At 68.7% G+C, this 55,539-nt stretch carries 52 protein-coding genes, 1 tRNA gene and 4 pseudogenes; 18 read left to right on the top strand and 39 right to left on the bottom strand.

What is annotated here, in order from left to right:
- Both ACGFWE_RS42920 and ACGFWE_RS42915 read left to right on the top strand, forming a co-directional pair.
- Positions 1-588: WD40 repeat domain-containing protein (locus ACGFWE_RS42920; protein ID WP_393606063.1), on the top strand; the 588-nt coding region annotated here is incomplete at its 5' end.
- Positions 589-840: 252 nt separating this feature from the next.
- A pseudogene (locus ACGFWE_RS42915) lies at positions 841-1,185 on the top strand (transposase); the annotation flags it as partial.
- A gap of 77 nt (positions 1,186-1,262) precedes the next feature.
- Here the strand turns inward: ACGFWE_RS42915 and ACGFWE_RS42910 are convergent.
- The 7 genes and pseudogenes from ACGFWE_RS42910 to ACGFWE_RS42880 form a co-directional block, all read right to left on the bottom strand.
- Positions 1,263-2,051: a hypothetical protein gene (locus ACGFWE_RS42910; RefSeq protein WP_393606061.1), complete on the bottom strand. Its 789-nt coding sequence runs from the start codon at positions 2,049-2,051 to the stop codon at positions 1,263-1,265.
- Between the two features lie 50 nt (positions 2,052-2,101).
- The gene (locus ACGFWE_RS42905) at positions 2,102-2,674 is read right to left on the bottom strand and encodes a hypothetical protein (RefSeq protein ID WP_393606059.1); all 573 of its coding nucleotides are present in this window, start codon (positions 2,672-2,674) and stop codon (positions 2,102-2,104) included.
- Entirely contained in the window at positions 2,674-5,238 is a 2,565-nt protein-coding gene (locus tag ACGFWE_RS42900; RefSeq protein WP_393606057.1) for a type II toxin-antitoxin system prevent-host-death family antitoxin, read from the bottom strand. Before ACGFWE_RS42900 ends, ACGFWE_RS42905 begins: the two co-directional genes overlap by 1 nt.
- Positions 5,239-5,464: 226 nt before the next feature.
- The gene (locus tag ACGFWE_RS42895; RefSeq protein WP_393606055.1) at positions 5,465-6,625 is read right to left on the bottom strand and encodes a hypothetical protein; all 1,161 of its coding nucleotides are present in this window, start codon (positions 6,623-6,625) and stop codon (positions 5,465-5,467) included.
- A 512-nt stretch (positions 6,626-7,137) separates the two neighbouring features.
- Positions 7,138-7,401 carry a hypothetical protein gene (locus ACGFWE_RS42890; RefSeq protein ID WP_393606053.1) on the bottom strand — a complete coding sequence of 88 codons (264 nt, stop codon included), beginning with the start codon at positions 7,399-7,401 and terminating at the stop codon, positions 7,138-7,140.
- Between the two features lie 100 nt (positions 7,402-7,501).
- Positions 7,502-13,804: a DNRLRE domain-containing protein gene (locus tag ACGFWE_RS42885; protein WP_393606051.1), complete on the bottom strand. Its 6,303-nt coding sequence runs from the start codon at positions 13,802-13,804 to the stop codon at positions 7,502-7,504.
- A 415-nt stretch (positions 13,805-14,219) separates the two neighbouring features.
- A pseudogene (locus ACGFWE_RS42880) lies at positions 14,220-14,333 on the bottom strand (transposase); the annotation flags it as partial.
- Positions 14,334-14,502: 169 nt separating this feature from the next.
- On the opposite strand from ACGFWE_RS42880, the gene ACGFWE_RS42875 reads away from it, so the two are divergent.
- Positions 14,503-16,572 carry a pentapeptide repeat-containing protein gene (locus ACGFWE_RS42875; RefSeq protein ID WP_393606049.1) on the top strand — a complete coding sequence of 690 codons (2,070 nt, stop codon included), beginning with the start codon at positions 14,503-14,505 and terminating at the stop codon, positions 16,570-16,572.
- 71 nt (positions 16,573-16,643) lie between these two features.
- On the opposite strand, the gene ACGFWE_RS42870 is transcribed toward ACGFWE_RS42875, so the two are convergent.
- From ACGFWE_RS42870 to ACGFWE_RS42850, 5 genes are all read right to left on the bottom strand, one after another.
- Positions 16,644-17,573 carry a hypothetical protein gene (locus ACGFWE_RS42870; protein ID WP_393606047.1) on the bottom strand — a complete coding sequence of 310 codons (930 nt, stop codon included), beginning with the start codon at positions 17,571-17,573 and terminating at the stop codon, positions 16,644-16,646.
- Positions 17,574-17,593: 20 nt separating this feature from the next.
- Positions 17,594-18,670 carry a hypothetical protein gene (locus tag ACGFWE_RS42865; protein WP_393606045.1) on the bottom strand — a complete coding sequence of 359 codons (1,077 nt, stop codon included), beginning with the start codon at positions 18,668-18,670 and terminating at the stop codon, positions 17,594-17,596.
- 315 nt (positions 18,671-18,985) lie between these two features.
- On the bottom strand, positions 18,986-20,500 hold the full coding sequence (locus ACGFWE_RS42860; RefSeq protein ID WP_393606043.1) for a 3'-5' exonuclease: 1,515 nt from the start codon (positions 20,498-20,500) through the stop codon (positions 18,986-18,988).
- On the bottom strand, positions 20,497-21,024 hold the full coding sequence (locus ACGFWE_RS42855; protein ID WP_393606041.1) for a hypothetical protein: 528 nt from the start codon (positions 21,022-21,024) through the stop codon (positions 20,497-20,499). Before ACGFWE_RS42855 ends, ACGFWE_RS42860 begins: the two co-directional genes overlap by 4 nt.
- An 11-nt stretch (positions 21,025-21,035) precedes the next feature.
- Positions 21,036-22,091 carry a hypothetical protein gene (locus tag ACGFWE_RS42850; RefSeq protein WP_393606039.1) on the bottom strand — a complete coding sequence of 352 codons (1,056 nt, stop codon included), beginning with the start codon at positions 22,089-22,091 and terminating at the stop codon, positions 21,036-21,038.
- Between the two features lie 358 nt (positions 22,092-22,449).
- On the opposite strand from ACGFWE_RS42850, the gene ACGFWE_RS42845 reads away from it, so the two are divergent.
- Positions 22,450-22,887, top strand: coding sequence for a hypothetical protein (locus ACGFWE_RS42845; RefSeq protein WP_393606038.1), 438 nt, complete (start codon positions 22,450-22,452; stop codon positions 22,885-22,887).
- A gap of 206 nt (positions 22,888-23,093) precedes the next feature.
- The gene (locus tag ACGFWE_RS42840) at positions 23,094-24,431 is read left to right on the top strand and encodes a hypothetical protein (protein WP_393606036.1); all 1,338 of its coding nucleotides are present in this window, start codon (positions 23,094-23,096) and stop codon (positions 24,429-24,431) included.
- A 330-nt stretch (positions 24,432-24,761) separates the two neighbouring features.
- Here the strand turns inward: ACGFWE_RS42840 and ACGFWE_RS42835 are convergent, their stop codons facing one another.
- Together ACGFWE_RS42835 and ACGFWE_RS42830 are read right to left on the bottom strand one after the other, a co-directional pair.
- Complete coding sequence (locus ACGFWE_RS42835) at positions 24,762-25,694, bottom strand: anti-sigma factor RsbA family regulatory protein (RefSeq protein ID WP_393606034.1); 933 nt, start codon at positions 25,692-25,694, stop codon at positions 24,762-24,764.
- Positions 25,694-26,047 (bottom strand): STAS domain-containing protein, encoded by a 354-nt coding sequence (locus ACGFWE_RS42830; protein WP_393606032.1) that lies wholly within the window; start codon positions 26,045-26,047, stop codon positions 25,694-25,696. The genes ACGFWE_RS42835 and ACGFWE_RS42830 overlap by 1 nt, the downstream gene beginning before the upstream one ends.
- Positions 26,048-26,393: 346 nt before the next feature.
- Between ACGFWE_RS42830 and ACGFWE_RS42825 the strand changes: the two genes are divergently transcribed.
- Positions 26,394-26,678, top strand: a complete 285-nt coding sequence (locus tag ACGFWE_RS42825) for an ANTAR domain-containing protein (protein WP_393606030.1) — start codon at positions 26,394-26,396, stop codon at positions 26,676-26,678.
- A gap of 12 nt (positions 26,679-26,690) precedes the next feature.
- Here ACGFWE_RS42825 and ACGFWE_RS42820 read toward each other — a convergent pair whose 3' ends face one another.
- On the bottom strand, positions 26,691-27,170 hold the full coding sequence (locus tag ACGFWE_RS42820) for an ATP-binding protein (protein WP_393606028.1): 480 nt from the start codon (positions 27,168-27,170) through the stop codon (positions 26,691-26,693).
- Between the two features lie 135 nt (positions 27,171-27,305).
- Here ACGFWE_RS42820 and ACGFWE_RS42815 point away from each other — a divergent pair, with 135 nt between their 5' ends.
- The 3 genes from ACGFWE_RS42815 (at position 27,306) to ACGFWE_RS42805 (ending at position 28,594) form a co-directional block, all read left to right on the top strand.
- A complete protein-coding gene (locus ACGFWE_RS42815) occupies positions 27,306-27,683 on the top strand; it encodes an STAS domain-containing protein (RefSeq protein ID WP_393606026.1) in 378 nt (125 codons plus the stop codon).
- 80 nt (positions 27,684-27,763) lie between these two features.
- Complete coding sequence (locus ACGFWE_RS42810) at positions 27,764-27,988, top strand: hypothetical protein (protein WP_393606024.1); 225 nt, start codon at positions 27,764-27,766, stop codon at positions 27,986-27,988.
- A 78-nt stretch (positions 27,989-28,066) separates the two neighbouring features.
- A complete protein-coding gene (locus ACGFWE_RS42805; protein ID WP_393606022.1) occupies positions 28,067-28,594 on the top strand; it encodes an RICIN domain-containing protein in 528 nt (175 codons plus the stop codon).
- A 571-nt stretch (positions 28,595-29,165) separates the two neighbouring features.
- Here the strand turns inward: ACGFWE_RS42805 and ACGFWE_RS42800 are convergent.
- Together ACGFWE_RS42800 and ACGFWE_RS42795 are read right to left on the bottom strand one after the other, a co-directional pair.
- The gene (locus ACGFWE_RS42800; RefSeq protein ID WP_393606020.1) at positions 29,166-29,525 is read right to left on the bottom strand and encodes an MmcQ/YjbR family DNA-binding protein; all 360 of its coding nucleotides are present in this window, start codon (positions 29,523-29,525) and stop codon (positions 29,166-29,168) included.
- The gene (locus tag ACGFWE_RS42795) at positions 29,522-29,917 is read right to left on the bottom strand and encodes an MmcQ/YjbR family DNA-binding protein (protein WP_393606018.1); all 396 of its coding nucleotides are present in this window, start codon (positions 29,915-29,917) and stop codon (positions 29,522-29,524) included. Before ACGFWE_RS42795 ends, ACGFWE_RS42800 begins: the two co-directional genes overlap by 4 nt.
- A 237-nt stretch (positions 29,918-30,154) precedes the next feature.
- On the opposite strand from ACGFWE_RS42795, the gene ACGFWE_RS42790 reads away from it, so the two are divergent.
- The gene (locus ACGFWE_RS42790) at positions 30,155-31,000 is read left to right on the top strand and encodes a helix-turn-helix domain-containing protein (RefSeq protein WP_387847265.1); all 846 of its coding nucleotides are present in this window, start codon (positions 30,155-30,157) and stop codon (positions 30,998-31,000) included.
- 27 nt (positions 31,001-31,027) lie between these two features.
- Here the strand turns inward: ACGFWE_RS42790 and ACGFWE_RS42785 are convergent, their stop codons facing one another.
- From ACGFWE_RS42785 to ACGFWE_RS42775, 3 genes are all read right to left on the bottom strand, one after another.
- Complete coding sequence (locus ACGFWE_RS42785) at positions 31,028-31,387, bottom strand: cyclophilin-like fold protein (RefSeq protein WP_362576264.1); 360 nt, start codon at positions 31,385-31,387, stop codon at positions 31,028-31,030.
- 233 nt (positions 31,388-31,620) lie between these two features.
- Positions 31,621-32,643, bottom strand: a complete 1,023-nt coding sequence (locus tag ACGFWE_RS42780; protein WP_393606015.1) for an alcohol dehydrogenase catalytic domain-containing protein — start codon at positions 32,641-32,643, stop codon at positions 31,621-31,623.
- Positions 32,644-32,759: 116 nt separating this feature from the next.
- On the bottom strand, positions 32,760-34,196 hold the full coding sequence (locus ACGFWE_RS42775) for a carboxylesterase family protein (RefSeq protein WP_393606013.1): 1,437 nt from the start codon (positions 34,194-34,196) through the stop codon (positions 32,760-32,762).
- A gap of 247 nt (positions 34,197-34,443) precedes the next feature.
- Here ACGFWE_RS42775 and ACGFWE_RS42770 point away from each other — a divergent pair, with 247 nt between their 5' ends.
- Positions 34,444-34,620 (top strand): hypothetical protein, encoded by a 177-nt coding sequence (locus ACGFWE_RS42770; RefSeq protein ID WP_393606011.1) that lies wholly within the window; start codon positions 34,444-34,446, stop codon positions 34,618-34,620.
- Between the two features lie 96 nt (positions 34,621-34,716).
- Positions 34,717-35,235, top strand: coding sequence for a hypothetical protein (locus ACGFWE_RS42765; RefSeq protein WP_393606073.1), 519 nt, complete (start codon positions 34,717-34,719; stop codon positions 35,233-35,235).
- Positions 35,236-35,244: 9 nt separating this feature from the next.
- On the opposite strand, the gene ACGFWE_RS42760 is transcribed toward ACGFWE_RS42765, so the two are convergent.
- From ACGFWE_RS42760 to ACGFWE_RS42740, 5 genes and pseudogenes are all read right to left on the bottom strand, one after another.
- On the bottom strand, positions 35,245-35,571 hold the full coding sequence (locus ACGFWE_RS42760; RefSeq protein ID WP_393606009.1) for a DUF1048 domain-containing protein: 327 nt from the start codon (positions 35,569-35,571) through the stop codon (positions 35,245-35,247).
- A gap of 1 nt (position 35,572) precedes the next feature.
- Complete coding sequence (locus ACGFWE_RS42755; RefSeq protein ID WP_393606007.1) at positions 35,573-35,929, bottom strand: DUF1048 domain-containing protein; 357 nt, start codon at positions 35,927-35,929, stop codon at positions 35,573-35,575.
- Positions 35,926-36,252, bottom strand: coding sequence for a PadR family transcriptional regulator (locus ACGFWE_RS42750; RefSeq protein WP_393606005.1), 327 nt, complete (start codon positions 36,250-36,252; stop codon positions 35,926-35,928). The genes ACGFWE_RS42755 and ACGFWE_RS42750 overlap by 4 nt, the downstream gene beginning before the upstream one ends.
- A gap of 424 nt (positions 36,253-36,676) precedes the next feature.
- Complete coding sequence (locus tag ACGFWE_RS42745) at positions 36,677-37,156, bottom strand: hypothetical protein (RefSeq protein WP_393606003.1); 480 nt, start codon at positions 37,154-37,156, stop codon at positions 36,677-36,679.
- 213 nt (positions 37,157-37,369) lie between these two features.
- Positions 37,370-37,675 (bottom strand): annotated as a pseudogene (locus tag ACGFWE_RS42740) (hypothetical protein); the annotation flags it as partial.
- Positions 37,676-37,707: 32 nt separating this feature from the next.
- Between ACGFWE_RS42740 and ACGFWE_RS42735 the strand changes: the two are divergent.
- Positions 37,708-37,860, top strand: a complete 153-nt coding sequence (locus tag ACGFWE_RS42735) for a hypothetical protein (protein WP_393606001.1) — start codon at positions 37,708-37,710, stop codon at positions 37,858-37,860.
- Positions 37,861-38,163: 303 nt separating this feature from the next.
- On the top strand, positions 38,164-38,844 hold the full coding sequence (locus tag ACGFWE_RS42730) for an HNH endonuclease family protein (RefSeq protein ID WP_393605999.1): 681 nt from the start codon (positions 38,164-38,166) through the stop codon (positions 38,842-38,844).
- Positions 38,845-38,954: 110 nt separating this feature from the next.
- Here ACGFWE_RS42730 and ACGFWE_RS42725 read toward each other — a convergent pair whose 3' ends face one another.
- From ACGFWE_RS42725 to ACGFWE_RS42715, 3 genes are all read right to left on the bottom strand, one after another.
- Entirely contained in the window at positions 38,955-39,863 is a 909-nt protein-coding gene (locus tag ACGFWE_RS42725) for a Ku protein (RefSeq protein WP_393605997.1), read from the bottom strand.
- Positions 39,864-40,330: 467 nt separating this feature from the next.
- Positions 40,331-41,377 carry a DUF6292 family protein gene (locus ACGFWE_RS42720; RefSeq protein ID WP_393605995.1) on the bottom strand — a complete coding sequence of 349 codons (1,047 nt, stop codon included), beginning with the start codon at positions 41,375-41,377 and terminating at the stop codon, positions 40,331-40,333.
- A 40-nt stretch (positions 41,378-41,417) separates the two neighbouring features.
- Entirely contained in the window at positions 41,418-42,428 is a 1,011-nt protein-coding gene (locus ACGFWE_RS42715; protein ID WP_393605993.1) for a hypothetical protein, read from the bottom strand.
- A 53-nt stretch (positions 42,429-42,481) separates the two neighbouring features.
- On the opposite strand from ACGFWE_RS42715, the pseudogene ACGFWE_RS42710 reads away from it, so the two are divergent.
- Positions 42,482-42,781 (top strand): annotated as a pseudogene (locus tag ACGFWE_RS42710) (DUF6233 domain-containing protein); the annotation flags it as partial.
- 356 nt (positions 42,782-43,137) lie between these two features.
- Here the strand turns inward: ACGFWE_RS42710 and ACGFWE_RS42705 are convergent.
- The 9 genes from ACGFWE_RS42705 to ACGFWE_RS42665 form a co-directional block, all read right to left on the bottom strand.
- On the bottom strand, positions 43,138-43,881 hold the full coding sequence (locus tag ACGFWE_RS42705; RefSeq protein ID WP_393605991.1) for an SOS response-associated peptidase: 744 nt from the start codon (positions 43,879-43,881) through the stop codon (positions 43,138-43,140).
- A 174-nt stretch (positions 43,882-44,055) separates the two neighbouring features.
- Positions 44,056-44,619: a hypothetical protein gene (locus ACGFWE_RS42700; protein WP_393605989.1), complete on the bottom strand. Its 564-nt coding sequence runs from the start codon at positions 44,617-44,619 to the stop codon at positions 44,056-44,058.
- A 122-nt stretch (positions 44,620-44,741) separates the two neighbouring features.
- Positions 44,742-44,927, bottom strand: coding sequence for a hypothetical protein (locus ACGFWE_RS42695; protein WP_393605987.1), 186 nt, complete (start codon positions 44,925-44,927; stop codon positions 44,742-44,744).
- 155 nt (positions 44,928-45,082) lie between these two features.
- A tRNA-Trp gene (locus tag ACGFWE_RS42690) sits at positions 45,083-45,156 on the bottom strand.
- A gap of 54 nt (positions 45,157-45,210) precedes the next feature.
- Positions 45,211-45,882: a transcriptional repressor LexA gene (gene lexA, locus ACGFWE_RS42685; protein ID WP_393605985.1), complete on the bottom strand. Its 672-nt coding sequence runs from the start codon at positions 45,880-45,882 to the stop codon at positions 45,211-45,213.
- Between the two features lie 348 nt (positions 45,883-46,230).
- A complete protein-coding gene (locus ACGFWE_RS42680) occupies positions 46,231-46,611 on the bottom strand; it encodes a hypothetical protein (protein ID WP_393605983.1) in 381 nt (126 codons plus the stop codon).
- Between the two features lie 91 nt (positions 46,612-46,702).
- Entirely contained in the window at positions 46,703-47,245 is a 543-nt protein-coding gene (locus ACGFWE_RS42675; RefSeq protein WP_393605981.1) for a hypothetical protein, read from the bottom strand.
- Positions 47,246-47,279: 34 nt separating this feature from the next.
- A complete protein-coding gene (gene trpA, locus ACGFWE_RS42670) occupies positions 47,280-48,113 on the bottom strand; it encodes a tryptophan synthase subunit alpha (protein ID WP_393605979.1) in 834 nt (277 codons plus the stop codon).
- 202 nt (positions 48,114-48,315) lie between these two features.
- Positions 48,316-48,861, bottom strand: a complete 546-nt coding sequence (locus tag ACGFWE_RS42665; RefSeq protein ID WP_393605977.1) for a hypothetical protein — start codon at positions 48,859-48,861, stop codon at positions 48,316-48,318.
- A 618-nt stretch (positions 48,862-49,479) separates the two neighbouring features.
- Here ACGFWE_RS42665 and ACGFWE_RS42660 point away from each other — a divergent pair.
- A complete protein-coding gene (locus tag ACGFWE_RS42660) occupies positions 49,480-50,184 on the top strand; it encodes a TetR family transcriptional regulator (protein ID WP_393605975.1) in 705 nt (234 codons plus the stop codon).
- A 62-nt stretch (positions 50,185-50,246) separates the two neighbouring features.
- Here ACGFWE_RS42660 and ACGFWE_RS42655 read toward each other — a convergent pair whose 3' ends face one another.
- Positions 50,247-51,584 (bottom strand): cytochrome P450, encoded by a 1,338-nt coding sequence (locus tag ACGFWE_RS42655; protein ID WP_393605973.1) that lies wholly within the window; start codon positions 51,582-51,584, stop codon positions 50,247-50,249.
- Positions 51,585-51,873: 289 nt separating this feature from the next.
- Between ACGFWE_RS42655 and ACGFWE_RS42650 the strand changes: the two genes are divergently transcribed.
- Both ACGFWE_RS42650 and ACGFWE_RS42645 read left to right on the top strand, forming a co-directional pair.
- On the top strand, positions 51,874-52,650 hold the full coding sequence (locus ACGFWE_RS42650) for a sulfotransferase (protein WP_393605971.1): 777 nt from the start codon (positions 51,874-51,876) through the stop codon (positions 52,648-52,650).
- 38 nt (positions 52,651-52,688) lie between these two features.
- Positions 52,689-53,333: a hypothetical protein gene (locus tag ACGFWE_RS42645; RefSeq protein ID WP_393605969.1), complete on the top strand. Its 645-nt coding sequence runs from the start codon at positions 52,689-52,691 to the stop codon at positions 53,331-53,333.
- Positions 53,334-53,369: 36 nt separating this feature from the next.
- Here ACGFWE_RS42645 and ACGFWE_RS42640 read toward each other — a convergent pair whose 3' ends face one another.
- Positions 53,370-55,178, bottom strand: coding sequence for an acyl-CoA dehydrogenase (locus tag ACGFWE_RS42640; RefSeq protein WP_393605967.1), 1,809 nt, complete (start codon positions 55,176-55,178; stop codon positions 53,370-53,372).
- Between the last annotated feature and the right edge of the window lie 361 nt (positions 55,179-55,539).

The raw sequence follows: 55,539 nt of genomic DNA, 5'->3' as shown, positions 1-55,539 counted from the left end.
GGCACCCCCCGCCTCGCCACCGCAGGCGCCGACGACCAGAGGGTGCGCATCTGGGACCCGGCCACCGGACCACAGGACAGCGACATCCACATCGACCACCCCGGCGGTGTGCGGGCGCTGGTGGGGTTCGACGCGGCTGACGGCACCCCCCGCCTGGCCACCACCGACGACCGGAGGGTGCACATCTGGGACCCGGCCACCGGACGAGAGGATCGCTCCCTCCACATCGACCGCGTCCACAGGGTGCGGGCGCTGGTGGGGTTCACCGCGGCCGACGGCACCCCCCGCCTGGCCACCACCACAGAGGACCAGAGGGTGCACATCTGGGACCCGGCCACCGGACGAGAGGATCGCTCCCTCCACATCGACCGCTTCCACCGGGTGCGGGCGCTGGTGGGGTTCACTGCGGCCGACGGCACCCCTCGCCTGGCCACCATCGGCGAGGAACAGAGGGTGCACATCTGGAACCTGGGAGCAAGAACGTCACAAACGCTGCCTTTCGATACTGCCGCATCGGGGCTGGTCGCAGTCCACGGCCTGCTCGTCGTAGGCAGCGCCGCAGGCCACTTCGTACTTCGCATGGCATGAGCGTCCACGGAGACGAAGACGCAGTAGACGACGGACGGCTCTCGGTGATGGACATTCACCGCAATGCGAGCGTCCTCTCGGGTGCATGGCGACCGCACAGTGATGCGCGGCGTGGTGCTGTGTCCGCCGGGGCTGCCCGCAGGGCGCCGGGGGCGCGGTGGCTGGCTTCGGCTGGTTTCGCTAATCGGTGTCCTTCTCACCTTGCCAGGGGCAGCCGGGCTGGACGGATCGAGGAACTGATGGCGGCCTACCCTCCTGACGTCGATGCCGGGAGTCGGCGTCAGGACCGGGGCCCGCATCCTGATCGAGGTCGGTGACGGCAGCACCTTCCCGACCGCCGGCCACCTCGCCGCCTACGCGGGCCTCGCCCCGGCGACCCGGAGGCCGGGCTCACCGATCCGCCGTGAACAGCCCTCACGAGGAAACAAGCAGCTCAATCAAGCTCTCTTCCCATCCGCGTTCGCCGCCCTCGGCGACCCGGCCTCCCGGGCCTACTGCGACAAGAAGATCGCCCAGGGCAAGCACAACACCCAAGCCCTGCTCTCCCTCGCCCGGCGCCGGGCCGACGTCCTGTTCGCCATGTTCCGCGACGGAACTTCTACGAACCGCAGCCGTCGGCCTCCGTCACGTGCCGTCGTACCGAAGGTAGTCAGCAGATCGGTCGCCGGTTCCGCTCATGAGGGGCCCAGGCCGAAACGCCAGTACTTGGTGAAGCGGTCCAGCGTCAGCTCTGCGTCGATTTCGTCGTTCCACACCGCGTTGAGCCACATCGGGACGCTGTCCAGGCGCTCGCAGACCACGACGCCTTCGGGCTGGTGGGTGAGGTAGCAGTGGCTCTCGTCCGCGAACTTTCCGCCCGGCCCGTACTTCCTATACAGCTGCACGAGGCGGTCCCGGCTGGCTTCGGCGAAGGCCTCCAACTGTCGTACGTAGTCCTGCTGCTGCTCGGCGCTGACGGACTTGAGGACGACTGCGAGGATCTCCTGGGACAGGTCGCGGTCGATGCCCGTGTAGCCGGTCAGGGACACGAAGATCCGCTCGGCTGCCTCGAGGACTTGCTGCACCTGCTCCTCCCCCACCTGGTCGACCGGGGTGGGCAGGGAGGTCGGTTCCGACTCAGATGTGACCGGCCGTGTCTCCATGGCGGCGGCCGCCGTTCGTGCCTGCTGGATGGTGCGGTCGGCGATGTGGGCGAGTCGCTCGGAGATCGTCTCGACGGCACGAAGCCAGCCCTCCTGGACCTGGTCGCTGGTGTCGGCGGGGGCCTGCGTGTCCAGCGCGATGACTTCGCCCTGAGCGCCTTCCACGGCGCCGGCGCGGATGGCCGCGATGAGGGTGTGTACCTCACCAGGGCTTGCGCCCGCGACGCCGAGCAGCTCGATCACCCGCTGCTCGGCGTTCGCGGCCGTCTCTGCGTGTACGGCGATCAGCGGTAATGGCCGCCGTGGTGGATGGTGGCTCATGAGGTGGCTCCCCCTGCTGCAACGTGTAGTTCGGCCGCTGGTGCGGGCTGTTACCGGAGTTCGACGGAGTAGGAGCCGCCGGTGAACTGCCAGCCGTCGGTGCCTTCGCCGATGTCCTCGACGATGACGTCGTCGATGAAGTGGTCCTCGAACTCGTCGTCGGTGAGTTCACCGGCGAGCCAGAGTTCCTCGATCGCGTCCCAGTGGCCGCGGGTGCCGTCGATGCGCAGGGGCGCGGCGTCTGCGGTGCCGCGTTCGCGTTCGTCGTCGCCGGTCGTGACGACGCCGCTGATCTCGTACTGGCCGCGCTTGATGTGGCGGGGGATGGGGTCGGCGGGGACGAGGGCGACGTTCTCGTACGCGGTGTGGATGAGGTCGCGGTAGTTGCGGCGGATGTTGTACTCGGAGTCGGACAGCCAGTTGATGAGGGTCTTGGTCGTCACGTTCAGACCGGCGTCCGCGAGGGCCTGCTGTCCGCGGTGTGTCGCGGTCAACTGGGAGAGCTGGGCGTGCCAGTGCTTGGCGCTGTAGGACGACAGCCGGTGGCGTGCGGTGACCTGGGAGCGCAGCAGGTCGTTCAGGGCGGCGCCCAGGGAGGTGCCGCGTCCGGTGGGTCCGGCCATCAGTCGTCACCTTCGAGGATGGTCTCTCCGGCCTTCACGAACTTGCTCTTGACTTCGCCGAAGCCGGTCCCGATCCGGTACGTGGACGGCGGCGTGCCGGGTGGGGTCCAGAAGATGGCCTGGTCGACGTTGCGCAGCGCGACGAGGGTGTGGCCTTCCTGGACGGCCTTGAACGCGACGGTCCAGTGCCGGACCGAGGCCTCGGCGACCATGCTCATGCGCCAGTCCGGCCGCCAGAACGGTGAGCGCTGGGAGGGGCGCTTGGGCCACAGCAGGCGCAGCGCGATCGACAGGCGCGTCTTGTAGGCCTTGTAGGGGTCGCCGCCGACCTGGACGAGTTCGGTGCGGGCCTTGCGGGTGGCCTCGTAGAACGGCTTGAACAGCGACTCGTTGGCCTTGCCGGTCCAGGAGTCGTAGATGGTCGGCATCGCGTCGAGGTGGTGGTCCCGGACGAGCTTCATCAGCTGCTTGATGTGGGGGGTGGTGACCCACGCCCGGCCGTCCTCGTCGGGACGGTCGGCGATCCGCCCCAGGGGATGCGGCATGTCGGTGCGGGTCCAGGCGGGGATGTCGATGAGGTAGATGCCGGCCCCGGCCTTGTCGTACGCGTCGAGCGGGCCGGTGTGCAGGAGCTTGTTCGGGGCGAGCGGCACGGCCGAACAGGCGGAGGGGAAGCTGCCGTTGCGGTCGATCAGGCACAGCACGCCTTCGCCGAACGAGTCGGGCACGTCGAGCTGGTCGCGGCGCACGCGCCTGCCGTTCGCCCGGATGTGGGGCACGCGGGTGGCGGTGACGTCGGGGTGGACCCAGCGGGGCTCGCCGTCCATGTGCTCGCTGATCAGCGGCCACGGGCCGCTGTCGCGCTCCTCTTTGCGGATGACGCGGATCGGGTGCATCTTCGAGCGGCCGACCGAGTCCTTGAGGATCTTCAGGGCAGGGAAGACGTGGTTCTCGGGCTCGTCCTCCTCGTCTCCCGGCGCCAGACCATCCTCCTCGTCGTCTTCCTCGTCCTCCGCCACCTCGGCCGGTGCCTGCCCGTTGTCCGCCGCAGCCGGGACAGCGGCACCGGCAGCATCCGACTGCCCGGCGGCTTCGGTGGTGCCGGCGGAGTCGGGCGTGCCGTAGGGGCGCAGGGCTGCGGCGAGGAGGTGTCCCTCATGGGTGTCCGGCCACTGCGAGACCGTGGCGGCGGCCTGGAGCAGCGACGGCAGGATCTCCTTCAGGGCCTCGTGGTCGCCGCCCGCGACGGCGGTCCGCCACGCGGCGAGCTCGTGGGTGAGGGCGGCGGGGATCCCCTGGTGCCCGCCGGACGTGTAGGGAAGGGCGGCTTCGGCCAGTTCCAGCGCCGTCGTCCCGCCCGCGGCCGCGGGCCCCGGGCCCGCCGGACTGTCGGCGCGCTCGAGGGGCGCGGTGCTGGCGTCGAGGAAGCGGGCGTGGATCAGGTCGGGCTTCAGGTAGGCGGAGCCGATCGTGCCGAAGTCGCGTTCCGCGACCGTCACCTGGACTTTGGCAGGGTCCTCGGTCGGCGTGAGCGTCAGCGTGATGTCGGCGTCCAGGAGGCCCAGGAGTGCGGGATCGTCGCTGTCCACGATCGCAAGGACCGGTACGTGCAGGGTGCGCGCGAGAGTGGCCAGGACCTGGGAGGCGGCCGGGAGACGGTCCCCGGACAGCGGCAGGCGGGCGCTGTGGGCGGCCTGCAGCCGGTCCACGACCACGAGGGCCAGGCCCTGCATGTGCGGGGCGGTCTCCGCGATGTCCTCGGCCCTCAGGTCACTGCCGTCATCGATCATCAGGAGGTCACCGGCCTGGACCAGCCGGTGAGCGACCTGCTGTTCATGCTCGGTCAGGCGGCCCTGCTTCAGACGCGCGTACTCGCCACCGGCCTCGGCGGCGATGATCCGGCGGAAGATGTCGTCCCGGTTGGGCCCCGAGGCCGCGTACAGGACCATGACCTGGTCGACGAGCGCGGTCGTGCGCGCGGCGGCCAGCCCCAGCAGGCTCCCGCCGACACTCGGACGCGCCGCCACGAGCGTCAGCTTGCCCCGCTGCAGACCGCCCGTGGCGGCATCCAGGCCCGGCAGCCCGAAAGTGGGGCCGCCAACCGGGCCATCGGTGAGGACGGAACCGATGGCATCGCCCAGCGTGGCGAGCCTGCGGGGCGTGCTGCCGCGGTCCTGGTTGCCTTGACGGTTCACCGCACCTCCTGCGGTCGCCGCGCCGGGGTGCGCGGCCATGTCGGACGAGAGGGCGTCAGGAGAGGAGTCGGCGGGGAGCAGCACCGCGACCGGGGTGGTGTTGCGCAGGAGCACCTGCGGTTGGCCCTTCGCCGCCAGCGCGACGAGGTCACCGAAGTCCCTCTGCGCCGTACTCAGCACGTGAGCCGGGAAGGCATCGGTCTTCCGGGCTGCCGGGAACCGGTCCAGCGGCGCCAGCAGAGCGCGCACCTTGTGCTTGGTGATCACCGTGGTGCGCCCCTCTTCTTCGGCGAGCTTCACCAGCGAGTACAGGCTGTTCCGCGCTGTGGTCGCGTTGATCGCGCCCTCTTCCTGTGGCGACTGGCTCACTCACCCTCCCTGGAATCTCAACTGCCCATCATCATAGCAGTATTCACTTAGTTAACGTTGTAAAGTCACTACTTTATTTGTGAATATCACTCACTATTGGTGACCCTGCGGTTTCTGTGTTGACGGGTCGGGGTGCCCCAGCCGCCCAGCGGGAAGGCCGGGACCACCGGCCCCGGCCTTCGCTCCGCACCGTCCGCAGACGATCACATCCGCCGAACCGGCGGACTCAGCTCCCCGTGGCCGACTCCTGCTCTCCGGGGCCGTCCTTGTACGCGACGCGGCCGATGGCGGAGTAGGCCGTGCTCAGCCTGCCGTGGAGCGCACCCGCGAGGTCCTTCGCCGCGTCGGAGGACTCCGTGAAGCGCTGCAGGACATCGTCGAGCGGTTCGCCCCGGTAGTCGCTCATCAGCTGCTCCTTGTCCTGCAGTTGCTGCACGGAGGCCTCGATCAGCTCGATGGCGGTCCGCAACTCGCCGGCGCATCGGGTGAGATAGCTGTGGACGCGGTGCGCCTCCCCCGGGTACTCGATACCGCGGTACTGAAGGGTGCGGACGAGTTCGACGAGGGAGCGCGCCGCGCCTTCCGCATGCTGTTCGATGGATTCGGTCATTGATCCGGTTCTCCTCGGAGAGTGCTGGTCACGTGGTGGGGATGCGGGCGCCATTCCCAGTGCGGCTGGTCGGGCAGGAAGGTGGCGTCCAGGAACCGGACGATGCCGGGCCGGACGCTGCCCGCCTGACCGGTCTTCAACAGCGAGGCCGGAAGGGTCGGCCACCGTGCCGAGGCCGGATGGCTCGGGGCTACCGCCTGATTCGGGATTCCCGCCCGTGACCGCGATGGCGGCCCGCGACGCGTCCGTCGTGCCGCTGTTATTGCCCTGCAGAAGCCCGGTGGGCTCGGTGCCGTAGAACGTCCACAAGCCCAGCGACTCCTCCAGGAGCGCCGCCCGGTCTTCCGGGAGCAGCAGCTCGACGCAGCGGAGCATGATGTGTTCTTTGCCCGGCGCCGACGCCCGGACGACCATGAGGAAGAACTGGGAGACGTCGGAAGTGAGGCCTCCTCCGTCCGGCTCGTGGGCCTCATGCAGGCGGTAGACGGTCCCGGCCGTCACCGCGAGCACGATCGGGTCTTCGTCGAGGAGTTTCGCGGCCAGGGAGGTCTGGCACGGTGCGCACTGCTCGATGCGCGCGCTGATCAGCGCGGACGCGGTCCGCAGGTCCGGGGCCGCGTCGATTCCCCATCGGCCGGGCTCGTCCGGCTGGAGGTCCTTGTCGGTCGGGCCGCTGGTGTGCTGGTGGAGAGTGCCGGCTTGGGCGGCGGTGTACGCGGCCCCTCGACTCCGGCTTGTTTTCCGCGCCCGGCTCTTACGGCCGTGGCCCTTGGTCATGTCTCATCTTCCCGCGCCCGGCCCCATGATCCGATGCGCGCGTCGAAGAGCAGCATGCGGAAGGCTTCAACAGCTGGAAAGCCGTTAAGAGTTGATGTTCACCATCGCACTGATGCGCACAGTCCGGTCCCGTTGCACGGGGCCCGCGGGCACCTCTGCCGTCATGCATCCCGGTCATGGGCCAGGCCGCTGGCTTGGGCCGATGCGACGGCCACTGCCCGCACCTTACCGCCCTACGCTCGGACGCGGGAACCGATGACCGAAGTCGCCAAGAACTCCGTTGTCCAGATCAGGCGAGACGCAGGAGCACGAGTGGTCATCTGCACGGACGAGATTCTCGGCGCGCACAGGGCTGACGCCTCTGTAGATGAGCCGACGGATAGAGATCTGAGATTGCCGCGTTGGCGACAGAAGTTGCGTTCTGTCGCCAACGGGCCATTGATCCTAATTCACCATGTGTAGACTTTTCTGATCTTTACTTGGTGAACATCCTGCGCAGCACGGCTGCGGCGTTAGCTCATCTTGCTCAGCTTGCGCGCGGCGAACCGGAGAGCCAAGACCTGGACTACCGCACAGCACACCCAGAGGACGGCCAGAGTCACCGATGGTCCGCTGTCTCCGACGGTTGCATGGTCCTGGCTGTCGTTCTGGTTGAGGAATGCCATTGTCGCCCCCAGCACGATGAGGATCGACGTCGGCGCGGTGATCCACATCACGATCTCGGTGACCAGGCCGGCGCCCGGGTTCCATGCGACATCCGCGACGGCCAGGACCACAACCGTCAGGATGTATGCAGACGATACAACTCGGCCTACCATGGCCTGCCTCTCGCTTCTCTCTTGCGGGCAAGATCGCGTAGATCCATGCCTGGCGCGGTTAATAATAGTGGTTTATCTGGGCTTCGAGGTTCTGCAAGTTCCTCCAGAATTTGGCCCACATATCCGTGGCAATTTTCTCGTAGGTTGACCCGCCCACGAAGATGTCCGCGAGAGAAAACCTCGAATGCCCGTGAACGATCATGAGCATGTGACCGTTCTTCTTCCGCTTGAAGTTGAAGCTGATCCATCCTGGGTAGTCGGGATGGCCCTTGAGTGTGTCGAACTTCCAGTAGTGGGAATTCATGGCGGATACGCGTACGGGGAATGGTGCGGGGCCGACGTGGAGGTTGATCCGTGTGCCGACTCCGGGGAGTTTGTTCGGGTGTCCGGCGATGGGGAAGACCGCGCCGAAATTCGCCTTGACGAACGTGAAGAACCTCTTCGCGGACACCTTCGACCAGCCGATGTCATAGGTGATCTCGTAGTCGAACAGGCCTGTCGGGTCTGTGCAGTTGACCGGGTCTGCGGAGCAGTAGGCATAGGCGTTCGCGCCTCCGCCTTCCATGGCGTCCACGCTCAGGAACCGGCCGGTGGCCGGGTCGTAGAGGCGTATGCCCATCAGAAACGCGCCGGTGGGGGTGTCGGATGCGCGTTGTGTGGTGCCGAGCCAGCCGTAGCGGGTGCTGGGGCTTTCGCCTTGGAGGTTGCCGTATTCGTCGTAGGCCAGTGCGGTCGGCGCTCCGGTTGTGGCGAGGGGGAGCTGAACGGTGATGTCGCCGTGGATGTCGGTTAGTTGCAGCGCGGTGGCGCCGGTTTTGCCGGTAGTGGCTTCCAGAGCGTTGTCGAGGCCCTGCACGTTGCGCGTGATCGTGCCGTTGGCGTCTTCCGCGGTCCAGCTCGGGCCGTCGCCGTCGGCCGCGTAGTGGTTGGTCCGGGAGCCGGTCTGGGTCCAGGTGCCGTCGCTGTTTTTGTCCTGGGTGGTCCATGCTGCCAGGCGGCCGACGGCGTCCAGGGTCCACGTCTGCCGGCTGTTGCCGGCTGTCTGCTGGCGGACCATGTCGTCGGCGTAGTAGGCGATGGTGGCGCCGCTGGACTGGGTGGTGGTGCGGCCGAAGGCGTCGTAGACGGTGCCGCTGTTGGTCAGCCGGTCCGCACTGTCGTAGGTGTAGGCCGTCGTGACCGCGCCGGTGCTGGTGCACTCCGCGCCGGCGTCACCGGTCGAGGTGGCCAGCGCCGTCCGGTTGCTGTTGTCGTCGAGGGAGTAGTCCCGGCGGGTGCAGGAACCGTCGGGGTTCGTTTCGTCCGCCCGTATCAGGCGGCCCAGCGGGTCGTAGCCGTAACTGCGGCTCCTGGTCTGGCCGTTGCTGTCAGTGTCGGCGGCTGTCTCACCGTGGACCGATCGGTCGACCGTGTCGGAGGCGACGATGGTGCTGTCGCTGTCCCTGGTGTAGACCCGGGAGGTCTGGGCGCCGACTTCGTTCCGGGTGACGTTCAGGGTGTAGCCGCCGGGAAGGGACTCCGTCGTCAGACCGCCGTCGGCATTGTAGGTCGCGGCGAAGGTGCCGGCGACGGAGTCGGTACGTGACGTTGTCAGGCCGCGGGGTTCTTTTGCCGTGTCATAGGCGTATGTGGTGGCGGACTGGGCGGAGTCCGTGCTCTTCACCAGCCGGCTCAGAGCGTCGTACGCCGCGGTGGTGGTGTTGCCCGTCCCGTCGTTGTAGGAGATCTCCCTGTCGAGGGCGTCGTAGGTATGGGTGATGGTCTTTCCATCAGATGCTACGGACGCGATTTCGCCGGTATCGGCGTCGTAGGTGGTGACTGCGTCGGGAACTGCTGTGCCGACCCCGCCGGAGACCGAGGTCCTGATACCGCGCCCTGCTGCGTCGGTTGAGGTGGTCGTGGTGCGGGTGACGCCGCTGACGGTTTCGGTCACCTTGGCGGTGTTGCCCCAGCGGTCGTACTCGACTGTTCTGACGGGGAGCTGGGTTGGATTGGAGTTGGCGCCGGTGATGGCGCCGGCGGGGCCGGTGGTGCAGATCAGGTCGGCCCATTCCGGTCGGCCGTGGCATGCGCCGGTGCCGGTCGCCGAGTAGTACGCGGTCACCGTCGTGTTGGCGTCGGTGCCGTTGGATTTCGGCAGCGTGGTCTGCACGATCCGGCCCTGGGAGTCATACGTAGTGGTGCTGGCCAGCGTCGGCTTGTCGGCGCTGGCCGTTTTCGTCGGCAGCCCCTTGACCCAGTCGTAGGTGGTGGTCGTGGTTCTCACGTCGGCGTCCGACGGGTAGCCGTCCACGAACGCCCCGGTCCTGACCGTGGTGGGCTGGTTGGCGACGGTGGCGGTGCCGTCGGTCGGACGGCCTTCGTCGTAACTGGTTGTGGTGTGCTGCCGGGCCGGAATCCGGGTTCCGGCCGGCAGATCGGAGCCGCCAGAACCGGCTTTGAGGGGCGAGGTCAGGGTCACCTGGTGCAAGGGGCCGTACGCGTCCGTCTCCCGCAGTCCGTCGTGGGTGTATGCAGAGGTGCTGGACAGCAGCTGGGCGCGGTCGGCGGTCGGCATGCCGACAATCTCGAGCGCGGTCAGTTCGTCGTAGAGCGGGCTTGCGGTGTCGGTGGCGAGAGCCAGTTCCCGGTTGCCCGGGGTGAGTTGGCGGGTGGAGTTCCCGAATTGGTCGTACTCGCTGGTAGCGATGTAGCCGCCGGGGGTGGCCACGTTGACTTCCCGGCCCGAGGCGTCCGCGTAGGAGATGGTTGCCCGGGTGTAGTCGGAGGCCGACAGGTCGGAGCCGGTGCTGGACGCCGGAGTGACGTCGCTGGCAGAAACAGCGGCGGGGAAGACCGCGGTGGCGTCCGTGGGGACATCGGTCTGGCCCCAGTCGTCCACGTTGTCAGGGCCCATGGCGTTGGGGGCCTTGGTGTCGGACAGCGGGACGTCGTAGACCACCGTGGTCCTGGCGGTGGTGCCGTCCAGGGTGCTCTTGCTGCCTGCGGCCAGGTTCGGCCGCGAGGCGGACAGCAGCATGCCGTCACCGGCGGTGGCAGCATTTCCCGCCTTGCCGTAGACGAGGGTCCAGGGCAGTTCTCCGGGGGGTGTCAGCGTGATGATCCGGCCTGCGCTGTCATAGGCATATGTGGTCTTGAGCGGGGTGGAGATCCGCGCATCCCATTCCTGGCTCAGGCGTCCGCCGGTGTCGTAGGAGTAGCGGGCGATCGGTGTGGCCGTGGTCTTGGTGTCCCCCGGGGATGTGGCCCATACCTTGATCTGCTGCACTCTCCCGCTGTAGTCCCCGAGCGAGGAGCCGGTGGCTGTCGTTGAGGTGGCGTAGACGAACTGCAGGACCCGGCACCCGGCCGTGGTGCTGGTGTTGGTGAACCAGTCGTTGCCGGCAGCCACCGCTGTTTCGATCGCGGTCTGGCAACTTGCCGCGCTGACTGCGGTGGTGGGGGCGATGACGAACTTGGGGCGTGCCAGCGTGCTGGTGCCCGACGGGACCGCTTCGGGGACCACTGTGGTGGTGGAATTCTCCGTGGTCAGGCGCGTCGCCGTGAGCTGCCAGGTCGTGGCCGAGGAGCTGACCTTGGCGAATGTCGAGACGGTTCCGTCGTTGTCCTTGAGTGTGAAGGCAGCGTCGACAGAGCCGGTAAGGGTGAGGTCCTCCGCGCCGGGCTCGGGGCTCCAGCCGCCTGCTGTGGTCTTGGTGAAACCGGTCTGCTCACCGCTTCCGTCGACCAGGGCGACCGAGGTGGCCGAGGACTTGCGGATGTACGACCAGTTCGATTGGGTCAGTTCATCGCTGATCCCCGCTGTCCACTGCGGGCCGAAGATGGCGACCTGGCCCTCAGCATCCGCCCCCGCGCTGGGATGGCGCGAGGAGACGGTACGGGAAACAGACAGGTCGAAGACCGAAACGTCCGTGGCCGAGATCGTGTAGTCGCCGGTCAGGTCGTTGACCGAACCGGGTCCCACAGTGTCACTCGGCGCGGTGCCGGCTTCCCGGTCCACCGTGATGGTGCGGGTCTGGCTGTACCCGGTGGTGGTGCCGTCGGTGAACGCCGCCCGGATGTCGATCGGCCCGTCCTGAGACAAGGACGAGGTGATGTTCCAGACCAGAGTGGCCGGAGTACCGCTGACGACCGCGACCGGCCAGGCGGAAATGGTAGATCCCTTGGAGGACTTGATGTCACCGACCGGGACATCGTGCCAGGTGGTGTCGGTCTCGCCGCGCCGGTACTGGTAGATCACTCCCGTGTAGGACGGCTTGCCGGTGGAGGACAGGCTGACCCGGCGCGCTGCGGTGTCGCCCTCGGCGGGGGTGAGCAGCGCGGCCCCGTCCGCGCCGACGCCGAATTCGTACGTGGTGGTAGCGGTGGAAATGTTGCCGCCGGAGTCGACAGTCTTGGCGTACAGCTTGTGCCAGCCGTCTGCCGGGCTGATGGAGACGGTCAGCGGATCACCGCCGTTGCCGTCGACCGTGTCGTAGAGGTGTGTGGGCGTGAGTGAATCGTCCAGACCCCAGTAGTAGCCGGCACCGTCCCCAGAGGACGTGTCCAGGGTGCACGTCACCGCGCCGTCGGCGCGGGCCGTCCAGGTGCTCACCGGGTAGCTGTCGCACAAGACGGTCGGCGCGCCGGGCTTGGCAACGTTGGGTACGAAAGTGGTGTAGCCGGACCATGATCCGTAGTCGGTCCCGTCATAGCCGCGCACCCGGAACCGCAGATGTGACGCCGCCACCGCTGACGCGGCCGGGATCGTCAGCTTCGCTGTGCCACCGGAAGCTACCGAGGAGGAGGTGCCCGTGAAGGAGTAGGCGGTCTCCCCGGAGTACGCCGGATCGTTGGTGATCTCGAACTGGGCCTTGACCGAGGAGCCGTCCGCGTCGGTGACCTTCGCCGACAGCGTGGGGGTGTACGTGGTGATGTACCGCTTGCCGCTGTAGGCGTTCACACTGCTCGGCGAGATCGCGAGCGCACTGGTGGTGGCGTAGGAGTTGTAGGTGACCGTGAGGTGCGGCTCGACGGAGTTGTCGCCGGATATGTAGTTCGCGGAGCGGAAGCGCCGCCAGGTCAGCGAGTCACTCTCGTCCGCACCGCGGACCTGGAGCCCGTAGTTGGCCGACCCGCTGGCCCACGCCTGCACAATCGCGTCGATGTCGAAGTTCACCGTGCCGCCGGGGCAGTCGGTGCTGGAGTAGCCCTTGGCCACGGTGCTGGTCACCGCGCCGGTGGTCGTGGTCGACGGCTGGACGGCCCAGGTGACGTCCGACGACGACCACGAGGAGGTGATCCGGCGCACCTGCGTGCCTGCGCCCGAGGTGGAGCAGGTCGAGGAGTAGTACGAGTACAGCGCCAGGTTGGTGTCGGTGATGTGCTTGCCGGCGAACTTCGACACGTCGAACTTGAGATACGAGCGGGCGATGTCGCTGCCGCTGTCGTACGTTCCCGACTTCAGCTCGGTCGAGGAGACCTGCGAGTCGGTGTAGTCCGGGGTCTGCACCCACGTGTCCGTGGTCACCGCCAGCGTGGACGTCGGGTCGACGGTCACCGGGTAGGTCGCACTCGCCAGGAAATCATGGTCCGGGGTGAGCACCAGGGTCTGTGCACCGTCGTCCGCGGTCTCGACCGCGGTTGTTACCTGCTTCTGGTGGGCGGACTCGCCGGACGCCGGGTCCTTGGAGGCGTCCCACATCATCGGCGCCGGCGCCTCGGCGACCAGGTCACCTGCGCTGTTCTTCAGCAGCAGGTGACCGGAGCCGGCCTGGGACAGCTTCAGCCCGTCCAGGTCCAGCGGGATCCGATAAGACACAGCAGCGCCATCGGGCTGCTGGGCCAGCTTGATGTTCTCGGAGAAGCCCTGCGCCAGCGCGGTCACCGAGAGCGTCTGGCCGCTCCCCAGGTCGTACGAGGCGGTGCTGTTCTTCACCGTCGGCGTGGGCAGCTTGTCCTGCCAGCCCAACCCGAAGGACTCTTTGCCCTTGGTCACCGACGCCAGATCGGTGTCGCCGCCGTCCGAGACCGCAATGTCGGCAACCGCCGCCGCGGGGGTGAGGTCGGCACCGGTGTCGGACAGCGCGGTGTCGATGCCCTTCCACACCCCCGCCCGCTTCACCCGGATCGGGCCCGCGTACGCCGCCGTCTCCAGCTCCCCGCTGGGCAGCGCGTACGTCGTCGAGTCCGCCGCCCGCTGCGACAGCACCTCAATCTTCCGGCCCTGCAACCGGGCCATCAGCACCGCCGACGCCTCATCCTGCGCCTCCGCCGGACCCGGCGACTCGGTGGACGACACCGCCGAGACATCGGTAGTCGGCGTGGCGAACGCGATGCCGGTGTCCTGCGACACGAGTGCTGCCTCGGTCGCGAACAGCATGACGACGCCGATGGTTATCTGCCGCAGCCGTCGCGCCTGGCGCCCTCGGCCCCTTCTAGATCTGCCATGGGCCACGGGTCTGTGACGCACGATCAGCTACCTCCCCTACGCCCCGCAATGCGGAGTCAACAGAAACGGAGCTGATCTTCACAAGAGGGTCAGATTTCGGCCACTGAAAGTCCGCCAGATATTCAAATCTTGCCCTGCAAGTCACCAAGAAGTATTAAACGGCTGTTCGCGGCAGTATCCCCCGGTCGTCCCAATTGAACTGCCTTCATACACTTCGAGCCGAAGATAGTAGGCAGTTGAGCCTGTGGCCGCACCCTCTGCACCTTTTTAAGATTTTTATAAGAACTGAAAGAAGAAGGGGAGCAATCGGTAAGAAGACGACAAGATCGGTGCGTCCTGCACGGCAGCACATGAGGACGTCGTTCACGCCGCGGTTCTTGATCTCGGTGAGGATGTGCAGCCAGTGCTTGGCGCCCTCGCCGCCGTCGCCGGCCCACAGCCCGAGGATCTCCCGCCGGCCCGCGCCTCAGTGCACTGTGCCTGACGGATATGTACGGGACAGGCGGGCACGTACGGCATGTTCATAACGTGGGAGCCGATCCCCGACGCTGCCCATCATCGTCGAGCGTGAACCGTTCCCGTCCCCAGGGCGTCCATACGGGCACCTGACACCGTGGAGCCGCCGCACCATGAGCACATCCGAACCGCCAACCTGGCCGCACTGCGCACACGATGCAGATCCTGCTGCCAACCCGGTCGGTTGCCACGGCATCCACGTCCCCGGCCACACCGTATGCCTCGCCCACCTGGCCGACGCCGACCGCGACGCCTACCTGGCTGGCCTGACCCCCGGCGCAGACATCGACCACCGCGGTACCCGCTTCACCGGAGCCCTGCTCGGCGTCCTACTCGCCGCTCTTTGTGACCCCACGACCGGACAAGCACGCCTTGGCACTGCCGAGTTCGCGGGGGCGACCTTCGAGGGCGGCGCCAACTTCGGGTCGGCGGCCTTCGAGGGCGACGCCGGATTCGTGGGCACGACCTTTAAGCGCGCCCTGTTCCAGGGCGACGCCGACTTCGCGAGGGCGACCTTCGAGCGCGTCGCCAACTTCGGGTCGGCGACCTTCGAGGGCGACGCCGGATTCGTGGGCACGACCTTTAAGCGCGCCCTGTTCCAGGGCACAACCTTCGAGGGCAACGCCGACTTCGCGAGGGCGACCTTCGAGCGCGGCGTCGAGTTCCGGGCGGCGACCTTCGAGGGCGACGCCGGATTCCGGGCGGCTACCTTCAAGGGCGTCGCCATGTTCCAATCGGCGACCTTCGAGCGCGGCGCCTGGTTCCGGTCTCTGACCTTCGAGGGCGACGCCGACTTCGCGAGGGCGACCTTCGAGCGCGTCGCCATGTTCCAATCGGCGACTTTCGAGGGCCGTGCCATGTTCCGGGCGGCGAGCTTCAAGGGCGACGCCGGGTTCCAGGCAGCGACCTTCGAGGGCAACGCCGTCTTCGAGTCGGCGACCTTCGAGGGCGGCGCCGAGTTCCGGGCGGCGACCTTCGCGCGCGGCGCGGGGTTCCGGGCGGCGACCTTCGCGCGCGGTGCCGAGTTCCAGGCGGCGACCTTCATGGGTAACGCCAGGTTCGAGTCAGCGACCTTCAAAGAGGCTGACCAGCTCGGGCCTTTGGCGTGTACGGGGCGGGTTGTGCTTTCGGGTGCGGTGTTCGGCGGTCCGGTGACGCTCTTGTTCGTTGCGCACCGTCTGGAATGCCGTCGTACTCGCTGGTCATCCACAGCGGAAATTCGTCTGCGCTATGCCACCGTGGACTTCGCTCATGCGGTATTCGAGTACCCCCTCACGATCGCTGCCGAGCCGGATCCGTTCGTGTTCACCGACGGCAGACAGCTCGACGAAGATCCCTTTCGGAGCACGCCAGACCTTGGAGCGCGGGTGGCGTCGCTGCATGGGGTGGACGCGGCCCATCTGGTCCTGGCCGACCTCGATCTGTCGGGATGTCTGTTTGCCGGCACCGTGCACCTGGACCAACTCCGTCTGGAGGGGGCCTGCACTTTCGACACGGCTCCGCCTGCCGTTCACTGGTGGCGCTGGCCGCCCGTGCGGTTCACCGAGCGGCGCGTCCTAGCCGAGGAACACCACTGGCGTGCCGGCCAGCCGGGGGCATTGCGGGGCTGGAACGTGGCGGTCCTCGACGCTGGGCGGGCGGGGCCGTTGCAGCTGGCTCCGGTGTACCGGGCACTGCGCAAGTCCTTCGAGGACGGCAAGCACGAGCCGGGGGCCGCGGATTTCTACTACGGGGAGATGGAGATGCGCCGCCACGCCGACGACATCCCCCGCGGTGAACAAAGGCTGCTGACCGTGTACTGGGCGCTGTCCGGCTATGGCCTGCGCGCCTCCCGGGCCCTGGCCTGGCTGGGGGCGGCCATGCTCCTGACCATCGTCTTGCTGATGGCCGTCGGCCTTGCGAAGGACACCCCGAAGCAGACCGCGACCGGCACCATCCCGGTCGGCGGGGGCAAGGTCACCTTCGAGATCGACAAGGACGATCCCCAGAACCCGACCGGTAACCGGTTCACCGGCGAGCGCTTCGAGAAAGCCCTGAACGTCACTCTCAATTCGGTGGTGTTCCGCGCCTCCGGCCAGGACCTGACCACCGCCGGCACCTACATCGAGATGACCTCCCGCCTGACCGAACCCGTTCTCCTTGGCCTGGCCGTCCTCGCCGTCCGTAACCGCGTCAAACGCTGACGACCTTGCCCAAGGCCGTCCTTGCACGCCCGGGCCGTCGGCTGACGGCCCGGGCGTGCAGCGTGGAGTTGTCAGGCGTCGTCCGTCATGAGGCTCCTGGCCTGCTGCGGGTCGCTGAGCAGTTTCTGTGTCGCCGCCTGTGCTTCCCAGCGTGCGGCGGCCTGGGTCGGGGCGCGGCCGCTCTTGTAGTACGCCTTCGAGCCGTCGTCGCATTGCCGGTCGAGGGACCAGCGCCACTGACCGATGGTCGTGGCCTGGCTCCACAATGGGCGCCCGACGAATGGCTCCGGGGCGACCTGGGCCCACACCAGCAGGTCGGTTCCCGGGACGGGGACGCGCGCGCTGGCACAGCTATGGTCTGCTCCGGGTGTCTGCCACAGGAGAGCGGTAGGCACAACGTCCAGGGCCGACAGCTTCGCTGTGTAGGCGATCAGGTCGGCGAGATCCCACACCAGGGCCAGCGTGAGTGCGGCGCGCTGCAGCGGCGGCCAGTCGCCGGGGGCTTCCAAGAGCAGCACGTCGACGGCGTGGCCGATCCGGTCCTCGTTCAGCCGGCTCTCGGCCTCGAACTCCGCCATCGTGCTCACTTGGGGCTCGCGCCTGCCGGATGTTGTCTCCTCTACCAGTTCCAGGGCCAGAGCGACCATCTCGTGGTCGACCGACAGTGCGATCCCCACCTCGCGCAGTTGTTCCGGTGCCAGTTGTTCCACCAGGTTCTGGAGGTTGGCTGCTACCGCGCTGTTGGCCTCGCTCAGCCGGGGCCGCTCAACTCCGGGAACCGTCGGATGGCCCCATACGTGGGCTGTGTTCCACAGCCCCAGCAGTTCCCGGACATCGTTCACGCCCTCGACCTGTTCGGCGATGTCCAGGGCCGCGTCGACGACGGTGAGCGCGGCTGTGCTCTGTTCGGCGCCGGGTCGGCCGGCGAACCGGCACAGCTGTGCCGAGCGGCCGTCGACCGGCCCCAGCACCAGGCTGGCATTCTCGAACCTGTGCGTCATCGGGTCTTCTCCAGTCCTGGTCACAGCCGGTCGGTGAACACGCAGCGCGCATGCACAGCAAGCAGGCGGGCGGAGTCAAGGGGCGCTGCGGGAGTGAGATCGAGCGGCCCATACAGCAGGACCGAGCCTTTTTCGCGCGCGGTCTCCAGCCATGCGGCAGATGCCGGTGTCGGCTGCGGGGCGCTCCACAGGATGACGTCGTACGCGTCGGGGCGCCACTCCCGCGGTTTGCCGGGCAGGAGGGAGGCATCGAGGAGGCGGACGATGCCGAGCAGGGTGCCGTTCGTCTCGTGGATCTTCAGTACCCATGCCGGATCTTCCTCGGGCAGCGCTTCGGGAAGATAGGGCTCCCAGGCCAGGCGCTGGTGCAGGTCGTCGTAGCCGGCCTCACGACTCTCGGGGTCCGGAACCAGCGCGACGGAGGCGACGCGGCCGGACCCGGTGAGCGTCATGTCGGCCCGGACGCCGTACCGGGCGGGGTGAGCCAGACCCGAGAGGTCGAGGACCGTACCGGGGCCCGCGTCCTCGGGAGCGCTGCCGGGGACGGCGAAGGTGAAAGGCGACGGGCTTTTCTGGCGGGTGTTCTGGCCGCGCATGAGTCCAGGGTGCTTGTGCCCGTAGAACGTCCACAGGTCCAGCGCATCCTCCAGGAGCGCCGCACGGTCCTGGTAGTTCAGCGACTCGACGCAGCGGACCATGCCGCGGCCGTCGCCCGGCGACGATGCCTTCAGCGCCCGGAAGAACGCGTGGGCGGCTTCGGAGGCGAGGGAGCCCGCGTCCCGGGCATCGGCTGCGAGGCTGTAGACCGATCCGGCCGTCACCGCGAGCACGATCGGATCCTCGTCGAGGAGCTTCGCCGCCAGGGACTGCTGGCACGGCGCGCACCGCTCGAGGCATGCGCCGATCAGCGCGGACGCGGTCCGCATGTCCGGCGCGGTGTCGGCGCCCCAGCCGCCGGGACGGGCAGGCTGCAGGTCCTTGTCCGACGGACCGCTGTCGTGCTGGTGGAGGGTGCCGGCCTGTGCGGAGGCGTACGCGGCGCCCCGGGAGCGGCTCGTGTTCCGTGCCCGGCTCTTTCGACCGTGGCTCTTGGACATGGCTCTCTCACTTCCCGCGCCCGGCCCCATGATCCGATGCGCGCGATGAAGAGCAGCATGCGGAAGGCTCAACGGCCGTACAGCCGTCAGATGTTGACGTACACCTCGCACTGATGCTGCACAGACCGGCCCCCTTTGGGGAGGGGCCGCGGGCACCTTTGCCGTGGTGCGCCCCGGTCATGGGCCGGGGTGCGGGCTTGGGCCGATGCGACGGCCGCTGCAGGGCAGCCTACCGACCCGCAGCTGGCCGCGGGAGCGATGACAGAAAGTGCCCACAGCCAGCAGGCACGGCAGTACATCCAACTCTGTTTCCCTCTATTGGGTCACTGCTTGCGCAGGCAGTGCCGTGACCGCGAGGACGCTGCCGGAGGGCGGTCCGGAGACAGGGGTGCCCGCCGCGGGCGGGGTTGGCGTAAACGTGGAGCCGCGGCCCTTGGACATCCGGGTCAACACCTTCCTCGCGGATTTGCAGTCGCCAAGGGCGCGGTGGCGGCCGCCGAGCCGCAGCCACCGGGAGGCGCCGAGCCAGTCCTTGTACGCCTCCATGAGGCAGTACCAGGAGTCCCAGGGTTCCAGGTGCATCGGCTTCTTCCCCACTCGCCGGACATCGCCGAGGACGACTCCCCTGTCGAAGTCGGCGTTGTAGGCACAGATGACCTTCCCCTTGGTGACCTGGCGCAGCCGCGGGAGGATCCTCTCGAAAGGCCGGGCGCTGGCCACCATCTCGTCAGTGATGCCATGGACCCAGCGGGCACCGTCGCTGATCGGCTCGGTCGGCTTGACCAGGGTGTCCATCAATTTCTTCCCGGTGGCCGCGTCGATCACGGCGACCTCGACGGTCTGCCCAGGCAGGTCGGTCGTCTCGGTGTCGAGGATGACCGCGGCGTCCGGCGCGAGGAGTTCGCGTGCGCGGCGGGTCACCTTGCCCCATGCCGGGCACAGGGCGATCTCGCCGGCGTACGGGACGGTCGCCGCGTCCGCGAGCAGCTCCCGCAGGACCTCCTGCTTGGTCGGTCCGCCGTCGACGCGCTCCCAGTCCAGCTCCCAGCCCCCGGAGTACGGGGAGTTCCACGCCCACACCGTCGTACCGTGCCGGTCCGCCAGCCCTTGCGCGAATGCCTTCACCACGGCGGCCCGAGTGGGGGCGAGGGCCGCGTACTCGCGCAGCGGCGAGACCGTGCCCTTGGGCAGGCCCCGCACCGCTTCCCAGTCCACGCCCGGCATGTCCCGCACGGCGCGCACGTCGGCGAGCCGGTACAGCGCCACGGTGACGGTGCGGTGCCGGCCGACCTCGCGCTCGTAGGTGGCCGCGGGCGTGATCCACCCCGTGGCCTCGACGTACTTCCAGTCGGCCGGGTGCCGGATCTCCAGCACGTCCTCGGCGGCGGCCTGCGCGGTGATGTACTGCTCGCCGTCCGCCTCGGTGGCCAGCGTCTCCAGGTCGGTGATCAGGTAGCGGCCACCCTTGCCCTGGGTGATGCGCCCCTCGGCGCCCATCCGCTCGATGTCCCGCCAGTGCCAGCCGATCCGGTCTGCGGCCGCATCCCGCGTCAGGCTCGCCGCCTCCCACGCAAGCCGCTCGTCGACCACGTCGCGCACCAGGTCCTCGTCGAGGGCGAGCGCGGCCGCCGTCGCGTACATCGGCCTGCCCTTGAAGTGCCTCTGCACGACCAGGTGCTCCTGGTCGACGAGTTCGCCGATGTCGGCCATCGTCACCTCGATGCCCAGCCGCTGCGACAGCAGGCCCGCGATCCGCCAGGCTCCCAGCTCCTCCGGCAGTGCCGATGCCTCGGCGGCCGCTTCCGCGGTCTTGGTGGTGGTCTCGGTCATCCTTCCTCCCCCGTCTGTGTCGGTGTCGGGGCGGGAGTGGTGGTTTGCAAGCGGCGCCGCTCGGGGGGCCAGATCAGGCTCAGGTACTGCATGGTGCTGGTGGCGTAGCTGATGTCGACGTTCGCGTCGATCACCGTGTACGGCGTCTGTTCGGGGGCCTCGATCCGGACCGTGGCCTTGGGCCAGGGGATGCCGTCGCGTCCCTCGGCGTCGATGTAGCCGCCGAACTCCTCGTACCGGTCGTACCGGTCCCCGGGGCCGGGCACGCGCAGGTCCGGGGCGTACACGGTGATGGTCTGCCCGCCGTCGAAGGTCAAGGTGGCGGGCTCGGTGCGGGTGGTTCGGGGGAGCTTGCCAAGGGCGCGCAGCCACTGCTCGGCGGCCTCGCGGGAGAAGGTGGGGCTCTCCTCGGTTCCGCCACTGGCGTCGAGACCGCCGTGGCGGCGGCGCCAGTTGACGACCGCCACCCGGCCGACCCCGGCCATCCGGGCGATCTGGGACAGGTTCACCTGGGAGTCAGTCACGTCTGCTCCTCTCAGATGAAGCGGACGGTGGCGGTGACGGCCAGGAGCTCACCGGCGCCGGCAGCCGCGCGCAGGGCCTTGTCCCCGGCGTCTTGCACGGGCCCGGCGACCACGATGTGGCGTGTCTGCTCCAGCAGCGACCACCAGTCGGCAGGCATGGTCACGACCTCGCTCGCCCGCCACAGCTCGACCGCGACCTCGTCGCCGGAGGAACCGATGCAGACAATGCCCGCGAGCGCCCGGTCGGCCCGACGCACCCGCACCTCCCAGCGGGGGTCCGGCGCAGGCGAGAGGTCCAGGCCCCACCCGGGCCACCCGGCGCGCACCCGGAGGTCCTCGATGCCGGCGTCCTCGGTCTCCGGGGTCAGCGTCAGCATCGGCGTGGCCCGCTCACCTGATGCCAACGTCCCGACGAACAAGGCGTAGTTGGGACTCAAGTGGTAGGCGTCAACGTCGTCCAGAGCGAGATCGTCCACGGTGAACACCCGCAGCCCACCGTCCTGCACAGCATCCGTGTTCTCCCCGCCCGGCCCGGAGGGAGGCGTACGCGTGAGCAGCGGGGCGAGCAGGTCGGCGAGCTCTTCCGCGCTCGCCCCGGCCAGCGCCCAGTGATCGAGCGCGTCCTCAAGGAGCTCCGCGGCCTGCACGGTGTCCATCTCCTCGACGGCCGCCCGCGCGGCGGCCCCATCTCCAGAGCCGGCGGCCGCGCGGGCGAGCGGCACCCACGACCTGGTCGTGGCCGACACCGCCGACGAGTGCGCGGCGGCCTCATTCAGCGCGAGGCCGTAGGGGACACCGGCGAGCGCGGCCAGCAGCGGCCGGTGCCTGTCCACGACCTTGTCCACGAGGGTCTCCTGGCACGGCCGGCACCTCGACCGGCAGGCCCCCACCAGCCGGGCCGCGACCTCCAGGTCGCCCTCCCCCAGCTCGTACGGCGCCCGTTCGAGCACCGACACGTCGGCGGCCGGATGCCGGTGCACTCGCCCCGTCGACACCGAAGCCCGAGCCGCTCCCGTACGCACGGCGGCCCTCTTGTTCCGGGCCTTCTTCCGCTGGTTCTTGACCATGGCAGTCAGTCCTCACCTTGCGTGCACGGACCCATGACCCGAACACGCGCGCGACAAGACGACTGCGGTGATCGGCAACAGCACGCCGCAACACGGCGTGAACTTCGCACTGATGCGCACGAACTCGAAAGGTCCCGCGTACCTTCGCCCCAGGGCTCCCAGTCATGGGCAAGGGGCCAGCTTGGGCCGGTGCGCGGCCCGTACTCAGTACGGTACAGCCCACCACTGACACAGCGCGGAGACTCGAGGAACCGCCTCGCCGGACCGGACCGGGGTGCACCGTGACGCCGGTGGACGAGTGCGTCACAGAGACCTGGGGTGCGCCATGTTGTCGGCGAGTCGAACTAGCATCCACGCCATGAGTACTCCCGCCCCTGCCGTTGAGGACCAGCCATTCGACCCGAAGGCCTTCCCGAAGGACCTGATCGCCGCGCAGCTCAAGCTCGCTGAGCTGTACGCGGCGCTGAACGCCCACCAGGCGAAGCTTCCGTGGTCCCGGGACTCACATGCCGGATGGCCGGCAGAGCCGGAGCGGTGGTACCGCCCAGGGCACCCCGAGACGGACGGATGGGAGGCGTCCGCCGCCGAGACGTATGACGGGCTGTGGAAAGCGCTCCGCAAGGCGGCCGCGGCCGTGCAGGGACACGACCACTGGAGCCGCTGCAAGCAGCACGGAGTCACGGGCGCCGACCTGGTCGCCACCCGGCAGGCCCTCAAGAACGCTGATGGCGCCGTCCCCTCGGGTATGGAGGACGTGCCCGCCCTCGACCAAGAAGACGTCGAGCGGGCCGCCTGACAATCCCCGGAGCGACCGCGCTGCCGGCCGCCGCGGGCCAGGCGGGGCGCTGGGATTCGCACGCTCACCAAGTACGGGCCCGACCAAGCAGGAGGTGCGGCGGGAACTGCTCGCCGACCCGGCGGCCGCCCCGTACAGCAAAAGCACTGGCACGGGGCGAAATCGTCGTGCATTCTGCCAGGTTGCCCACCTAGGAGGCCGTAACCGTGGCAGAGATCCTCTCGCTGGAAGAGCTACAGACGCCGGACAGCACCGCGCTCATCTTCACCCCGCTCGGGCTGGGCGGCCCGATGCCGGCCGAGCGGTCGGCTGAGTTCCTACAGCGGCTGGTCGCGGACTGCGAACTTGCTGCAGACGTGGCGGAGGGAACGCGCCGGGAGTTCGATCGGCTTCAGCGCCTCTTCGCCTACGGTCTGCTCGAGTACGACATCTTCACGATGGTCGACGACCGCGCCCTGCTGGTGATGGAGCAAGCGCTGCGAGAGCGGTTCGTCCAGTGGTGCGCCGGTACGGTCACCTTCGAAGACGCCAACGGCTGCGAGCCTCCGGTTACCGAGGACGTGCACGCCTACGACGACGTGCTTGCCGCGGTGAAGAAGGTGGGCAGGAGGAGACGGCGGAGCGCGCAGCGGCAGCCGTCGCCGCGGTGGCAGTTGAAGGTCGGCAGCACGCTGATCGACTTCAACGGGATGCTCGCCGGGCTCCGGGCCTGGGCGCGGGCGGCCGGTCTGCTGCGTGGCCAGCGCACGCGTGGCATCGAGCATGCGATGTCGAGTCTGCGTAACGCTGTCGCGCACCCGACGGGATACCACCGCACGACGCCTGTGGAGGCGGCGCGGACCCTGCGCGACCTGACGGAATTCATCAACCAGTTGTGGGGGCATTCGACGCCTGGCGGGCGCCTGTATCCCGCCCCGGTGGAACGCGACATCGTCGTCATGGCCTGGAACGACGAGGGAAGTGTCCACATGGCCCAGGCCGATGCCCTGCGCGAGGACACCGGTGCCGACGGATACCTCTACCTCCTGATCCGCAGCGCTTGCCGCCCCGGAAGCCGGTACGAGGACGCGCACTGGTCAGCGTTCGACACCCGGTTCGAAACCACGCAGTTCCCCTCGGACTACCTCTGGGGGCCCGGAAGCCGCAGCGACGCCCTGGCCTGGCTGGATGCCCAGCAGCCGAAAGGGGACACCGTCGACTACGTCGACCGCGTCTTCATGCTCCGCGAGCGCGACGGCCAGGTGTACGCCCCGATGCGCCCCGAAGTGGCCGCGGGCCTCACCGAAGAGGAGCAACGCGGCACCTGGCACACGGTGCAAGCCGACTTCCCCGAACACGCCTTCGCCCACGTACGCGGCCTCAACGACGCCCCCGATGCACACGCCCGGACCGGCGACTGCGCAAGCTGCGCTGCTCATCACCTCGCCAGCGGCAGCCACGACCAGGCCTTGCAGGCCGCCGAAGACGCCGTCGGCCCCGTCACCCCCCGAAGGCCGCCTGCCGTACGTATCCCGGGCTCGTTCTTGTGGCCACATAGATTCTGAGCGCACTATCAGCGATGGGAGGGTTCGTCGGTCGACACCTCTCATCCAGCGCACCCCTGCACTGCAAGCAGGGGCAGTGGAGGGGCGGCTCCCGGCCCAGGGCGCAAAGTGCCGGGGCCGCCCGAGCCCTGTTGTCCTGTCAACACAGGGCACTGCCACGCTAGGGCCCAGCAGGCGGCCTCGCCAGCCGCAGACTAAACGGACCCCGCGCCCGACGACTTCGTTCCCGCAGCTCGGTGCCCTCGGAGGACCGGGGCTGGCAGACATGCAAGGTTCGTGTCACGAACGGGGCGGGCGGCCACCCGCGCAGGTGGCCGCCCGCGCGTGCGGTTACAGGCTGAGGTAGCAGCGCACGGTCGTGCCGTCGTCGCCGGTGTGTACGCGCACCAGATCGGACACGTAGTTGACCAGCATCAGGCCCCGGCCGCCCAGCTGGCCCGGCTTCGGCGGGCGGCGGCCGGCCAGCGGATCGGTCAGCAGGCCCGCATCACGGACCTCGATCACGAGCTGGTCCTGTTCAGCCCACACCGCGAGCGTCCCACGGCCTCCGCCGTGCACCACGCTGTTGGTCGTCAGTTCCGCGACCGCCAGCTCGACGTCCATCAGCCGCTGCCCGGCCATGCCCAACTGCATCGCCTGAGCGAGTGCGAACTTTCGGACTGCCGGAAGGTCCTCATCATCGAAGGAGAAGGCAGCGGCGTCCGGCGCCGGCGGCAGCTCCTGGTTGTACCGGTCGACGACCGCCTGCCAGTCGTAGACGTCGCTGACCGACTCATGGCCCTCCCCGCTGATGAGGGTCGGGTGGGTGACCTTCGCGTCGGCGATCACCTGCGGATCCAGCCGCACCTCGTCGTAGGGGCACAGGATCGTCACCGCCCGGCCCTCGAACGCCGCGTTGATCAGCGCCTCGTGCTGCGCGCACGCCGGGTACTCCACCGCGCTGCGCCCCGCCCAGATCGGCTCGCCGATGATCCGTACCCGCCCGTTGGGGTGGGCGTCGGCGAATCCGCGCAGCACCTTGGGGATGATCCGCCCCGGGTTGCGGCCGGCCTCGGTCATGTCCAGGAACAGGATGCCCTCGGCGTCCGAGCCCAGACCTGCCTTGATCAGCTCCAGGTTGGGGCCGGGCACCGCCACGGCCATCGGCTCACCGTTGGTCAGGCCCTCGCGCAGGAATGCCAACGTCTGCCGCGTGTACTCCTGATCGGTGCGGTAGAACAGGGCAGGATGCACGAACGCCTCATGGGTGGTCACCGTGCTCATCACGAAGCCACCTCGATCCGGTCCAGGCCCGGCCAGAACATCTCCAGCACCCGCGGCAGCTGCGGCGGGGGATTCTCGACCACAACCCTCCCGTCGGGCAGGTTCATGGCGGTGAGCGCCAGCGCGGTCACCCCGGCCACGTCGACGAACGCCACATCCGACAACTCCACGTACGACACGCCTGCGTGCCGCCGGGCCAGCTCAGACAGGGCCTGCTCCCACGACGGACGAGTCAGGACGCTGATCTCACCGCGGGCTCGTATCCCGGAACGACCGGGCAACGGGCTCACCTCCAACGCGGCCCTCCCGGACTCCGCCGGGGCCGGCCTGCCCACCGCATGTGGGATGTCCACGCTCGGGCTCCTTCACATCAAGCCGCCGGCTGACCGTCCCGGCACAGGCAGAGGAACAACTCGTCCTGACGGGGCAGTCTATCCAGGCGGCACACACGCCCGGTTCTCTCAGCTGGTTGCGCCCCGTCCCCAGTGAGCAGGGGGGAAGCAAGTCCCCGCGGCTGTCCTCCGGAACGCTACAACCAGGGGGACTGACCGTAGTGACGCGTTGGAATCGAATGGATGCTGACAGGAAACCCGGGCAGGCGGATGAGCGTCCCCCTGTCCGCTGTCGTTCCCGGTGATTGCCTTGGCCCCGTCCGTACCTCCCCGTCCTCAGTCCGCATCGGCGTCGGCCGATGAGCTGATGGAAGAGCGGGAACGGTTGCGGGCAGAGAACCGGCAGCTGCAGCAGGCCCTCGCCTCGCACGCCGTCATCGACCAGGCCATCGGTGTCCTGACCGTCCTGGGACAGATACCCCCGCGCGACGGCTTCACGGTGCTGCGGGAGGTCTCCCAGCACACCAACATCAAACTCACCCAGGTCGCTGAACAGGTCCTCAACCACGGCCAGGGCGCAGCCCTGCCCGATGTCCTTCTCGGAGAACTGCACGCGGCACTGGCCCGCCAGGCAGCCTCACGGCGTGCCTGACCGGGGCGGGTTCTACAGGGGCCGCCGTCCGGCGACGGTGCCGCCGGGGTCGTCCAGGAGGGCGATGCGGGCGGTGATGCGCTTGCCCACTGGCTCGCGCTGCGCTTCGAAGCCCTGGGCGACGGCCATCACGATCTCCAGGCCGTGCTGCCCTACGCGTCCTACGTCGGCGGCCCGGGCCACCGGCAGCACCGGATCGCTGTCCCACACCATCACCTCGACGGCGTCGCCGGCGATCCGCAGGTCCAGCAGGACTGGTCCCGGCGCGTACTTGAGTGCGTTGGTGACCAGTTCGCTGACCACCAGCTGGGTGAGGTCCATGGCACGCTGCGAGACCGGCAGGCCGTGCTCGGCCTGCGCGCGGGTGAGGAAGCCGGCGGCGAGATGGCGGGCGCGGGCGATGCACCTACCGTCGCCTTCCAGGGCCACCGTGGTCTGTATGGCCCGCTCCCCCGGCGCCGGGACGTTCTCACTCACGGGAACTGCTGGCATCTCGGTCCTTCTCTCCCCCGTTCACACCCCACGCGTACCCCCAGCACCCGCTTTACGCCTTCGACATCAAGGCATTACCACCCTGTCCAGGGGCGGCACTGCAGGTGAAGGCGCTGGTGTGCCAGGATCACCGGCATGACTGGGGACGAGATGCCGGACACCGAACAAGCTCCGCAGCCAGACCAGCTGTCGATCGTGGACACCTCCAGCGAGGGCATCCGCATCCTCACTGTCGCCGGTGAGATCGACTACGACACATGCGAAACGCTACGCCAGGCGCTGGACATCCCCGCCACGCCGCCGCCGCGCCTCGTGATCGACATGCAGCAGGTCACCTTCATGGACTCCACCGGCATCAACCTCCTCATCGCCGCACACCAGAGCGCCACCGACGCCGGTGGCTGGATACGCCTGGCCGCACCCACCAGTTCCGTCATGCGCACCATCCAGATCGTCGGCCTCGACACCCTCATCGACTGCCATGCCACCCTTCGCGAAGCGCTCAGCCCCTGAGCCGTAGAACGGTGATCGCACCACGGCTACACCCCGTCAGCCGCGATGCCCGGCACCATCTCGACGCAAAAATGTGCACCATGGCACCCATGCGACCGGTGAGCGTCGGCCCACCCGACAGCCAGGGCGGCCGGTTGGTGCAGATCCACAACCACGCCGTCGGCCGCGCCTACGGCCTGTGGGACATGGTCGTGTTCCTCCATCGCGCCGGGCTCGACGTGGGAGAAGAGGACGAGATCGCCGCCTCGGACCTGATCGACTGGATCGGCGGAGGACCGACCGTCTGGGAACCGCGACGAAGTTGATGTCGCGTGCAGGGCGCCCAGCCACAGGAATAGTAACTTTGCGTATCCGATTACTTGCTAGTTGTTATTGGATTGTGGATGGGAAAGACCCTCATGAACTTCGCCCCCACGCGTGCCGGTCATTTCCTCGCCGGCACGGCCGCCCTCGTCGCTGCGGCCGTGTTCCCTGTCGTCACCGCGCATCCCGCCGCCGCACGGGACTCCTTTCGGATCGAGACCGTTGCCGGGGGGTGCCTGGAAATCGCGGACGCCAGTACGCACAACGACGCCCCACTCCAGCAGTACCGATGCCTCGGCACGGACAACCAACGCTTCACCATGGAAGACGCCGGCGACGGCCTCGTCAGGATCAGGACGTTCGCCGGCAAGTGCCTGGAAACCCTGCGCAGTGATCCGAGCCCCAACGACCCGATCGTGCAGGGGGACTGCGACAGCCGCTACACCTTCCAGGAGTTCTTCATCCACGACATGGGCGACGGCACAGTCAGGATCGAGGCTGACAACACCCTGCTCTGGGGCGTCGAGAACGGGCACCCCGGGCTCCTCGCCCCGGTCGTGCTGACCGACGCCGGCGAACCCGGCCAGGAATTCACCTTCATCCACTGACACTCACGTCAGCCCCGGCACCCGCAGCACTGGCCGCGTACAGACCACAGCTACGACCTCACCCCCGCCTGCCGAACCACCCCGCCAGGGAGCGATCAGTCCCTCTTCGGCTGAGTATCCTCTCTGCCGGGCCGGGAAGGGCTGTGGGGAGAAGGGGGCCGGCCGGTGCCCGCACTCCAACGGTGTATGCCCGCTGAGTACCCCTGCCGGCGCGCCGACCCGAAGCAGACTCCTCCGCGGCTGCTTGCACTGCACGAACAACAAGCCAGCAGACCGAACTGGGTTGTGCCCCGCCTCTTAACGGCGCCCCAGGTCGCCACCCGTCCAGCGCATCGGCCACGGAGCGCCGCACCGGGGCGCCCCCCTCATCTCGCCACCTGAGAACGCGTCAGCCCTGTGGGTGCCGATGACGATCCTCGCGTCTTCGGCGGGGCCAGTTGGTCATCTCCTTGAATAGAGCCTGGGCATGCCCGGGGAGGCCCCGGCTCGAATGCCATGTCGCTGGCCGTCGTTGAGGAGCCGGGCGATGGTGTCTTCCTGAGCCGGGGGCCCCGCCGGAAACTCGCGGCGCTCATCGGGCTCTGGGTCGGACGCCTCTCGGAAGCTGCTCGGCGACCAGGTCGTAGGAGTCCTGGACCGCGTCGGTGATCAGCCGCTCGGTGCCCGGCCCCAGCGAGATCCAGTGGCGTTTGTCGAGGTAGCGGCCCGGTGTGATGGAGGCGTGGCCGCGTTCCAGTGCCCGTGCGTGCTCGGGTTCGCACTTGACCGTGATGATCTGGTCGTCCAGGTCGTCGGTGATGATCAGGAACACCTTGCCCGCGACCTTGTACACGTCGAGTCCGGGGGTGAAGGGGTAGCCGTGGCTGACGTCGGGGAGGGCTAGGGCCGCCTGCCGGGCGGTGTCCTGAAGCCGGTCACCAGCCGCGCTCACCGGGCCGCCCGCGTGCCGGTGCCGTAGGTGTGCGGGTCGACGGGCCGCTCGGCCTTGGGCAGCTGGGCGACGACGAGCCGGTAGGAGTCGGTGACGAGCTCCCGGACGAGCTCCTTGTCGACGCCTTCTCCGCCCTCCACGGTGATCCAGTGCTTCTTGTTCATGTGATAGCCGGGGGTGATCTGGCTGTACTGCTCCCGCAGGGCGTGGGCCTCGCCGGGGTCCGCCTTGAGGATCACCACGGGCCGCCCCGGGACCTCGGTCATCAGCATGAACACCTTGCCGCGCACCTTGTAGACCTCCCAGTCCGGGCCGAAGGGGTGCTCCAGCTGGGCTCCCGGGAGTTCCTCCGCACAGTCGGCGGCGGTCCTGTGCAGGGCCGGTCCGTTCATGGGGCGATTCCTTCCTCAAGTGGTCACGGACTGTGGCATCGAAAGACGTGGAGGGCGCGCCGCGCGGGCCCGGTGGCATGTCCCATCCTTCCGCCGCAGCCGACCGGAAGGGCGGTAGGCTGCGGACACGTGATGGTCGATAAGCGACACTCAGGCCCGAGTGGCAGCACGGCCGGTCCGGCCGCGGTTCCGCTGTTCGCTTTCCAGCCCCCGGTCGGTACCCCGTACGGCCTTGAGGTGAGTACCGTCGAGGACTTCTTCGCCCAGCACGACGACTGGCCGTGGAACCCGCCCCGGCCTGGCCGCGCCACCTTCCACTACCTCATCGCCGTCACCGAGGGTGAGCTGCAGCACGACGTCGACCACGTCACTCGGACTGTCACCCCCGGCCAGTGGCTGTGGGTGCGTCCCGGACATGCACAGTGCTGGCATCCGCCCGGCGAGGCCCGCGGCCCGTTCATCCTGTTCGAACCGGACGTGCTGCGGCCCGACCTCGCCCGTCTCCTGGGCCCGCTCACCGCGCACGCGGCCCCTGCCGTGCTCAGCCCGCACCCCGATGACACCGCCTGGCTCCAGCAGACGGCACTCCAGCTCCTGGACGAACACCGCGCGCTGGGGCGCCGCCCCCTGGACATCCACCACGCGCTGCGGCGCAGCCTGCTCGAATCGCTGCTGCTGCGCCTGGCCAACTCCCCGGGCATCGCCCCCATCGGCACGGCCACGGCCCACGCGGGCCGCGCCGACCGGTACGGACGCTTCCTGGACGCCTTGGAGCTGCACTTCCGTGAGCTGCACCAAGCCGCGGACTACGCCGAGTTGCTCGGCTGCTCGGTCCGCACCCTCAGCCGCGCCGCCCGGGACGCCACCGGCAAGGGAGTGCGCGAGCTCATCGACGAGCGGCGCCTGCTGGAAGCCCGGCGCCTTCTGGGAGCTGCCCGGTGGGATGCTCGGAGGGTGGCCGTCCACCTCGGCTTCACCGACCCCGCGAACTTCGGCCGCTTCTTCCGCGACCGCACCGGCCTCACCCCGGCCGCCTTCGCGGCCGGCGAGGCCGCCACCGTCCCCCCTCCGCTCCCTGGCTGACGGTTCTCGGTGGTTTCCGGGCGGGTCTCAGTCGATGGCCTCGATGGTGACGTCGACTGCGCCGTCGTACTTCTTGAGAGCATCGGCCCCCGAGTCGATGTGGCCGAGGATGACGATGCCGGGGTCGGGGATGGACTGGCCGTCGTGGTCATAGAAGACGGCGATGTCGGGACCGGGTGACCAGTAGGCGATGTTGCCGATCTCGTAGCCGAACTGCGGCTTGCCCCCTGCGGTCAGAGACCGGGGCAGGTGACCGTACTTTTCGCGCGTGAGCAGGTCGTCCATCTGCAGCGTCAGCGGAAGCAGCGAGGCGAAGTCGCGTGCCGTCGCGTTGTCGTCGAGGGTTGCGGTGAGGACGGTCTCTCCGGCAGTCAGTCGGATTCTCATATGGCTCCTGCTCTCTGGGGTGTTGCTGGCAGCGGGTAAGGGAACTCATCGACGAGCGGCGCCTCCTGGAAGCCCGGCGCCTGCTGGCAGGCGCCCGGTGGGGTGCCGGGCTGGGCCGTCTATCAAGGACTTCTCCCACTCCAGTGCCAGTTCCTCGTACGGATGCTGTGGCCGGCCGTCGTCGACCGGCAGGCATCGTGCGCGGTTGGTTGTCGTTTCTCAGTTGCCAGGTCTCAGTCGGCCAGGACGACGACGTGCTTGCCCGGCGTGGTGCCGGACTCGACATCGGCCTGGGCGTCACGGACCTGCTCCAGGCCCTGGTAGACCTTCGCGACCGGGACTTTGAGACGCCCTGCGGCGATGGCCTGGAGCTGGCGGGCGAAGACGTCGGCCGGGAGGTCGGCTGCCTGACCGCCATAGGACGTCAGCCGCACCCCGCCCGGGATCATGAACGGGCTGAAATCGGGGATCGACCACTGGCCCGCCAGGGCTCCGGTGAAGCAGACCGTGCCGTGCCGACGGACGGTGCGCAGGCTGTCGGCGAGGACCGAGCAGCCCACCAACTCCAGTACGGCGTCGACACCCTCCGGCATCAGCTCGCGCACCTGGTCGGCGATCGTGCCGCTGTCGACGAGGGGATGGTCGACGCCCGCGGCCCGCAGGTCCCCGGCTCGTTCCGGGCTGCGGGTGGTGGACAGCACGGTGGCTCCGAGGTCCTTCGCGATGGTGGCCGCGCTCAGCCCGACCGTGGAGGTGCCGCCGCGGATCAGCAGCGTCTGCCCGGCCTTGAGGTCCAGGCCAGTGGTCAACGATCCGTAGGCGGTCTGGAACATCTCCGGCAGCGCACCGACGACCTCCCACGGCAGGCCGGACTCAAACGGGATCACCTGCGCCGCCGGGACGGTCACGTACTGGGCGTACGCGCCGTCGTACGAGCGGCCCATGCCGCCCATCATCGTGGCCACCTGCCGGCCCGGCCTCAGCTCGCTGTCTGCGTCGGCCTCATCGACCACGCCGACGCCCTCGATGCCGGGAACCCGCGGGTAGGTGACCACCGCGTCCGACTCGCCCCTGCGGGTGGTGACCTCGGACTCGTTGACCCCGAACGCCTTCACCCTGATCCGCACCCAGCCGGGCTTGCGTACAGGTACGGGGATTTCCTTGATCTCCAGTGCTTCAAGGCCGCCGGGGCGGGTGACGACGACGGCCCGCATCGTCGCGAGTGTGGCTCCGCCGGCTGCTGTCGATTGGCGCATGCCGAGTTCCTTGTCTCCTTGGCCTCATGGTGGTGCGAAGGTTGGGCCGGGGGTCCGCGTGCGGACAGCCGGTGGCGTACCTGCGCCGTTGTGCGTCTCTGTGTCGCCGACGGCTGTCAGGGGCGGTCGATGCCCTCCCACAGGTCGAGGACCTGCTGGTAGTGGACGGTGGCCTCGAAGGGAGGGCTGCCGACGCTTTCCGAGGTGGGCCGGTCCGTGACAGCGGGCCACAGCCGGGTCTGCTGGCCGGTGGCGAAGTCGAGCACGATGTCGCGGATACGCGTGTCACGCTCGGCTTGTTCGGGGCTGCGGCCCGGCTTTTCCTGGCCGACCAGGGCGTACATCTCGGTGCCGTGCACGGCGGGCGCGCCCTCGGCGGGCCCGATCAGAAGGAGGTGGGCGTTTCCGCCTGCGGCGGCGTGGGCCAGAGCGCCGCGAGCTGCGGGGATCGCGAAGAGGTAGTCCGCCATGACCGCGGCGCGGACCTCGGCCGGGGTACGGCCGCCCTGGTCGTAGGCGTCGACGATCTTCTGCGCGCGGGAGCGGGAGATGCGCCACCCCGCGACCTCGTCGACGACGCGGTCGACGGTGCCCGGGTCGAACCGGTCGAGGTCGTTCGCCACCCACCAGCCCATGTCGTCGCTGGCCATGCTCAGCAGGATGTCGACGTCGCGGTGCGCGCCCGAGGCGAGGACGTCCATGGGGTGGGCGTGCACGACCGCGCCGGGCTGCCCGATATCCAGGACGACGCCGGTGGCCTTGTTGTCCACCCCGCCGCGGACTCCGAGGTCGGTCGGGGCGACCTTGCGCAGGGCGTCCCGCAGGGAGAGCGGGTCGAGGTCCAGCAGCTTCTCCGGGTTGTTCGCGACGCCGAGTTCGGTGACGAACAGGTGCGCGAGTTCCTCGGCCCACCAGGCCGGGATGCTGCGGGCGGGCCCGCCGGAGAACCCGGCCAGGCGCCGGTACAGGCCATCGGCGGAAGAGGCGCCGAGCAGACCGAAGGTGGAGTAGGCGCCGCCGCTGTGGCCGTAGACGGTGACATTGTCGGGGTCTCCGCCGAAATGGGCGATGTTCCGCTGGACCCAGGTGAGCGCGGCGATGATGTCCTGGAGGAAGAGGTTGCTGGCCTCGGCGAGGCGCCCGCCATATTGCGAGAGCGAGAGCGCGCCCAGGGCGCCGAGCCGGTAGTTGATGGACACGCCCACCACGCGCCCCGTCGCGGCGAGACCGGAGGCGTTCGAGGTGAACTGTGTGTTCGCACCGAACTCGAATCCGCCGCCGTGGATGTACACAGTCACCGGGAGCGCCTTGTCGGCCGGCCTCTCGGGGGCCCACACGTTCAGGTTCAGGCAGTCCTCGCCCATCCCGCTGTCCGCTTCGAGCCAGTCGCCGCTGTCGGGCTGGACAGAAACGACGCCCTTGCGGTCGTACGGGAGATCCGGATCGAAATCCGCGACCGCGGGCCGGCGGTACCGCTCGGCGGTGGCGTAGGGGATTCCCCACCAGGACCGCACCCCTGGTGCAGTCGGAGCCTTGGGCGCGGTCGCGGTCATGGCGTGAGATTCCTTCCGGTCGGTCGGGGTAGTTCGCGCGAAGTGGCGGCGGCTGATCGCTCGCCGTGACGCTCTCCAAGCATTCCCTGGACTCCGACAAGGTGCCGTGCGGACAGCGGTCACCTGGTGGTCATCAGGTGACACCTCTCCTCCGCTCCTTCTCGCCGCCGGGCCGCCGCGGTGGCCCGGACGGCCTGAGGTCCTGCTGTCAGCGCGCCCGGTGGATTGTGGCCAGGGGAACCCAGTCGTGCAGGCACTGCATGCGCAGCTGGCGGGAACGGGCGTGTACGCGACCAGTGTCACCATCGCCGGAGCGATCGGCGGCGGTGAAACGCGCTTCGATCCGGCCGTGCTCGCCCAGGCATACCTTGACCTGCACCACCAGCCGGAGAGCGAATGGCAGCACGAGCTGCTGCGCGGCTGAACCTTCCACAGCCCCTCACTGCGCTGTCCGCGATGACTGCTCAGCGCCATCCCCCGCACCTCCACCAGGTGCAGTGTCGGACTGTGAACCGAACCCCTGGCCCTGCCACTGCCCCTGAGGGCGTGCGAGTTCCGCCCGTTCGAGCTTCAGGATTCCGCGAACCTGCGGGCTTCCGCCTTCGACCTGCTGCGGCTGTCCAGCACCGACACGACCGCCTGGCCCTATCAGCGCCGCCGGGCGGCCCTCGAGTCCGTCTTCGCCGCCCGCCGGCTCACCGCGCCGTGGACGCTGTGCCCGTCGACCACCAACCCGCAGACCGTGGCGCAGTGGCTGACGTGGGGGTCCGTCGGGTTGGAGGGTGTGCTGTTCAAGCGGCTCACGGATTCCTACCGGCCGTCGGCGCGGGGCTGGCTGAAGTACAAGCCGATCGAGACGAGCGGTTCCCTGCTCTTGGGCCGGTACGACACTGGCGGGCACCTGCACTATGTCGGCCGTACCACCACGCTGGCCGCGGCCGCCGGCCGCGCGATCGCACCCCTGCTCACCCCGGCCACCGCCGACCATCCGTGGACGGGCTGGTCGTTCTCCGCTTTCCCTGTTGGATCGGCGTGTTGAAGCCGATGCCTACTTCTCTGCCGTACCGGGTTCCCTGCTGAGGGACTCCTGGTAGGCGTCCGCATAGGTGCGTGAGTCCTTGACCAGGTCGTCGCAGAACGCGGCAACGTCGTTGCCGATGAGCTCTAGGACCCCCTTGCCTGCTGCGGCGCCTTCCTCGAAGAAGTCGACGATCCCGGGGAGCAGGGGTCCGTCAGGCAGGTCGATCGGTCCGACCTTGAACAGGTACTTCTGCATCTCCTTGTAGACGATCTGATAGTCCGGCGGGAGCGCCTTGACCCGAGCCATGTGTGCCCGCCACTGCTTCTTGCCCTCGGTGATGTCCTGGATGCTCACGTCAGCCTCCCAGCTGGCTCAGCTTCTTTGCGACGTTCCTGTTCAACTGCTCGCGCCACCGGTCGCGATAGGTTCGAGCCCCCTCTCCACCGGCCAGCGCGGTGCAGAACCCCGGGATGTCGTCGCCGAGTACCTCCTGGACGCTCTGTCCGTCCGCCGCTGCGATTTCGAGCAGCCCCAGGGCGGCGTCGAGGATCGGCATCAAGTTGCGGCCGGTGAAGTCTCCAAAAGGGAAGAGGTGGGCGATGATCTGCCCCCACGCCGCCTGGTAGGCGTCCGGCAGGGCCTCGGCCCGGGCTTGGAACGCCTTCCATTCCCTGGTGAGATCGCTGCCTGTGATCTTCTCCCAGAAGTTCATCTCCCGCCCCCCTTGAGCCTGTCGACGCGTGATGAGACGTACTGCCACTTCGCCCAGAACTTCGCGAGCTCCTCGCGTCCGGCGTCGTTGAGCGCATAGAACTTGCGTGGCGGACCGACCCCGGATGGTCGTTTCGTCACCTGGACGAGCTTGTTCCTCTCCAGCCGCAGCAAGATGGTGTACACCGTCCCCTCGACGACGTCGGCGAAGCCGAGCTCGTTGAGCTGACGAGTGATGGCGTACCCGTACGTTTCCTCGCGGCCGATGATCTCGAGTACGCACCCTTCCAGCGTGCCCTTCAGCATCTCCGTCAGGTCGTCCAACGCGAGTTCCCCTCACCCCTAGCGGTACTACGTACTACCGAGTACCACTACAGAGTATCACCGAGTAGTGGAGGATTGGTCAGCGCTGCAGTCTTGCCCTTCTGCAGGCTTTGGGGCTTCGCCTACCGCAACACGCAGAACTTGACAGAGAACCGCCGGGTGGGGCAGCCGGGAAACGCTGAACGTCACGCTGGTGGAACCGAGCTGGTGGTGGAAGTCGGCGTCGACGTCGCCCGCGACGCCTCCGGCCGGTGGCGTCATCCCGCGCGCTGGCACCGCGCTCGCCCCGACCTCTCCCCCGCCGACGTCCCCCGTCTGCCATACGGCGAGGCGCAACACCGGTGAGCGCCCCCGATCCCCCGCCGTGTCCGCGCCGCCCATCCCGCCCTCGACCACGGGCCCGGCAACGTCCGGTCCACCGTGATCAGTGGACGGTGGTGGACTTTCCCGTCTCCAGATCCAGCGTGGGCACCGGGCGGCGCGTGTCGTGCTGGCACGCGGCCCTGCGGCCGTGGTCGCGCGCCCACCTCCAGTTCCACCGTGCCTCCCCCTCCGGGGGTTCGGGGAGCATGCCGGTGAGCTGGTTCGTCCAGGCGTACAGGGCGTCTTGGGCTGCCTCGGGTGTCACGCAGGCGTCGCCGCGGTAGGTCGTCGTGTCGACGTCGGTGACGACGCCCGAGAGCAGGCGCACCGCTTCATGGGCATCGGTGAGCACGGCGACTGCGTCGCCGATGAGGGCCTCGTAGTGGGCTACCTGCTGGTGGTTGGACGCCTGCATGGCGGCGATGTCGTCGTGCTGGTCGCCGCGGGTTGTGCCGGCCTGCCCGCAGCCCTCCCGTTCGCAGGTCCAGCGGGACCAGGCGCCCCGTGCCTCCATCGTGTAGCCCCTGCTGTACCCGGCCAACGTCTGCCCCTCTCCTCGGCTTTGGGGCGCCAGTACATCAGCAGCCGCGCCGACGGTGCGGCGCTTCGCCGGCCTTCGCCCCGAGGGGGTGGTGGCGGGGCTGCTGGAGCCCGGGCGGGTGAATTTCTCCCTTGCGTATACGGGCGGGTATCTAAGCGCATACGCTCAACTTCCCTGTTTTTAACGGCACTTGACACTGATTCAGTAGTTATGTCACGTTCCATAGCCGACCGACGTGGTGGGCGGCGTCGCTGCGGTGCGGCCGACACCGATGAGGGTGGCCGAGGCCGGGCAGGTCCAGTGGCCGTAGCCGAGCAGGTGCAGCCGCGGCTCGCCGAGTGCGCGTGTGCCGTCGGTGGGGATCTGCCCCCATGGGCCGCGCAGGTTCAGCGGGGCGAGGTGGGCCAGTGCCGAGCGGAAGCCGGGGCACCAGATCACGGCGTCCGCGCTGCTCTGGCTGCCGTCGGCCCACCTGACACCGGTGGCGGTGAGCTGGGCGAACATCGGCTTGGCCCGCAGTGCCTGTTTCTGAACCCCGTCGTTGGACAGTCATGGAGTTCAGCGAGTTCGCCATGTACGAGGCCGCCCTGATCCGGGCTGACACGACAGACGAGGAGTGGGCAGAGCTGGTACGGCAGCGGCCCAGCCTGGAGGGCGCTCTGGCTGCCCGCAAGCGCACGGCTGAGTCGCTCACTTCGCAGTAGTGGGGTACCAGCTGCCCGCCCATACCTCTCCCCCTCCGACGTCCCCCGCCCGGCGTAACCGCCGCACTGACGGTGGTGACGCGCGGAGGCTCGCACGCGCGCAACAGCGGTGAGCGCGCCCGATGTACGGGCGCGTCCGCGCCGCCCACCGCGCCCGCGCTGCTCTGGCGTGGTAACGGCGGGCACCGACGTCAACCGGGTGACCGGGCGGAACGGTTCGGCGGTGAAGCCGTTCCGCCGACCGGCCGACAATGAGGTCCTGATCGCTGACCGGTCCGGTCGTTCACCGCTATGCCTGCCGTCGTGATCAAGAACATGCTGCGTGTCCTGGCCGCGCTCTCCCTCTCCCTCACTCCGCTCGCCGTGCCCGCCTCAGCGGACGCCGCCCCGGCCGCCGCGGCGGCGCAGACCTTCCCGCTCTCCTACGCGATCGGCCAGGTGCCGGTTGCCGAGGAGTCCCGCGCCGGATACACCCGCGGCAAGTTCAAGCACTGGAACTCCGGCCTGGACCCGGCGGACGGCTGCAACACCCGCGCCGAGGTCCTCCTGGCCGAAGCGTCCGAGGCGCCGACCGTGTCGGCCGGCTGCAAGCTGACCGACGGCGAGTGGCTGTCGTACTACGACGAGCAGGAAGTCAGCGACCCCGCCAAGCTCGACATCGACCACATGGTCCCCCTCGCCGAGGCGTGGGACTCCGGCGCCTCCGCCTGGAGCGCCGCACGGCGCGAGGCGTACGCCAACGACCAGGACGCCGCCGCCAGCCTGGTCGCCGTCACCGCGCGCACCAACCGCCAAAAGGCCGACCAGGACCCGAGCACCTGGATGCCGCCCGCCCCGACCGCCACCTGCCGCTACCTCGCCGAATGGACCGCGACCAAGCTCCGCTGGGGGCTAAGCGCCGACCAGAGCGAGATCGACACCCTCAACGTCTACGCCGGCGGACCGTGCCAGATGACCGTCGTCCACTACATCCCGGCGCCGTAACGCCGACGATGCCGACCCGTGCTGGGGACGCGGCACGGGTCGGCATCGGGGCACCTGCGGTGGGCGTAGCGGACGCGCGCGACATCGGCCCGGTGACAGGACACGTGCAGTCAGGCGCTGCGTGAGCCGCGTGCTGGCGTCTTCTTCGCGGTCTTCTTCGCCGCCGTCTTCTTGGCCGGCTGCTTCTTCGCGGTCTTCTTCTTCGGCATCTCGTGCACGTCGGCGTCGGCGTCCTCGCCGCGGGAGGCCTTGGCCTGCTGGACGGACTCGGTCAGGGCGGCCATGAGATCGAGAACCTTGCCCGGCTGCTCCGTCTCCGGGGCCTCGGGAAGCGGCTTGTCTTCCCGCTTCGACTCGATGATCTTCGCCAGGGCGTCGGTGTAGGTGTCCTCGAACTCCGGCCCGTCGAGGTCGTCGCGGGACATTGACTCCATCAGGGCGAGCGCCCCCTCGATCTCCTCCTCTGACACCTGCTCGTGCGGCGGGTCGACGGCGGCAGGATCGCGAATCTCGTCAGGCCAGCGCATCGCGTGCAGCACGATCGCGTCCTCGCGCAGCCGCAGCAGACCCAGCCGCTCCCGGCCCGACCAGGCGTACTTGGCGATCGCCACCTTCGACGACCTGTTCAGAGCCTGCCGCAGCAGCTTGTACGGCTTCGCCGCGACCTGCCCGTCCGGCACCAGGTAGTAGCCCTCCGCGATGCGGATCGGGTCGATCGACTCCAGCGGCACGAAGGCCTGGATCTCGATCGCCTTCGCCGTGGGCAGCGGCAGCTCCCGCAGCTCCTCGTCAGAGATCGCCACCACCTGGTCCTTGGCGTACTCGTAGCCCTTGCCGATCTCCGACTGGGGGATCTCCCGGTCCTCCAGATCGCAGATCTTCCGCACCCGCACCCGGCTCATGTCCTCCAGGTGGTACTGGTGGAACTGGATCGAATGGTTCTCGGTCGCAGATGCCACGCGGATAGGGATGCTGACCAGGCCAAACGAGATGGCGCCGCTCCAAATGGTTCGGGGCATGAGGGACCTCCGCGTGAGCCCCGAGCAGCATTAGCCTACGAGCACCCCCACTGGCCCGCATGCGCGCGGGCGTCCCGCGCCGCACGCTGGTGCCAAGACCGACACGCCCCATCGTGTGCCGTTTGAGAGTAGGACAGCGAGGAAGGGCAGGTCAGGCGGCGTCCCAGCAGTATCCCTTCTCGACGGACAGGCCGGCGTACTTGTCACCCTTCAGGTGGACGGCGCTCGCAAGCAGGCAGTGGGCCCAGGGCGTTGTCGGGTGATGCGCGTGCCGTCCCTGGCTGGAGATCAGTCCTGCCCCGTGCCGGGGTCGGCATCGACCCACTGGTGATGTCGACGTCACCGTCGTTCTCCAGCAGGGTCAGTGGTGGCGGCCGCTGCCGTGGTGATGGCGGTGCCCGGCCCAGGGGGCGTCGTTGTTTTCCGCAAGGCTGGCTGCGTTGCGGTGGTCTGGAAGTTATTTCGGCTCAGGGGCCGGCCGGGTCCTGACGGAGTAGGTCGGGGCGGATCGCGGCGAGGTCGAATGCTTTCTTCAGGCCTTCGACGAGGGCGGGCTCGATCTGGTAGAGGCGTGCGCTCTCGTTGCGCTCCAGCAGCTGGGTGCGGTTGTCGGGGCCGATCCGGCGGCGGACCGCGCGGACGCTGGTGAGCGTTCCGCCGATCCTCTTGGGCTCGATCGGCGTTTCCTGGTGGCCGGCGAAGTGGGTCTGGATGTCGTCGTAGGTGGCGGTGCCGCCGACTTCGACCAGGCGGCGCAGGACGGCGCGGGCGCCGGGCATGAGTGCGGCGACGGTGTCGAACAGCATCCGCTCCGTCCAGCCCTGCCCGAGGTCGTCGCTGCTGAGGGTTTCCGGGCCCGGCCGGGGCTCGTGCGCGGGCGCGTCGGGCCAACTACTGGTGACGGCGGCGGGGTTGAGGCCGTAGGCGGCCTGTACGGCCGCGATCGCCTGCTCGTAGGTGTCCCGCTGGGTGTCGATGGTCAGCTGCACGCCCTCCCCCTCCATACTCTCCTTGCCCGCCCCCAATCCCGCACCGGCCCGCTGCTGGTGGCCGAGGGGCGGCAGTCCCAGGCGGGCGCGGCGGAAGTCGTTCGCCGCGGCCTGCACGTCGCTGGCGCCTTCCCACTGCTGCCCGTACTCGGATTCGGTGATCCGGCGGAAGCGTACGAGGTGTTCGGCGACGTCGGCCACCGCCTCGGGGACGGGCATCGGCGTACGCAGCGGGGTGAGGACGGTGTAGAAGTGGACGTCGAACTGGCTCAGCCCGGCCAGGGCGTAGAACCAGCCCTTGCGTTCCTGCCAGTGCAGCTGGAGGCCGCCGTGGCCGCCGGTCCGGCTGACGTCCCACGTCATCACCGTGTACATGGTCATGCCGTGTTCGAGGCTGGTGTGGTTGGCCCGGACCGTGCCCGGCGCGATGCCGCGTGCGGCGAGGGCGTCGTCGACGGCCTGGACGTAGGGCCAGTGCGGCAGCCCCTTGGGGTCGACCAGGGATCCGGGCGGGTCAAGGAGCACGGCCGATACCTCCGCGGCAGCGAATCGGGTGGGGGTGGGGTCAGGAGGCGCTGCGGAAGACAGCGGCCGGGCCGATCACGCTCGCGCCGAACTTGTCCCGGACGCGGTCGACGGCCGCTTCGGCCACCAGCCGGGCCTCGCGGGCCTCATCGAGGCTGATCTGCGTGGCGACCTGGCCGGCACCGATCAGGTCCTCACCCCTGAGGGCGAGGGCGGTCAGTCGTCCGCGCTGCAGGCCGGCCGCGTCGATGAGCTGGTAGGCCAGGGTGCGCAGGTCATCCTCGTGCGCGGACGGCTCCGCGAGGCGGCGGGTCTTCTCCCAGCTGGTGTTGCCGGCGAAGGACAAGGTGAGGGTGAGCGCGCGGGCCGCCTGGTCGCGCCGGCGCAGATCCCTCCCGAGCCGGACGACCAGATCGAGCAGGGCGGCGCGGACCTCGGCACCGTCCAGGGTGTGCCGGGGAAAGGAACACCGCACGCTCGCCGAGGCAGGCAGCGCCCGGGGCACCACGGGGCGGGGGTCGATGCCGCGGGCCCGGTCGGCAGCGAGCCGGCCGGCCTTGCCGCCCAGCAGGCGCTGCACGGTCGCCGGGGACACGGCGGCGAGCAGGCGGACACTGTGGATGCCGTAGTCGCGCAGGACGGCGGCCTGGCGGGGGCCGATGCCGTGCAGGGCCTCCACCGGCAGCCCGCCCAACCAGTCGGCCGCCTCCTCGGGGGTAACCGCCAGGACCCCGCCCGGGTCGGGGACTTGGGCGGAAGCGGTGGCCGCGACCGTGATCGAGGGGCCGATCCCGACGCGGACGTCGATCCCGAGGCGGGACAGGGTGCGCACCCGCAGGACCTCACCCAGGCGGCGCGCGTCCACGCCGTAGTACGGCAGCGCACCCTTCAGCTCCACCAGGGCGGCGGTCGGCGGCAGGGCCTGCACGACCGGCGAGAGCTCCGCGAGCTGCTCCAGGACCTGCCGGTAGACCTCCTGATCCAGCCGGTCCGGGCAGCGCACATGCATCACCACACCCTGGCGTCCGCTCGCCGTCACCTGCCTGCTCATCGTGCTCACCTCCCCCACCACGCTATCGAACAAAAAATCGAACACGCGAGGGGATGAGCCGTGATCATGAGCATAGAATCAAAAATGTGTTCGATGACTTGCCACCCGACCTGGACCGTTTGCAGACTCTGCGCACCTGGCACCTGCTGTGGGTGCGGCGGATCGACGCGAAGATCGAGGCCCTGCAGCGCCGCCAAGCCGAAAAGGAACACGGTCACCGCAACCGGCCCGAACCGCCGGAGTGGATCGTCGAACTCGGCATCGGCGCCGGCCGCCCGCCCGTCCAGGTCCACGCCGGGAACTGCTACATGGCCGGCAAGCGCCGCCGCCCCGTCGACCGCAGCGAGGCCCGCCGCCTCCTGGCCGCCGGCCTGGAGGCCTGCACCCACTGCCGTCCCGACGCCCAGCTCCACATCATCGACTTAGCCCCAGCCCGCTGCAGGGCGGCCACGCACCGGAGCCCCCATCTCGGCGCGCCGAATGCCGGACAGCGAGTGTGTGCGGCTGCGGATGTATGCCGACCTGCGCCAGGTCTGCGACGAACGCTTCTCACCAGGGTGGTCGCGCGGGAGCACAGATTGAGGCTGGCTCCGTCGCTACGGGGGAAAGCGACGGAGCCAGCCTGGTTCCACCGTGCCACACCCGACCCCACCGCGCTCGCTGTCCGCGCGAACTCGCCTCCGCCGCGGCGCGCAAGGGCCGGCAGTCGTCACGCGTGGTGTTCGTCGAGGAGGTGCGGCCCGTTGTTGCGGACGTTGTTGACGGCGGTGGAGACGGGCCGGGCCTGCAGGTGTCCTTCGGCCGGCTGGCCGAGCAGGGCCCGCAGCTCGTCGGGATCCTGGTGCTCGGGGTCGAGCCAGGCATCGTAGTGGTCGGGCGTGAGGGCGAGCGGCATGCGCGGATGCACGCGGCCGGCCGCGTCGGTGGCCTCGGTGGTGATGATGGTGCAGGTCATCAGCCAGGCGGCCGGGTCGTCGTCCTGCTGGACGGCCGGGTCGCGCCAGTACTCGTAAAGGCCCGCCAGAGCCATCACCTGCTCGTCCTGGGGGTGGATGAAGTACGGCTGTTTGCGGGCCTTGCCGGTGGCCGGGTCCTTGATCTGCTCCCACTCGTAGAAGCCGTCGGCGGGCAAGAGGCAACGGCGCCGGGTGAAGGCGCGGCGGTAGGCGGGCTTCTCGTGCACCGTCTCCACCCGCGCGTTGATCATCCGGGCGCCGGCCTTCACGTCCTTCGCCCACGACGGCACCAGCCCCCAGCGCAGCGGCCGCAGCTCCCGCCGCACCGCATCGGTGTCTTCTTCGCCGCGGGGTGCGCGCTCGAGGACCGCCCACACGTCGTTGGTCGGGGCGACGTTCCAGTTCGGTGCGAGGGTCTCCTTCGCTGGGACGTCGGGCACCTGAAAGAGCGGGGCCAGCTCTTGTGGGCTGCGAGTGGAGGCGTATCGACCGCACATATCGCCACTCTTGCACTAGCAGGGTGTGGTCTGGCGTCGAACGTGACCAAACAGGCTGCTGCCCTCAGACGTCATCGACGTCGTCCAGGCCCGCGAGACGCAAAGACGCCTCGATGTCCAGCTGTCCGACCATCAGCCCCACGAACCGATCGTCCAGCCGTATCGCGCCGAGGGTCAGACCCGCTTGCGCGAGACCAGGCCCTGGTGGCCGTCCTCGTCGTCGGCCAGTTCGCCGAAGTGGGCGGTGTCCCAGTGGAGCAGGCTGGAGCAGAGCTTCTGGAAGCGCTCGGCGAGTTCCCACACTTCGCTGCTGTCGGTGAAGGTGATCTCGGGACGCTGACTGTGGTGGGCTCCCTTCAAGGTGAGCCACTGGTAGGACTCGTCGTCGTAGATCCAGTAGCCGTGCAGGTAGCGGTTCCGTAGGCGGAACCCTTCCTCCGTAGCGTCCAGGTCTTTGGTGAGCGACGTCTTACACGAGGCGGCAAGGGTGGCCTCGCCGAGCTTCTTTCGGCATTGCTGGACGAGTTTGCCGCCGGTAGCGACTGCCAGTTCGCTGTAGGCCTTCTCCGCTTCGACGAGGTGCACGTAGATGCTGTGCAGGATGTACTCAGCCTCCGCGGCCTTCCGGGCCACGAGTCCCAGCCCCAGGTTGATTGTGAGTTCCTCTTCGTTGGCGCCGTCTATGAGATGGGGGAGGGGCGGCTCGATGCCGAGAGGGTGGGCGCTGCTCTCACTCATGCGGTCTCCGCGAGGTCTGAGGGTGCGGTCCGCCTTGTGGGGACCGCCTACCGATCATCCAGTCTGTGGTTGCTTTCGATCGGAAGGCCGCCCAGAGGGCCTTGGGGGCGGCCAGTTGCATGTCATGCCTTGGGTTCAGGCAGTTCGCCGGGCTTGATCGGCAGGATCTCGATGTCGGTGGCGTGGGCCTTCTCGAGTTCACCTTTGCGGTGTTCGGCAGATCTCTGGTCGTAGGAGACGGCGGATGCGCGGGGTACCCCGTCGGCGTCGGTCCAGGTGAGGGCGTAGCTCTGCATGGTGATCGGCATGGGGGCATCATCGTTGCTGGGTCTGACAGTGGGCACCGGGCGGGTGGCCGTGGCCCGTGGGGGAACCTGGCGATGAGGGGGTGAGTGCTCGTTCAGCACCGGATCAGTGTGACGCCCGGGGCGGAGTTCTCGGCTCGCTCGCCGACATCATCCGGCAGGGGCGGCAGGACTCGAACCTGCGGCATCCGGTTTTGGAGACCGGCGCTCTGGCCAGCTGAGCTACGCCCCTTCGATGGGATTCAGCGTGGCATGATCGACCGGCTCTTCTCCACGGGTTTTCTGTTCAGAGGAGCCGCAGGACACCGACGACCTTGCCGAGGATGCGCGCGTCGTCGCCGGCGATCGGTTCGAAGGATGGGTTGCGCGGCATCAGCCAGACCCGTCCGTCCTGTCGCTTCAAGACCTTCACTGTGGCCTCGTCGTCCAGGAGGGCGGCGACGATGTCGCCGTGATCGGCGCTGTCCTGGCGCCGTACGGTCACGACATCGCCGTCACAGATCGCAGCATCGATCATGGAGTCACCGGACACGGTCAGGGCGAACAGGTCACCGTCGCCTACGACTTGGCGGGGCAGGGGGTAGACGTCCTCGACTATCTCGGCGGCGAGCAGGGGTGCGCCGGCGGCGATCCGGCCGACGAGCGGGACGTCCACGGGCGCTTCGCCCCGGCCTCCGAGGTCGGGTGCCCATGACGGCCGTACACGGTACGCGCGGGGGCGGTGGGGGTCGCGGTAGAGGACACCTTTGCGTTCCAGTGCCATCAGTTGGTAGGCGACCGAGGATGTGCTGGCGAGGTCCACGGCTTGGCCGATCTCCCGCATCGATGGTGGATAGCCTTGTCGCCGGACGGCCTCCGTGATGCAACGGACGATGGCGGCCTGCCGGTCCGTCAGCTCCCCCTCGGCAGTCTGAACGCCCGGTGGACGACCTCGGCGCGCGGGCGCGGCGTTCTCCATCCGGGGCACCTCCGTACAAGATCTCTCAGAGCGTGACCATAACCCGCCATCCCTGGTAAATGGAACACTGTTTCGATACTGAGGGCTCTGAACGTCGCTGCCGGCCGCCGGGTGCCGCCGCCGCGTCTTCCTCCTACGAGCGGTTCCTGCGGACATGGCTGCGCGTCGCGCCGCGGTCGTCTCGGACGCAGCGTAGAGGTGACGGCGTGGACCACGACTTCGACATGAGTCTCACCATTGCGATGGACAAACTGTTCGGCCACCCGGCCCCCGAGCGCAGAACTCGGGGGCCTTTGTCCCGAACAGGTACCGGGACTGCACGTCGCGGTGGCCGGTATCGCTGTGGGATCAGCCAGCTGTGCCGACGTAGAGACGCTGGTTGAGGCCCGTGGCCCAGAAGTCGTACCTGCGTGTCTCGCTGAGGTTCTTGCTGCTGCTCACGCACCAGCCCTTGCCGAGGTTGGCCGTCACGCGCCACACGAGGGTGTCGCTGTTGGCGTAGTAGACGGACACCTTGGGAGCGAAGCCGTCGGCCCTGGTGTCGCAGACGGTGAGCTTGTCTCCATTCGCGACGAACTGCGCCGTGCCGCGCTTCACGCCGTCCACGTCGACCATCGCCTTGGGACCGAAGGAGCCCGCCTGGGCGACGCCGCTCGTCAGCATGAGGCAGGAGGCAACCGCCGCGCCGAGCCCCAGGGTTCGGGCGGCTACGGTCTTCCGGATCTTCATCTTGATTCCGATCTGCGAGTTGTTCTGCTGTAGGCACGGGGGGTGAAGGAACGGGTTGGACGCGGCGGAGCGCGGGCGAACGGCTGACGCATTAGCTGACGGAGGCCAGCGCGGCGGCGAGGAGCCAGATCGCTGCGGCCAGGGGGATGAGAGCGACGTACGCCTGGGGGCGCCGGAGGACCGGGGCGCCGGGGTCGGCCTGCGGACGGCCGGGCAGCGGGACGGACGGCGGCAGGCGTCGCAGTCGCCGGAAGGCGGCGGCGTTGGACACCAGCGCCACGGGGGCGTAGATCAGCAGGGAAAGTGGGTTCCACCAGCCCAGGCACAGGGTCCGGACAGTGAGTTTGCGGACGAGGGTGACGCCGCACGGCCGGCAGAAGGGCCCGTCGATGGCCTGCCAGCGCATCAGCACCAGCAGGCCCTGGTGGGAGCGGACGGTGACTGAGGCGACCTCAGCCGCGGCGCACGTGCGGCAGCGAGTTGTGAGATCGAGTGCGGGGTTGTCGACGCTGTGCCAGGCCACGGGAGGTGTGGCATCCGCACGTTGCGCGGCGTTGCGCGTGTACCAGTCGGGAAACGTGTATTCGGGGACGAAGCCGTCGTCGGCGTTGGTGTGGGGCTGGGGGAGGCTCACGAATGGATCTCCGGTTCGCATCGGGTCAGCGGGCTCAGGCCGCGGCCCGGTGTGCCCGGCGGACGGCCTGGGCGAAGTCGCGGCACACGGCTGCGGCGGCCGGGGCGGGAGCGTCGGGGTGGGCCTGCATGCGGCGCATGACGGCGGAGCCGACCACCACTGCGTCCGAGAACCCCGCGGCCAGGGCTGCCTGTTTGGGTGAGCTGATGCCGATTCCGGTGGCGACCGGCAGGCCGGTGGCCTCGCGTAGGCGGCGTACGAGGCGCGGCAGGTGAGGACTGAGCGGGCGGCGGGTACCGGTCAGCCCCGGCGTGGCAGGGGCGTAGACCATGCCGGTCGTCGTCTCGCGGAGCTCGGCGAGACGCGCGGCAGATGCGTGGCGTGGAGCCAAAGAGACGGTGTACAGGCCGGCCTCCGTGGCGACCTCGTGCCAGAGCGACGCCGAGGCCGGGGGGAGGTCAGGTACGAGCACCCCCGCGCCGCCGGCGGCGGCCAACTCCCTGGCGAAGGACTGCGGGCCGTGGCAACGGATCGGCTCCCAGTACGACATGACCAGCAGGGCGGTACTAGTGCGGGCCGTGAGCTCTACGGCGGTTGCGAACAGGTCCCGCATCTGGAAGCCGCCCGAGAGTGCTTGTGCAGCGGCTTGCTGGATCACCGGTCCGTCCATGTGGGGACGAGGGTGCGGAACTCCCAGCTCCAGCACGTCTGCATGGTCGGCCGCCGCGAGCAGGGCGTCGCGACTTGCCGCACGGCTCGGGTAACCGACGGGCAGGTAGATCGCGAGTGCAGCGCGATGCTCTTCGCGGGCGATCGCAGGGGCGTAGTCGAGACGGGCGGCAGACCAGGACAGGGGTGAGGTGCGCATGACGGCCTCTCGGAGGTGCCAGATCAGGCGGGACAGCTGTGGCGAGGGCGAAGGGGAAGCAGCTGACCGGGTCGGATGGAGCCCGGGGTTGGGCAAGGAGCCCCAGCCGACCCGGGGGGAGGTCGGGCGCCCGTTGCGGGGACATGGCGGTTCGGCCGAGAACCGAGTCAGTTCCCTGGGAGGCCCACCGGTCGCTGGCGGTTCAGGCCTTCGGCGAGGCCGCGTAGCCCCACGACTTGTAGCCGCCGCAGCACTGGTGCCAGTCGAGGAGGAGGGTGCCGTCGGCGTACGCCTTCGTGCGGTTGACCTTCGCCTTGATCGTGCCGGTCGTGTAGGAGCCGGAGCCGGGGTGTGCCTCCAGCTTCTCCTCGAGGTCGTAGTCCTTCTTCGCCACGGTCGGGTCGGTGCCGGCGACCGACTTCTTCAGCACCAGGCGGTACTTGGCGCCATCGAAGATGTTGGGGCCGGTGTTGTAGTACGTCGGCCCGTCCCACTTGATGGTGGCCTTGCCGTAGACGTAGGACCCGCTGCGCGCCGCGCAGTTCTGGACGGTGATCTTCCAGTTGTCGGGCCACGGACCTGAGTAGTTGGCCGTGTCGATGGTGTGGGAGCTCTTGGAGCAGTGCCAGCTCAGGGCAGATGCCGGGGCGGCGGACAGCATCGTCGCGGTGCCGGCTACGGCCGCGACGGCGAGGAGTCCGGATCCCGCGCGGCGGGTGAAGCGGTGGTGCGTCCATGGACGGCGCACAGCAACCTCCTGTTGAGGGTGCTGGGGCTCCAGCCCAGGACGTTGCGCCCAGTCCTGCTGTGAGCAGAACAGGTGCGGCTATCCTGGTGCGAGGCGTGCGACAACACGCCTCTGTGGCACCCCAGCGGGTTCGTGGGTTCGAGCTCTGGGTGCGGGCGGCTCTCACGAGCCGCCACTGGTGGCCGTGTTCTGCGACAACAGGACACGGCCACATTCAGTTGTTTGCCGAGCGTGACTCGCAACGAGTCGAAGGCGGGGCGTGCCTCTCCTGCGACAACAGGAGAGGCATGTCCCTGCCAGCCATCCAGATGGGCGGCGCACGGGCCTGGTGGCCCGAGGTGTCCTGGCTCACGCGCCCTGGAATGCGTGAGTCTCGGAGACGTTCGCCGCCTCCCCGACCCTCAAAACAAGGTCAGTCACCTGGTTTGGTTACAGAGACTCAATCATGTGCGGTGCGAAAGAATCAACGGCGGCGTAGTGCGCGCAGTGATGATGCGACTAACCTCATCGCTTACTGTCCGCACACAGAGACCTCTCACGCGCTGTGAGTGGTTTTGTGTCGGTCGGGCCCTGCAGTCCGGCAGTGGGCGGGGACCGGTTTGGAACTCAGGAGGCACGGTGGCACGGCAGCCAGTTCAAGCCCGAGCGCGGGCGAAGTACGACGCGATCTTCAAAGCTGCCGCAGAGTTGTTCGCCGAGCAGGGTTTCGCCGCGACGTCGGTCGACCAGATCCTGGATCGGGCAGGTGCCTCAAGGGGGTCCTTGTACAACCTCTGGAAAGACAAGGACGAGCTCGCGTACAGCGTGGTCACCGAGTCGCTGATCATTGACTCGATCACTCCGGCCTCGCCCCTCTTGCAGAGTGTCGTCGACGCGTCGATTCTCCTGGCGGTGCTGACGCCTCGTGTGACGGTGATCAGGGCGGCGAACCGGCTGGCGACGGAACAGGGGAAGGCCTTTTTCGGGTACCTCTGGCGGGCGTACACCCCGGTGATCACCGAGCTGATGACGCATGCCCGAGACCTGGGCGAGCTCCAGCCGGGAGTGGAACCCGGTGACTGGGCTGGTCTGTGGATCGACGCGTGGGTCGGCCTGGACCTGCGCTTCAGGGAGAATTACGACGAGCTGGCGGCTGCGGTGGCCGTGCTGAACCAGCAGATGGTGCGCTCCGTGGCGACTCCGGAGACGCTGGCGAAGTTGCAGCTCTCCGTCGGACGTGGCCACGAGCTGATCCCCACATCCCAGCATGCTGAGGCCTATTTCGCCTCCTTGCAGGAGGACTTGAAGGCGAAGCGCGAGGCCGCGCCGGAGTCCACAAGCTGATCCGCGGGGCGCGCGTTTTCGGGGGCAGCGGGCTGCCCCCCGAAAACGCGCGTTGCGGTGCGTCAGCCCAGCCGGACGGGGATCCTCGTGAATCCGTTGGCGATGAAAGAGGGCGGCTGGGACAGCTGCGCGGTGTCGGCCGCCAGGCGGGCCTCCGGGAAGCGGTTCAGCCAGCGGGAGACGGCAATGGTTACTTCGCGCCGGGCCAGTGGTGCGCCCGGGCATACGTGCGGTCCGTGGCCGAACGCGAGGTGCTTGCGGCGGGTCGGCCGGCGGACATCGTAGGCGCCGGGTGCGGTGTGGACGTTCGGATCTATGCCGGCGGCTGCGGTGTGGATCAGGATCGGTTCGCCTTTCCGGAACGTCTGGCCGCTCTCGGCATCTTCGAAATCGCGGACGGCGAAACGCAGGGGGACGCTGGCGGCCGGGGGCTGCAGTCGCAGGCTCTCGTCCAAAGCGTCGTCCAGGGAGACCTCCCCGCTGACCACGAGGGCGCGCTCGGCGGGCCGCGTCAGCAGGTGCACGATCAGCGTGCCGATGGCGTGCACCGTGGTTTCGGTGGCCGCGATGACGACCAGCATCAGCTGTGCCAGGAGCTCTTCGTCGGACAGCGGGTTGTCGGCCTGTCCGGCGGCGCGGATCAAGTCACTGACCAGGTCGTCACCGAGCTGGGTGCGCCTTGCGGCCACCATCTCCCCCAGCAGTGTCAGCACCGTGTCCATGGAGCGCTGCATGTCCGCGGGGCCTGCCGAGGTGTCGAACAGTCCCGTCGCCGCGCGGCCGAACTGGCCCATGAGTGAGGACGGCACGCCCATCAGCCGCGTGATGACCTGTTGCGGGATCCGCAGGGCGAAGGTGGGCACCAGGTCCACGATGCCGGAGTCGGCCGCGAGGACTTCCAGGTCGTCGAGGGCCTCCTCGACGATGGTTTCGATCACTGGTGTCATCTCGCGCACCCGGCGAGGCGTGAGGCCGGCCTGGATCGGGGCGCGCAGCCGGGCGTGCTCCTCGCCTTCGGCGTTGAGTGCGTTGCGGGGTCCGGCCCACTGACGGAGTACGCCGTCGACGGCAAGGCTGCCGTCGCGGAAGCCGGGCCAGTGGTCCGCGTTGCGGCTGACGTCGCTTCCTGCAGCGAGGCGCTGGGCGAGGTCGTAGGCGACGACCACCCGGGCCTGCACACCGCCCGGCAGCACGGCCACGGGGGCAGGGCCGTGCTGCTGCAGGGTGCTGCCCTCGGCGGCGTTGTTCCGTCCAGGGGCGGACCCCTTCAGGTGGAATGGGCACCCGCTGGATACGGCGGGGGAAGGCCTCTGCTGCCGCGTGGCAGGGCTGGGGATCCTGAGCGCTGCGGGGGTGCCGGAGGTGGTGTCGGCACCTTCCGGATTGTCGATGACGGTCACGCGGTGAGCTCCTGACTTTGCTACGCAGAGTGACAAACGTGCGACCCCTCCGGTTCCGTGCAAACCAAACAGAAGGGGCGTTCACGCTAAAAGGGATGACCTTTGCAATTGCATCTAAAGAGGGCATGGATGCGAGGTGATGCCTGTGACGCCGTTCCAAATTGGGTGACCCACATGATTTGATTTGCGTTCATCGTCAAGGCCGGTGAGCCGATTAGCAACGGCCCGCACTCCGGGCGCAGTGTGACTGCGAACGTTGCAAGAACGCTCGACAGCACGGGAGAAGCAAGTGAGGAGCCGAAAGCCCGAGCACGACTACGAGCACGTGTGGCAGTGGCTGCTGCGGTACTACCGCGGCAAGATGACGCGGCCGGATGCCGGGCTGCCCCCGCTGGTGAGCAGGAGGGGCGGACCGCGTTCCCCTGGCCTGCGCCAGGTCGACGTGGATGTTCTCCTCGGCGGCGGAGCCGGCGTCTACGCGAAGGTCGAGAACAACGACTTCCGGCCCCAGCCCGAGCTTTTCCTGCGCATCACCGAACTCCTCAAGTTCAGCCCCTACCACCTGCGCATCGCCTACCTGGATCTGTACGGGGCCGAACCGGTACTGCCGGTAGAACAGCCGTCGCCGCACTGGCGGCAGGTGCTCGCCGGGCAGAGCGAGATGGCATGCGCACTCATGCCTGACGGGCACGTGGTTGCGGCGAACGACCCGTTCACGCAGTTGTTCGCGACGGGCCGGCCACCGACGAACTTCTGGCGCTGGACCTTGTGGTCCGAGGAGGCCCGCGAAGTTCTCGTCGACCGGGAGAAGTGGGTCGCGTGCCTGGTGACCGAGCTGCGGCTGGCCCAGCACCGTTACCCCGATGACCGTGCGGTGCAGAGGATCTGCGCGGACATGGAGCGCGATCCGCGTCTTCAGCAGCTCGCCGAGTCGCGCGTCGGCCTGGACAACCAGGAATTCCCGTTGCAGCACCGGACGCGAGGACCGGGTACGGCGCGGTTCATGGCGTCTCACACGCCTGCCGGCCTCAGCGTCTGGACCCTTTTGTTCGAGGCCACCACCTAGCACGCCGGAGCACGCCGCCGATGGGAGGAGACCGACCGATGCACGTGCTGTTACCGGACGACATGGAATTCCTGGTCCGCTTCACCGAGATCGAGAACCCTCTGCTGTCCAGCCTGCGCGACTACACCTTGATGGAGCTCTACCTGGACCAGGCCGAACTCATCCGCGACGCCTTCAAAGCATGGCGCGCGATCCACCAGAGACTGCCCGCCGTGCTCAAGTGGGAGAAGCTCCCCGAGGACGGGGCGCCACCCCAGTCGGGCGGGTACGTGCTGCACAGCCCCAGGGGAAAGCAGCTGACCAGCCTGTACGCCGTGGAGGTGAGTCCTGCACATCTGCAGACTCTCCGGGACTGCTACACCATGCTGGCCGGAGCGGAGCAGGCGGGCTACGGCCCGCTGGCGAACGCCGTCCACGCCGTGCAGCGCACCTCGGACAATCAACGCAAGCATCTTCTCGACGGCTACCGCAGGGTGGTGGAGGTCCTCGAACTCAAGGCCCCCTACAACCTGGTCGAGTCCCTGAAGCGGGCCACGCCCACCGGGCCGCAGGCGCCGGCCGTCGGCATCACCCTCAACGGCGAGGAGTACGACTCCTATCAGAAGCTGTGCAAGGACATGGTGGCCGTACTGAGCGCCGGGGACAGCTTCGCCTACCTCCAGCACGGCCGGATGTACGCCTGACCTGCAAGCCCGCGGCACATATCCGGAGCGGCGGGGTCATGCCGGGACGAGGGAGGCAGCCTGGTCGGTGCGCAGCATCGGATGGTTGTCCAACAGTTCGGCGGGCACGGCGAAGGCCTCCGTGAGAGTCAGGGTGTGGGGAGCCAGTGCTGCGACGGCGGCTTCCACGGCATCGGGCAGCGCACGGACCTGCCCCGCGGTCAGCCGCTCGTACGCGAGCAGTTCGCCGCTGTGCGCGGCCACGTAGCGCAGGACGAACAGCCGGTGCAGGTCGTGCAGAATCAGGCCGGCCTGCGGGTCGGCAGCCTGCTCGGCCGCGGCCAGGAGTTCCTGCGCGGCCAGCCGGTTTACATGGGCGTCGACCAGAGCCAGCGCCGAGCGGGAAGTACCGTTCCAGCGGTCCATGGGCGAACCGACCCGGCGCGCGCGCAGCCGCCCGCGGGCCCGTTCGTGACGGATGCGCTCCAGGTCCGCCAGCAAGGCGTTCAACTGGGCCGGGTCCTGCAGCGTCCAGCCGGAAGGGTCTGTCGCACCAGGCGGCTGCGGCGTGAAGCCGCCCATCAGCATCTCCCCCGCGGCCTTGACCCAGATGACAAGATTGTCCCCTTCCGCAGTGATGGTGCCCTCGTTGGCAGCCAGTTGGCCGGCTATGCCGTTCGCCAGGACCAGCCCCTGTCCCCCACACCGCTCCCGGCACTCCGTCATCACCTGCCGCGCCTGCCAGGTGATCCACCCCTTGGCCATGGCCACCAGCCGCTCGGCATCCGCGCGCTCCGGCTCGTCGGCGTGAGTCCATCGCCGCACCGCTGCCCGGTGCAACAGCGTGGCCGCGTATGTGGTGGCAACGGCCCCGATCAGCGGCCCGTGGTGGCTGCGGTGGGCCATCAGCGGAACTCTCTGCTTCCTGGTCATCCCGGAAGTGATCCGCTGGTGGCCGTGGCGTACCGCAACGGTCAGGGCGTGCCGGGTCACCCCCAGACTGGAGGCGCTCATGCACAGCTTGCCCACGGTGACGCGGCCGATGGAGCGCAGGAACCGCTTGCGGGGACTGCCCAGAGTGCTGGTGAAGGTGCCGTCGGCGCTGAGCCGGCCGTGGTCGGCCTGCAGCAGCGCGCCGTACGGCAGGCGGACCCCGTGGAAGGAGGTGGCGCAGTGGTCCACTGGGCTGCTGGCCGTTTCGGGCAGTACCTCCACCTCCACGCCCGGCAGATGGCGCCCCTTCGCGTCGGACAGCGGGGTCAGGAAGAGGAAGACTCCCTCGTTCTTCCCGTCGATCATCAGGCGGGCGGCCACCAGGGCGTCCTTCGGGCCGCCGGCCGCGGACGTGTTGGGCATCCACTTGCGTGCCCCCCGTGTCGGGGTGGTGAGGACGAAACCGCCCGTCGATCGGTCGAAAGTCGCGGTGGTCTCCATCTGAGCGGCATCGTTGCCGTGCGCCTGCTCGGTACACAAGAACGTGCCGATCCGCTCCATGCGGAAGTACGGGCCCAGGTCACGGTCGCCGTGGTCGTGATCCAGCAGGCTCCCGAGGAAGAGGTTGAAGTGGATGCTGGCGATGGTGCCTGTGCCGGCGTCAGCGGCTCCCACCCACTCGTGCAGGGCTGTGAGCAAACTGGCGTCGGTGACCAGCGCGCCTGGGTCGGCGACCGCCTCGTTCACGAGGCGAAGCCGCTGGTAGGACAGCTCTATGCGTGCCTGGTGCGTCAGCCCTTCCTGGAAGGAGAAAGGAGCGGAGCAGAAGAGGTTCGTCCAGGGCCCGTGGAGTTGCTCGGCGCGGGGACCGAAGAGGGCGTGTCTGAGTGAGGCCAGGGAGTCGGGGGCTTCAGACAGAAGAGAGTCGGTCACAGAGGCAACCTAGTCTTCAGGACCCGCCCGAGACATCATGATCATCACCACGATTCGGGCGACGCTTTTCGTGGTAGATACCCGTTCAACGATGCTCTGAATACTGTGAGTTGAGGTGCCCGTGTAGCAGCGTACTGGGGCTGCTGCAGAGACGGCGCCCCTCATACATTCCCTGGCAGGGCCCCGGATGCTTTCAGCCACACGGCACGCGCCACGGACGCCGGCCGCGGAGAGCGGCTACTCGCGTCACGAGGCCGCTACGGTACACAAGCTCAGCCGGTCTGCGCGTCCAGCAGGGCGCCCAGGTCCGTGGTGTCCCCGGCGGACGGGGTTGTGACGGTGACCGGCTCATTGATCCGGA

Source organism: Streptomyces sp. NPDC048523, assembly GCF_043199815.1.
GTDB lineage: Bacteria > Actinomycetota > Actinomycetes > Streptomycetales > Streptomycetaceae > Streptomyces.
This window is presented reverse-complemented; position numbering and strand designations above follow the sequence as displayed.

Excerpts from the sequence above, each read along its gene's own strand:
- ACGFWE_RS42910 (WP_393606061.1), bottom strand. The coding sequence starts at position 2,051 with ATGAGCCACCATCCACCACGGCGGCCATTACCGCTGATCGCCGTACAC.
- ACGFWE_RS42905 (WP_393606059.1), bottom strand. The coding sequence starts at position 2,674 with ATGGCCGGACCCACCGGACGCGGCACCTCCCTGGGCGCCGCCCTGAAC.
- ACGFWE_RS42895 (WP_393606055.1), bottom strand. The coding sequence starts at position 6,625 with ATGACCAAGGGCCACGGCCGTAAGAGCCGGGCGCGGAAAACAAGCCGG.
- ACGFWE_RS42885 (WP_393606051.1), bottom strand. The coding sequence starts at position 13,804 with ATGCTGTTCGCGACCGAGGCAGCACTCGTGTCGCAGGACACCGGCATC.
- ACGFWE_RS42875 (WP_393606049.1), top strand. The coding sequence starts at position 14,503 with ATGAGCACATCCGAACCGCCAACCTGGCCGCACTGCGCACACGATGCA.
- ACGFWE_RS42870 (WP_393606047.1), bottom strand. The coding sequence starts at position 17,573 with ATGACGCACAGGTTCGAGAATGCCAGCCTGGTGCTGGGGCCGGTCGAC.
- ACGFWE_RS42865 (WP_393606045.1), bottom strand. The coding sequence starts at position 18,670 with ATGTCCAAGAGCCACGGTCGAAAGAGCCGGGCACGGAACACGAGCCGC.
- ACGFWE_RS42860 (WP_393606043.1), bottom strand. The coding sequence starts at position 20,500 with ATGACCGAGACCACCACCAAGACCGCGGAAGCGGCCGCCGAGGCATCG.
- ACGFWE_RS42850 (WP_393606039.1), bottom strand. The coding sequence starts at position 22,091 with ATGGTCAAGAACCAGCGGAAGAAGGCCCGGAACAAGAGGGCCGCCGTG.
- ACGFWE_RS42845 (WP_393606038.1), top strand. The coding sequence starts at position 22,450 with ATGAGTACTCCCGCCCCTGCCGTTGAGGACCAGCCATTCGACCCGAAG.
- ACGFWE_RS42835 (WP_393606034.1), bottom strand. The coding sequence starts at position 25,694 with ATGAGCACGGTGACCACCCATGAGGCGTTCGTGCATCCTGCCCTGTTC.
- ACGFWE_RS42825 (WP_393606030.1), top strand. The coding sequence starts at position 26,394 with ATGGAAGAGCGGGAACGGTTGCGGGCAGAGAACCGGCAGCTGCAGCAG.
- ACGFWE_RS42820 (WP_393606028.1), bottom strand. The coding sequence starts at position 27,170 with ATGCCAGCAGTTCCCGTGAGTGAGAACGTCCCGGCGCCGGGGGAGCGG.
- ACGFWE_RS42815 (WP_393606026.1), top strand. The coding sequence starts at position 27,306 with ATGACTGGGGACGAGATGCCGGACACCGAACAAGCTCCGCAGCCAGAC.
- ACGFWE_RS42810 (WP_393606024.1), top strand. The coding sequence starts at position 27,764 with ATGGCACCCATGCGACCGGTGAGCGTCGGCCCACCCGACAGCCAGGGC.
- ACGFWE_RS42805 (WP_393606022.1), top strand. The coding sequence starts at position 28,067 with ATGGGAAAGACCCTCATGAACTTCGCCCCCACGCGTGCCGGTCATTTC.
- ACGFWE_RS42795 (WP_393606018.1), bottom strand. The coding sequence starts at position 29,917 with ATGAACGGACCGGCCCTGCACAGGACCGCCGCCGACTGTGCGGAGGAA.
- ACGFWE_RS42785 (WP_362576264.1), bottom strand. The coding sequence starts at position 31,387 with ATGAGAATCCGACTGACTGCCGGAGAGACCGTCCTCACCGCAACCCTC.
- ACGFWE_RS42780 (WP_393606015.1), bottom strand. The coding sequence starts at position 32,643 with ATGCGCCAATCGACAGCAGCCGGCGGAGCCACACTCGCGACGATGCGG.
- ACGFWE_RS42775 (WP_393606013.1), bottom strand. The coding sequence starts at position 34,196 with ATGACCGCGACCGCGCCCAAGGCTCCGACTGCACCAGGGGTGCGGTCC.
- ACGFWE_RS42755 (WP_393606007.1), bottom strand. The coding sequence starts at position 35,929 with ATGAACTTCTGGGAGAAGATCACAGGCAGCGATCTCACCAGGGAATGG.
- ACGFWE_RS42735 (WP_393606001.1), top strand. The coding sequence starts at position 37,708 with ATGGAGTTCAGCGAGTTCGCCATGTACGAGGCCGCCCTGATCCGGGCT.
- ACGFWE_RS42725 (WP_393605997.1), bottom strand. The coding sequence starts at position 39,863 with ATGCCCCGAACCATTTGGAGCGGCGCCATCTCGTTTGGCCTGGTCAGC.
- ACGFWE_RS42715 (WP_393605993.1), bottom strand. The coding sequence starts at position 42,428 with ATGAGCAGGCAGGTGACGGCGAGCGGACGCCAGGGTGTGGTGATGCAT.
- ACGFWE_RS42705 (WP_393605991.1), bottom strand. The coding sequence starts at position 43,881 with ATGTGCGGTCGATACGCCTCCACTCGCAGCCCACAAGAGCTGGCCCCG.
- ACGFWE_RS42700 (WP_393605989.1), bottom strand. The coding sequence starts at position 44,619 with ATGAGTGAGAGCAGCGCCCACCCTCTCGGCATCGAGCCGCCCCTCCCC.
- ACGFWE_RS42695 (WP_393605987.1), bottom strand. The coding sequence starts at position 44,927 with ATGCCGATCACCATGCAGAGCTACGCCCTCACCTGGACCGACGCCGAC.
- lexA (WP_393605985.1), bottom strand. The coding sequence starts at position 45,882 with ATGGAGAACGCCGCGCCCGCGCGCCGAGGTCGTCCACCGGGCGTTCAG.
- ACGFWE_RS42680 (WP_393605983.1), bottom strand. The coding sequence starts at position 46,611 with ATGAAGATCCGGAAGACCGTAGCCGCCCGAACCCTGGGGCTCGGCGCG.
- trpA (WP_393605979.1), bottom strand. The coding sequence starts at position 48,113 with ATGCGCACCTCACCCCTGTCCTGGTCTGCCGCCCGTCTCGACTACGCC.
- ACGFWE_RS42645 (WP_393605969.1), top strand. The coding sequence starts at position 52,689 with ATGCACGTGCTGTTACCGGACGACATGGAATTCCTGGTCCGCTTCACC.